General features: G+C 65.8%; 59 protein-coding genes and 1 tRNA gene (2 of these 60 only partly in view). 32 read left to right on the top strand and 28 right to left on the bottom strand.

The window, feature by feature from the left end; genetic code table 11:
- Together AC4LGL_RS01505 and AC4LGL_RS01500 are read right to left on the bottom strand one after the other, a co-directional pair.
- Positions 1-569, bottom strand: the 5' end (the start) of a protein-coding gene (locus tag AC4LGL_RS01505) for an APC family permease (protein WP_491837304.1). Its footprint begins 886 nt before the window's first position; only the first 569 of its 1455 coding nucleotides appear in the window; it begins with the start codon at positions 567-569; the stop codon falls past the left edge of the window.
- 17 nt (positions 570-586) lie between these two features.
- Positions 587-1216: a TetR/AcrR family transcriptional regulator gene (locus tag AC4LGL_RS01500; RefSeq protein WP_491837303.1), complete on the bottom strand. Its 630-nt coding sequence runs from the start codon at positions 1214-1216 to the stop codon at positions 587-589.
- Positions 1217-1342: 126 nt separating this feature from the next.
- Between AC4LGL_RS01500 and AC4LGL_RS01495 the strand changes: the two genes are divergently transcribed.
- Positions 1343-2176, top strand: a complete 834-nt coding sequence (locus AC4LGL_RS01495; protein ID WP_491837555.1) for an alpha/beta hydrolase — start codon at positions 1343-1345, stop codon at positions 2174-2176.
- Positions 2177-2179: 3 nt separating this feature from the next.
- Here AC4LGL_RS01495 and purD read toward each other — a convergent pair whose 3' ends face one another.
- Positions 2180-3448, bottom strand: coding sequence for a phosphoribosylamine--glycine ligase (purD, locus tag AC4LGL_RS01490; protein WP_491837302.1), 1269 nt, complete (start codon positions 3446-3448; stop codon positions 2180-2182).
- Positions 3449-3549: 101 nt separating this feature from the next.
- Here purD and AC4LGL_RS01485 point away from each other — a divergent pair, with 101 nt between their 5' ends.
- Positions 3550-4785 (top strand): cytochrome P450, encoded by a 1236-nt coding sequence (locus AC4LGL_RS01485; RefSeq protein ID WP_491837301.1) that lies wholly within the window; start codon positions 3550-3552, stop codon positions 4783-4785.
- 26 nt (positions 4786-4811) lie between these two features.
- A complete protein-coding gene (locus tag AC4LGL_RS01480) occupies positions 4812-5441 on the top strand; it encodes a TetR/AcrR family transcriptional regulator (protein WP_491837300.1) in 630 nt (209 codons plus the stop codon).
- Positions 5442-5454: 13 nt separating this feature from the next.
- Here AC4LGL_RS01480 and AC4LGL_RS01475 read toward each other — a convergent pair whose 3' ends face one another.
- Positions 5455-6147 carry a M15 family metallopeptidase gene (locus tag AC4LGL_RS01475; protein ID WP_491837299.1) on the bottom strand — a complete coding sequence of 231 codons (693 nt, stop codon included), beginning with the start codon at positions 6145-6147 and terminating at the stop codon, positions 5455-5457.
- Between the two features lie 225 nt (positions 6148-6372).
- On the opposite strand from AC4LGL_RS01475, the gene AC4LGL_RS01470 reads away from it, so the two are divergent.
- From AC4LGL_RS01470 to AC4LGL_RS01455, 4 genes are all read left to right on the top strand, one after another.
- Positions 6373-6837: a hypothetical protein gene (locus tag AC4LGL_RS01470; protein ID WP_491837298.1), complete on the top strand. Its 465-nt coding sequence runs from the start codon at positions 6373-6375 to the stop codon at positions 6835-6837.
- A 57-nt stretch (positions 6838-6894) separates the two neighbouring features.
- The gene (locus AC4LGL_RS01465; RefSeq protein WP_491837554.1) at positions 6895-7491 is read left to right on the top strand and encodes a sensor domain-containing protein; all 597 of its coding nucleotides are present in this window, start codon (positions 6895-6897) and stop codon (positions 7489-7491) included.
- Positions 7488-7979, top strand: coding sequence for a hypothetical protein (locus AC4LGL_RS01460; RefSeq protein WP_491837297.1), 492 nt, complete (start codon positions 7488-7490; stop codon positions 7977-7979). The genes AC4LGL_RS01465 and AC4LGL_RS01460 overlap by 4 nt, the downstream gene beginning before the upstream one ends.
- 246 nt (positions 7980-8225) lie before the next feature.
- The gene (locus AC4LGL_RS01455) at positions 8226-9245 is read left to right on the top strand and encodes an EspA/EspE family type VII secretion system effector (protein ID WP_491837296.1); all 1020 of its coding nucleotides are present in this window, start codon (positions 8226-8228) and stop codon (positions 9243-9245) included.
- A gap of 8 nt (positions 9246-9253) precedes the next feature.
- On the opposite strand, the gene AC4LGL_RS01450 is transcribed toward AC4LGL_RS01455, so the two are convergent.
- From AC4LGL_RS01450 to AC4LGL_RS01425, 6 genes are all read right to left on the bottom strand, one after another.
- A complete protein-coding gene (locus AC4LGL_RS01450; protein WP_491837295.1) occupies positions 9254-9934 on the bottom strand; it encodes a DUF5642 family protein in 681 nt (226 codons plus the stop codon).
- 53 nt (positions 9935-9987) lie between these two features.
- Positions 9988-11214 (bottom strand): hypothetical protein, encoded by a 1227-nt coding sequence (locus AC4LGL_RS01445; protein ID WP_491837294.1) that lies wholly within the window; start codon positions 11212-11214, stop codon positions 9988-9990.
- Entirely contained in the window at positions 11204-11647 is a 444-nt protein-coding gene (locus AC4LGL_RS01440; protein ID WP_491837293.1) for a carboxymuconolactone decarboxylase family protein, read from the bottom strand. The genes AC4LGL_RS01445 and AC4LGL_RS01440 overlap by 11 nt, the downstream gene beginning before the upstream one ends.
- A 10-nt stretch (positions 11648-11657) precedes the next feature.
- Positions 11658-12503, bottom strand: a complete 846-nt coding sequence (locus tag AC4LGL_RS01435; RefSeq protein WP_491837292.1) for an NAD(P)-dependent oxidoreductase — start codon at positions 12501-12503, stop codon at positions 11658-11660.
- A complete protein-coding gene (locus tag AC4LGL_RS01430; protein ID WP_019344176.1) occupies positions 12500-13252 on the bottom strand; it encodes an SDR family oxidoreductase in 753 nt (250 codons plus the stop codon). The genes AC4LGL_RS01435 and AC4LGL_RS01430 overlap by 4 nt, the downstream gene beginning before the upstream one ends.
- Before the next feature lie 85 nt (positions 13253-13337).
- Positions 13338-14807, bottom strand: coding sequence for an aldehyde dehydrogenase (locus AC4LGL_RS01425; protein WP_491837291.1), 1470 nt, complete (start codon positions 14805-14807; stop codon positions 13338-13340).
- Between the two features lie 189 nt (positions 14808-14996).
- On the opposite strand from AC4LGL_RS01425, the gene AC4LGL_RS01420 reads away from it, so the two are divergent.
- The 10 genes from AC4LGL_RS01420 to AC4LGL_RS01375 all read left to right on the top strand — a co-directional run bounded on the left by AC4LGL_RS01420 (position 14997) and on the right by AC4LGL_RS01375 (position 22812).
- Positions 14997-15608, top strand: a complete 612-nt coding sequence (locus tag AC4LGL_RS01420; protein ID WP_491837290.1) for a TetR family transcriptional regulator — start codon at positions 14997-14999, stop codon at positions 15606-15608.
- Complete coding sequence (locus AC4LGL_RS01415; protein ID WP_491837289.1) at positions 15605-16816, top strand: cytochrome P450; 1212 nt, start codon at positions 15605-15607, stop codon at positions 16814-16816. Before AC4LGL_RS01420 ends, AC4LGL_RS01415 begins: the two co-directional genes overlap by 4 nt.
- On the top strand, positions 16817-17626 hold the full coding sequence (locus AC4LGL_RS01410) for an SDR family oxidoreductase (protein WP_491837288.1): 810 nt from the start codon (positions 16817-16819) through the stop codon (positions 17624-17626).
- A gap of 7 nt (positions 17627-17633) precedes the next feature.
- Positions 17634-19001 carry a lanosterol 14-alpha demethylase gene (locus tag AC4LGL_RS01405; protein WP_491837287.1) on the top strand — a complete coding sequence of 456 codons (1368 nt, stop codon included), beginning with the start codon at positions 17634-17636 and terminating at the stop codon, positions 18999-19001.
- 5 nt (positions 19002-19006) lie between these two features.
- Positions 19007-19213, top strand: a complete 207-nt coding sequence (locus AC4LGL_RS01400) for a ferredoxin Fdx (RefSeq protein WP_491837286.1) — start codon at positions 19007-19009, stop codon at positions 19211-19213.
- 2 nt (positions 19214-19215) lie between these two features.
- Positions 19216-19755, top strand: coding sequence for a nuclear transport factor 2 family protein (locus AC4LGL_RS01395; protein ID WP_491837285.1), 540 nt, complete (start codon positions 19216-19218; stop codon positions 19753-19755).
- A gap of 92 nt (positions 19756-19847) precedes the next feature.
- A complete protein-coding gene (locus AC4LGL_RS01390) occupies positions 19848-20981 on the top strand; it encodes an NDMA-dependent alcohol dehydrogenase (RefSeq protein WP_044520554.1) in 1134 nt (377 codons plus the stop codon).
- A gap of 89 nt (positions 20982-21070) precedes the next feature.
- The gene (locus AC4LGL_RS01385) at positions 21071-21499 is read left to right on the top strand and encodes a nuclear transport factor 2 family protein (protein WP_491837284.1); all 429 of its coding nucleotides are present in this window, start codon (positions 21071-21073) and stop codon (positions 21497-21499) included.
- Positions 21489-22352, top strand: a complete 864-nt coding sequence (locus tag AC4LGL_RS01380) for an SDR family NAD(P)-dependent oxidoreductase (protein WP_491837283.1) — start codon at positions 21489-21491, stop codon at positions 22350-22352. Before AC4LGL_RS01385 ends, AC4LGL_RS01380 begins: the two co-directional genes overlap by 11 nt.
- A gap of 43 nt (positions 22353-22395) precedes the next feature.
- Positions 22396-22812 carry an HIT family protein gene (locus tag AC4LGL_RS01375; RefSeq protein ID WP_491837282.1) on the top strand — a complete coding sequence of 139 codons (417 nt, stop codon included), beginning with the start codon at positions 22396-22398 and terminating at the stop codon, positions 22810-22812.
- On the opposite strand, the gene AC4LGL_RS01370 is transcribed toward AC4LGL_RS01375, so the two are convergent.
- Positions 22772-24205, bottom strand: a complete 1434-nt coding sequence (locus AC4LGL_RS01370; protein ID WP_491837281.1) for a sensor histidine kinase — start codon at positions 24203-24205, stop codon at positions 22772-22774. The genes AC4LGL_RS01375 and AC4LGL_RS01370 overlap by 41 nt on opposite strands.
- A gap of 30 nt (positions 24206-24235) precedes the next feature.
- On the bottom strand, positions 24236-24955 hold the full coding sequence (locus tag AC4LGL_RS01365; protein ID WP_064884923.1) for a response regulator transcription factor: 720 nt from the start codon (positions 24953-24955) through the stop codon (positions 24236-24238).
- 96 nt (positions 24956-25051) lie between these two features.
- Here AC4LGL_RS01365 and AC4LGL_RS01360 point away from each other — a divergent pair, with 96 nt between their 5' ends.
- From AC4LGL_RS01360 to AC4LGL_RS01350, 3 genes are all read left to right on the top strand, one after another.
- Positions 25052-25867 (top strand): hypothetical protein, encoded by an 816-nt coding sequence (locus tag AC4LGL_RS01360; protein ID WP_491837280.1) that lies wholly within the window; start codon positions 25052-25054, stop codon positions 25865-25867.
- A gap of 27 nt (positions 25868-25894) precedes the next feature.
- Positions 25895-25969 (top strand) — tRNA-Thr (locus tag AC4LGL_RS01355).
- A 42-nt stretch (positions 25970-26011) separates the two neighbouring features.
- Positions 26012-26416 (top strand): HNH endonuclease, encoded by a 405-nt coding sequence (locus AC4LGL_RS01350; RefSeq protein WP_491837279.1) that lies wholly within the window; start codon positions 26012-26014, stop codon positions 26414-26416.
- Positions 26417-26613: 197 nt separating this feature from the next.
- On the opposite strand, the gene AC4LGL_RS01345 is transcribed toward AC4LGL_RS01350, so the two are convergent.
- From AC4LGL_RS01345 to AC4LGL_RS01335, 3 genes are all read right to left on the bottom strand, one after another.
- Positions 26614-27759, bottom strand: coding sequence for a glycoside hydrolase 5 family protein (locus AC4LGL_RS01345; RefSeq protein ID WP_491837278.1), 1146 nt, complete (start codon positions 27757-27759; stop codon positions 26614-26616).
- A gap of 91 nt (positions 27760-27850) precedes the next feature.
- Complete coding sequence (locus AC4LGL_RS01340; RefSeq protein ID WP_491837277.1) at positions 27851-28555, bottom strand: cutinase family protein; 705 nt, start codon at positions 28553-28555, stop codon at positions 27851-27853.
- 85 nt (positions 28556-28640) lie between these two features.
- Positions 28641-29288, bottom strand: a complete 648-nt coding sequence (locus tag AC4LGL_RS01335; protein WP_491837553.1) for a M15 family metallopeptidase — start codon at positions 29286-29288, stop codon at positions 28641-28643.
- Positions 29289-29385: 97 nt separating this feature from the next.
- Here AC4LGL_RS01335 and AC4LGL_RS01330 point away from each other — a divergent pair, with 97 nt between their 5' ends.
- Both AC4LGL_RS01330 and AC4LGL_RS01325 read left to right on the top strand, forming a co-directional pair.
- On the top strand, positions 29386-32574 hold the full coding sequence (locus AC4LGL_RS01330; protein ID WP_491837276.1) for an ATP-binding protein: 3189 nt from the start codon (positions 29386-29388) through the stop codon (positions 32572-32574).
- The gene (locus AC4LGL_RS01325) at positions 32571-34277 is read left to right on the top strand and encodes a hydroxysqualene dehydroxylase (RefSeq protein ID WP_491837275.1); all 1707 of its coding nucleotides are present in this window, start codon (positions 32571-32573) and stop codon (positions 34275-34277) included. Before AC4LGL_RS01330 ends, AC4LGL_RS01325 begins: the two co-directional genes overlap by 4 nt.
- On the opposite strand, the gene AC4LGL_RS01320 is transcribed toward AC4LGL_RS01325, so the two are convergent.
- On the bottom strand, positions 34225-35118 hold the full coding sequence (locus tag AC4LGL_RS01320) for a DUF5995 family protein (protein ID WP_491837274.1): 894 nt from the start codon (positions 35116-35118) through the stop codon (positions 34225-34227). The genes AC4LGL_RS01325 and AC4LGL_RS01320 overlap by 53 nt on opposite strands.
- Before the next feature lie 218 nt (positions 35119-35336).
- On the opposite strand from AC4LGL_RS01320, the gene AC4LGL_RS01315 reads away from it, so the two are divergent.
- The 4 genes from AC4LGL_RS01315 to AC4LGL_RS01300 are packed head-to-tail and all read left to right on the top strand — an operon-like array spanning position 35337 to position 39802.
- The gene (locus AC4LGL_RS01315) at positions 35337-37706 is read left to right on the top strand and encodes a xanthine dehydrogenase family protein molybdopterin-binding subunit (RefSeq protein WP_491837273.1); all 2370 of its coding nucleotides are present in this window, start codon (positions 35337-35339) and stop codon (positions 37704-37706) included.
- 2 nt (positions 37707-37708) lie between these two features.
- The gene (locus AC4LGL_RS01310; protein ID WP_491837272.1) at positions 37709-38413 is read left to right on the top strand and encodes an SRPBCC family protein; all 705 of its coding nucleotides are present in this window, start codon (positions 37709-37711) and stop codon (positions 38411-38413) included.
- Entirely contained in the window at positions 38410-39294 is an 885-nt protein-coding gene (locus AC4LGL_RS01305; protein WP_491837271.1) for an FAD binding domain-containing protein, read from the top strand. Before AC4LGL_RS01310 ends, AC4LGL_RS01305 begins: the two co-directional genes overlap by 4 nt.
- Positions 39287-39802, top strand: coding sequence for a (2Fe-2S)-binding protein (locus tag AC4LGL_RS01300; RefSeq protein ID WP_491837270.1), 516 nt, complete (start codon positions 39287-39289; stop codon positions 39800-39802). Before AC4LGL_RS01305 ends, AC4LGL_RS01300 begins: the two co-directional genes overlap by 8 nt.
- Here the strand turns inward: AC4LGL_RS01300 and AC4LGL_RS01295 are convergent.
- Positions 39780-40214 carry a YdeI/OmpD-associated family protein gene (locus AC4LGL_RS01295; RefSeq protein ID WP_491837269.1) on the bottom strand — a complete coding sequence of 145 codons (435 nt, stop codon included), beginning with the start codon at positions 40212-40214 and terminating at the stop codon, positions 39780-39782. The two genes, AC4LGL_RS01300 and AC4LGL_RS01295, sit on opposite strands and share 23 nt — an antisense overlap.
- A gap of 41 nt (positions 40215-40255) precedes the next feature.
- Between AC4LGL_RS01295 and AC4LGL_RS01290 the strand changes: the two genes are divergently transcribed.
- Positions 40256-41143, top strand: coding sequence for an NAD(P)-dependent oxidoreductase (locus AC4LGL_RS01290; protein ID WP_491837268.1), 888 nt, complete (start codon positions 40256-40258; stop codon positions 41141-41143).
- Positions 41144-41147: 4 nt separating this feature from the next.
- Here AC4LGL_RS01290 and AC4LGL_RS01285 read toward each other — a convergent pair whose 3' ends face one another.
- Both AC4LGL_RS01285 and AC4LGL_RS01280 read right to left on the bottom strand, forming a co-directional pair.
- Positions 41148-41990 carry an SDR family oxidoreductase gene (locus tag AC4LGL_RS01285; RefSeq protein WP_491837552.1) on the bottom strand — a complete coding sequence of 281 codons (843 nt, stop codon included), beginning with the start codon at positions 41988-41990 and terminating at the stop codon, positions 41148-41150.
- A gap of 11 nt (positions 41991-42001) precedes the next feature.
- On the bottom strand, positions 42002-42910 hold the full coding sequence (locus AC4LGL_RS01280) for an enoyl-CoA hydratase (protein WP_491837267.1): 909 nt from the start codon (positions 42908-42910) through the stop codon (positions 42002-42004).
- Positions 42911-43178: 268 nt separating this feature from the next.
- On the opposite strand from AC4LGL_RS01280, the gene AC4LGL_RS01275 reads away from it, so the two are divergent.
- From AC4LGL_RS01275 to AC4LGL_RS01255, 5 genes are all read left to right on the top strand, one after another.
- On the top strand, positions 43179-43562 hold the full coding sequence (locus AC4LGL_RS01275; RefSeq protein WP_491837266.1) for an intersectin-EH binding protein Ibp1: 384 nt from the start codon (positions 43179-43181) through the stop codon (positions 43560-43562).
- A gap of 56 nt (positions 43563-43618) precedes the next feature.
- Positions 43619-43951 (top strand): hypothetical protein, encoded by a 333-nt coding sequence (locus AC4LGL_RS01270; protein ID WP_491837265.1) that lies wholly within the window; start codon positions 43619-43621, stop codon positions 43949-43951.
- A gap of 106 nt (positions 43952-44057) precedes the next feature.
- The gene (locus AC4LGL_RS01265; RefSeq protein WP_491837551.1) at positions 44058-44447 is read left to right on the top strand and encodes an intersectin-EH binding protein Ibp1; all 390 of its coding nucleotides are present in this window, start codon (positions 44058-44060) and stop codon (positions 44445-44447) included.
- Between the two features lie 45 nt (positions 44448-44492).
- Entirely contained in the window at positions 44493-44657 is a 165-nt protein-coding gene (locus AC4LGL_RS01260; protein ID WP_110777506.1) for a hypothetical protein, read from the top strand.
- Positions 44657-46108 (top strand): alpha,alpha-trehalose-phosphate synthase (UDP-forming), encoded by a 1452-nt coding sequence (locus tag AC4LGL_RS01255; RefSeq protein WP_491837264.1) that lies wholly within the window; start codon positions 44657-44659, stop codon positions 46106-46108. The genes AC4LGL_RS01260 and AC4LGL_RS01255 overlap by 1 nt, the downstream gene beginning before the upstream one ends.
- Here AC4LGL_RS01255 and AC4LGL_RS01250 read toward each other — a convergent pair.
- The 9 genes in view from AC4LGL_RS01250 to AC4LGL_RS01210 are tightly spaced (at most 6 nt apart) and all read right to left on the bottom strand, a layout consistent with a single transcriptional unit that may run on beyond the window.
- The gene (locus AC4LGL_RS01250; protein ID WP_491837263.1) at positions 46095-46580 is read right to left on the bottom strand and encodes a mammalian cell entry protein; all 486 of its coding nucleotides are present in this window, start codon (positions 46578-46580) and stop codon (positions 46095-46097) included. The genes AC4LGL_RS01255 and AC4LGL_RS01250 overlap by 14 nt on opposite strands.
- On the bottom strand, positions 46580-47278 hold the full coding sequence (locus AC4LGL_RS01245; protein WP_491837262.1) for an Rv1363c family protein: 699 nt from the start codon (positions 47276-47278) through the stop codon (positions 46580-46582). The genes AC4LGL_RS01250 and AC4LGL_RS01245 overlap by 1 nt, the downstream gene beginning before the upstream one ends.
- Complete coding sequence (locus AC4LGL_RS01240; protein ID WP_491837261.1) at positions 47278-48966, bottom strand: MCE family protein; 1689 nt, start codon at positions 48964-48966, stop codon at positions 47278-47280. Before AC4LGL_RS01240 ends, AC4LGL_RS01245 begins: the two co-directional genes overlap by 1 nt.
- On the bottom strand, positions 48967-50163 hold the full coding sequence (locus AC4LGL_RS01235; protein ID WP_491837260.1) for an MCE family protein: 1197 nt from the start codon (positions 50161-50163) through the stop codon (positions 48967-48969).
- A complete protein-coding gene (locus AC4LGL_RS01230; protein WP_491837259.1) occupies positions 50160-51542 on the bottom strand; it encodes an MCE family protein in 1383 nt (460 codons plus the stop codon). The genes AC4LGL_RS01235 and AC4LGL_RS01230 overlap by 4 nt, the downstream gene beginning before the upstream one ends.
- Positions 51539-52597 (bottom strand): virulence factor Mce family protein, encoded by a 1059-nt coding sequence (locus AC4LGL_RS01225; RefSeq protein ID WP_491837258.1) that lies wholly within the window; start codon positions 52595-52597, stop codon positions 51539-51541. Before AC4LGL_RS01225 ends, AC4LGL_RS01230 begins: the two co-directional genes overlap by 4 nt.
- Entirely contained in the window at positions 52590-53639 is a 1050-nt protein-coding gene (locus AC4LGL_RS01220; protein WP_491837257.1) for an MCE family protein, read from the bottom strand. The genes AC4LGL_RS01225 and AC4LGL_RS01220 overlap by 8 nt, the downstream gene beginning before the upstream one ends.
- On the bottom strand, positions 53639-54841 hold the full coding sequence (locus tag AC4LGL_RS01215) for an MCE family protein (protein WP_491837256.1): 1203 nt from the start codon (positions 54839-54841) through the stop codon (positions 53639-53641). Before AC4LGL_RS01215 ends, AC4LGL_RS01220 begins: the two co-directional genes overlap by 1 nt.
- A gap of 6 nt (positions 54842-54847) precedes the next feature.
- Positions 54848-55162: the 3' portion of an ABC transporter permease gene (locus AC4LGL_RS01210; RefSeq protein ID WP_064884624.1), read on the bottom strand. 528 nt of this gene lie beyond the right edge of the window; the window shows 315 of its 843 coding nt (coding positions 529-843); its start codon lies beyond the right edge, outside the window; it ends in the stop codon at positions 54848-54850.

The raw sequence follows: 55162 nt of genomic DNA, 5'->3' as shown, positions 1-55162 counted from the left end.
CAGAGCCCCACTGCGATCACGAGCACCAGGCCGGTGATCTCGATGAACGTCAGGACCACGTTGAGCTTGACGCTCTCACTGACCCCCCGCAGGTTGACTGCGGCGATCAGCGCCATGAACAGCAGCGCAAGGAGGATGACACCGATCACCTTCAAATGGGCGACGTTGTCGGTATAGAACTGCCCGAAGTTGACCTCTATCGCGTCGAAGAAGCTGATCGCAAAGAAGCGCGAAGCCGTTGAGGCCGAGGTGATTCCGGAACACATCACGATGAACGCCACCAGGAACGTCACAAAGTGGATGCCAAAAGCCTTGTGCGCGTAGAGCGCTGCGCCCGCCGCCTGCGGATACTTGGTGACCAGCTCGAGGTAGCTGAATGCGGTGATGGTGGCGATCAGGAACGCCGCGAGGAAGGGAAGCCAGGCTGCGCCGCCGACCTCCTTGGCGACCTGCCCGGTGAGCGCGTAGACACCGGTGCCGAGGATGTCACCGACGACGAACAGCAGTAGCAGGCCGGGTCCCATCACCCGCTTGAGCTGTGGTTGCGCCGCGGTTGCGGGTTGCGACATTCCCCCTCCTTCACCGGTCAGACGCGCACCGCCCGTTCATCGACGGGCGCCAATACGTCGATGACATCGATCAACGTGGCCCTGGCGCTGGCTCGGGGCCCCTCCCCTTCGTCGACCAACGATGCAACCACAGCTCCGTCGACGGCGCACACCAGGGCGGTGACCAGTTCGGCCCGCACCGAGCGGCCCGAGCGTTCCACCACCTCGACGACGGCGTCGGTGCGCTGCTGCAGGATGCGCCGTTGGATATCACGCAGTCCGGGCTGCCGGGCGCAGGCGATGTAGCGCTCGTAGCGCGAGATCAACTCCTCGGTACCACGCCGTTCCAGAGACTCCCCGAGCAACAAATCGACGAGGACGTCGGCGGTCGATTCGGCACCGCGACGCCGCCGCGAAAGTGCCGCCACACCGGCACTGAGATGTTCGGTTTCCTGGGTGCCGATGTACTCGACCGCCTTCGCGATGAGGTCGTCGAGTGAGGAGAAGTAGTACGTCGTCGAAGCCAACGGGAGGCCCGCCCGGCGGGCCACGGCGCGGTGCCGGACGGCGTCGAAGCCGCCCTCACAGAGCAATTCAGCGGCCGCCCTGACGAGGGCGTACCGCCGACGCTCCCCTTTAGGGGTGACCGCTGCCGTCACCTTTAGCATCGTGCCAGCCGGACCCCTTCCACATGGGGCTTTCGGTCAATCATCAGCCTTTACTCAGGTTTTGCTGACACGTCGGCTACCCCGCGAGAATGCCACTGGCCGATGCTTTTGGCGCGCGATGGCAAGATGGCCCGCATGCCCAACTTGAGTCGTCGCGCAGTCTTGCGCCTCGGCGTCGGTGCAGCCGCCGGCGCCGCCGGTGCCCTCGCCCTCGCCTCCGCCCCGGGTTCGGTGGCCAGCCCTGTCGTAGCCCCCACGATGACGAGCGGCTCGTTCACGTCGGCCGCACGTGGTGGGGCGAAAACCAACTGGGCGATCGCGCGCCCGCCGGGCCAGACCGGCAAACTCCGGCCGGTGATCGCCCTGCATGGCAAAGGCCAGGATGCGGCTGGTGTGATGGCCGGCGGAGTCGAGCAGGGCCTAGCCGAGGCCGTGGCCGCAGGATTGCCGCCCTTCGCTGTGGTTGCCGTCGACGGTGGTGGAAGTTACTGGCACAAGCGCGCATCCGGTGAGGACTCGGGCGCCATGGTGCTCGATGAACTCATTCCGATGCTCGGCGACCAGGGTCTTGACACCTCACGGGTGGGGTTCCTGGGCTGGTCGATGGGTGGCTACGGCGCGCTGCTGCTGGGTTCCCGGCTGGGGCCGGCCCGGACCGCCGCGATCTGCGCCGTCAGCCCCGCGCTGTGGACGTCGTCGGGTGCCGCAGCGCCCGGAGCTTTCGACAGCGCGGCGGATTACGCGGCCAACACTGTCTGGGGCCTGCCCGCGCTGGGATCGATTCCGATCCGGATCGATTGCGGCAACAGCGATCCGTTCTATTCGGCCACCAAGCAATTCATCTCTGAACTGCCCAATCCGCCGGCCGGTGGGTTCTCCCCCGGTGGGCACGACGGCAGCTTCTGGAGTTCGCAGCTGCCCGCCGAGATCTCGTGGATGGCACCGCTGCTGGTCGCCTGACCCCTAGATGCTGATCCGCCCCTCGGCGGCAGCCAGACCGATATCACTGCGGAAGTGGCTGCCCGGCAACCGGATCGACTTGGCAAGCGCATAGGCCGCATCGCGCGCGGCGGGCAGGTCCGCTCCGGTGCCGACCACCGAGAGCACCCGGCCGCCCGAAGACACCACCGCGCCGTCCTCGCGGCGCGCGGTGCCCGCATGCAGCACGCCGTCGGCTTCCGACCCCTGGATGACGTCGCCGACGCGCGGTCGGCCCGGATAGTTCTCTGCCGCCACCACGATGGTCACGGCGTAGCCGTCGCGCCACTGCAGGTCACCGAAGGAGGCGAGCTCACCGGTGGCCGCGGCGTTCAGCAGCTGCCCCAACGGCGAATCCAGCAGAGCCAGAACCGATTGCGTCTCCGGATCACCGAAGCGGCAGTTGAATTCCACCACCGAAGGACCGTTCGAGGTGATCGCCAGACCGGCGTAGAGCAGGCCAGAGAATGAGCTGCCCCGGGCAACCAGTTCTGCCGCAACGGGTTTGACGACGTCGTCGACGATCTGCGCTTTGACGGAGTCCGAAAGCCACGGCAGCGGCGCATAGGCGCCCATGCCACCGGTGTTGGGCCCGGTGTCTCCGTCCCCGACCCGCTTGAAGTCCTGCGCCGGCAGCAACGGCACCACCGTGGCGCCGTCGACCACACAGAACAGGGACACCTCCGGGCCGTCCAGGAACGACTCCAGCAGTACCGGGTGTCCCGAATCGAGCAGGCTGGCGGCATGCGCCCGGGCGGCATCGCGATCGGCGCTGACCACCACTCCCTTACCGGCAGCCAGGCCGTCGTCCTTGACCACCCAGGCGGCCTGGCCGGCCGGGGGCCCGAAGCGGTCGAGCGCGGCGTCAAGGTGGGCTGGGTTGTCGACGATCTCGCTGGTCGCGGTCCACACCCCCGCGGCTGCCATGACGTCCTTGGCGAACGCCTTGGAGCCCTCGATGCGCGAGGCGTCCTTACTCGCGCCGAAGCAGGCGATCCCGGCGGCCCGCACGGCGTCGGCCACGCCGAGCACCAGCGGAACCTCGGGGCCGATCACCACCAGGTCGCTGCCGAGGCGCTGGGCCAGCTTCACCACAGCCTCGCCGGAGGTGATGTCGACGTCGTACTGGTCTGCAATGGACTGGGTTCCGGCGTTGCCGGGGGCCACCGCCAACTCCTCCACCTGCGGGTCGCGGCGCAGGGCCAGCAGCAGGGCGTGTTCACGGGCTCCGGATCCGATAACGAGGACGCGCACGGTCGTAGCGTAGCGGGAAACCTACGGGCATACACTTGACGCCACGGTGTATGGTCGACAGCAGGAATGTGCCCGCCGTCACACAAGGAGATGACCCCGGCATGACAACGATGAGCGCCTGTCCGTTCGGCGCCGGCTATGACTTCACCGATCCCGACGTCCTGCTCCGCGGAATCCCGGTCGAGGAGTTCGCCCAACTGCGCCAGACGGCGCCGGTGTGGTGGAACGAGCAGGGCGAATCGATCTTCAACGACGGCGGCTACTGGGTGATCACCCGCCACGAGGACATCAAGACCATTTCCCGTAACGGTGGCGACCTGTGGTCCACCAACGCCAAGGGCGCCGTGATGCGGCTGCCCGAGGGGGTCACCAGCGAGCAGCTCGATCTGACCAAGGCGCTGCTGATCAATCACGACGCGCCCGAGCACACCCGGCTGCGCAAGATCGTGTCCCGCCTGTTCACCCCGCGGGCCGTCGCCGCACTGGAGGAGAAGCTCGCCGTCTCCGCACGCGAGATCGTCGCCGCCGCGGCGGAGAAGGGCAGCGGCAATTTCGTCGACGACGTCGCAATGAGCCTGCCGCTGCAGGCCATCGCCGACCTGATCGGTGTACCCGAGGCGGACCGGGAGAAGTTGTTCCACTGGAGCAACGCGATCATGAACACCGATGACCCGGACTTCGACGCCGATCCGACGATGGCCAACGCAGAACTGATGGGCTACGCCTACAACATGGCCGAGGAGCGACGGAAGTGCCCGGCCGACGACATCGTGACGCGTCTCATCCAGGCTGATATCGATGGGGAGGCGATCACCGAGGTGGAGTTCGCGTTCTTCGTGATCCTGCTCGCCGTGGCCGGCAACGAGACCACCCGCAACGCCATGACGCACGGCATGAACGCCTTCCTCGAAAACCCCGACCAGTGGGAGCTTTTCAAGCGGGAACGTCCCGAGACCGCGGTCGACGAGATCATCCGCTGGGCCACGCCGGTGCACTGTTTCCAGCGGACCGCCCTGTCCGACGTCCAGGTGGGCGACGTCACCGTCAAGGCCGGGCAACGCGTCGGCCTGTTCTACAGCTCGGCCAATTACGACGAATCGGTCTTCGACAAGCCCTTCGATTTCAACATCCTGCGCAACCCCAACCCGCACCTGGCTTTCGGCGGCAACGGCGCGCATTTCTGCATCGGTGCCAACCTGGCGCGCATGGAGATCAAGTTGATTTTCAACGAGATCGCCGATCAGATCCCCGACATCGCCAAACTGGGTGAGCCCCAACGTCTCCGGTCGGGATGGATCAACGGGGTCAAGGATCTGCCGGTCTCCTACCGCAGGTGATCAGCTGTCTGTTCTAGGATTCGCCCATGCGTACGCACGGGTGGTCCGGCTCCGCGCCGGCCAGCGACGAGGAGGCGATTGCCCGCATCCTCGTCGCTGCGGGCAACGCCATTGATGAGCGGGGCGCCGACTTCTCCATCGCCGACGTGGCGCGCACCCTGGGTGTCACCCGCCAAACCGTGTACCGCTATTTCCCCAGCACCGACGCCTTGCTGGTGGCATCTGCCGTGCATGCGGCCAGCGATTTCCTGGACCGGGTGGCCGCCCACGTGCAGGGAGTCACCGACCCGGTTGAGGCAGTCGCCGAAGGTATCGCCATTGCGCTCGACTGGCTCCCCAAGGACAAGCGCATCGGTTTGCTGGTCGCTCCCGGTCGCGCGGACGTGCACACCGAGTCGGTGACCTCGGATGTCGCGGTCGACTTTGCCCGCGCGCTGCTGCGCAAGTTCGACGTCGACTGGGCCGGCCTCGGTTACACCGACGCCGAGCTCGATGAGCTCGCCGAGCACCTGCTGCGGATCATTCAGTCCTTCGTCATCGATCCGGGGCGTCCTCCGCGCACCGGCGAGGCGCTGCGCAGCTACCTGCGCCGGTGGGTCGGCTCGGCCGTGGTGGCCGGGAAAATGGCGCCCGAAACACCGGCCGCCGGGCGTTAGCCGGGTTGACACGTCAACGTCGTTCGAAGTGCTGGTAGTCGATCGGGTCATGCCAGTGCCCACCCCACCGCCAACCGCGCTCGGCAAAGGTCCGCACCACGACGTCACCGTCGCGGATCATCCCCTGATCGGTTCGGGTGCGGTCCAGGTACGCCCGCGCGGTGACCGGCTGCAGGTCGCCGGAGGCCGAGATGTACGGGTTCATCAGGGGGTTGACGTCGACCGCGCGGCCGTAGGCGTGCAGCGACCACGACCCGCTCGGCAACGGCCGGCAATTGAACGCCGACGTGTTGTTGTCCTCCATGGACAGCTCGTCGTCGGCGCGAGGATAGCGGTCCACCGTGCGCATCTTCTCGATCGGGAATCGAGCGGAGTACAGCTCCCCGAAGATCCCGATCACGTCGCTGACCGCATCACGATGTACCACCAACTCACCTCTGTGCGATCGGCCGTCGAAACCGAGATAGGACAGGGTGATCCGACGGAGGTCAGCCGGCGGTACCGGGCATCCCGGCCGCCAGCTGGCACCCAGCGCGGCCTCGTCCACCGGTTGCACCCGCGCGGGTTGCTGCGCCACCGAACTGTGCGGCGCGGAGGTGGGGGTCCTCGGCGCGGTGACCGAATCCGGCGCACCACCGGCGCAGGCTGCCGTGCACCCTGTGAACATCACCACCAGGGCACATACGCGGACCGTTGCGATGCCCACCCTGCGACTCTAGATCGCGGAGATGGCAGGCCCGAGTCGCCCGGGGCGGAATCAGCGCTCAAGGTGGGGTTTGCCGGGATTTAGACTTGAACCCTCGACTCAGCCGGGGCGGTGAAGTATGTGGGCACTAGACGCCTTTTACACGACGTGGTCGCAAGCGCGCGCCACGTTCGGTGAGGGTGCGCAAGACCGACGACCGACTTGCCAAGCAGCGAGATTGCGTTGATGGGCACGAAAGTCACGACACCCCTGCGTGCGATGTTGATTTCCCTATCGCTCGTCCTGTGCCTGACGAGCTGTGACCTGGTCAGGCAGGCGTTGAGACCTTCGATGGATGTCGACTACAACGACCAGAAGCTAAACGATGGCTTGGAAAGCCTTCTTCACAACAAAAAGCAGGGCCGCCTCAGCGACTTCACCAGTTGGGATTGGGACGAGGTGCATCTGTTCCACGAATACTCCAACCGTGACTTCATCGAGGAAACCGTCGGCGCGCCGGTGATCAAGAATGATTTCTACGATTCCAAGGCCAGCCTGCTGATCTTCGAACTCAACGGAAAACCGGTCAAGGCGGCCGGAATCAGCGGCGATTACGTACGCGGTGAGAATTTCCGGGAGACCTGGCCGGCCGACGTGATGCTGCGACCGGATGGCGGCGGCTATCTGACACTGACATTGCCTGCCAACTAGCAGCCAACCGATGAACCACCAGAGACGGCGCCCGCATTGAACCGCACATTCGCAGTTGTGCTCTGCGGCCTCACATTGCTGGCCGCAGCCTGCACTAGGGACTCGTCGGAATCACAATCACCGCACCCGACTGAGTTTGAGCCAGCTGTGGTTTCAGTCGAAGACGTGCGAAGTATTTCTGGAATCCACGAATTTCAAGAAAGACCCGAAGCTGATCGAACAGCACCTGAGGCGTTCCCGGACATACCCACACCGTGCCTCGCCGTGTACGACCAGCCGACCGTGTTCGGCACGGACTGGACACAGTTCCGGCGTGTGGTCTACCGCGCCACGATTGATGCTCCCTTGATACCGCCGGTCGTGGACGTCGCCCAGACGATCGCCGTCTATCCGGATGAAGCCCACGCGCAAGCCACTTTCGATCGCCTCCAGAATGCGGTGCCACGGTGCGCGGCAGCCAAAGTCGATTACTTCAGCAAGACCCCGCAGCGGCCGGATTCTTCGACCCTGCTGTTCGACGGTGATGAGTCCAGCGCCATATATCGCGTCGCACAATCAACCGTGATCCACCTGTCCGCAATTGGCCCATTCAACACTGCCGATGTAACACTCAAGATCGCCGATCAACTCACAAGTCCTGGACACCGACAATGAACTTCAGTCCGATGAGATGCATACTCGCCCTCGCGATTACCGCCGTTACGCTGTTAATGACGGTTGCCTGCGCTTCACCTGGTGACCCAGTCGGCCGCGCTGTTGGCTCCCGTGACGAGACCTCGCCGACACCCGAATTAGTAAAGCAGGCAACCGAATTCGGCGGCATCGCGACACCGACCGGCGCGGAGGTGCTGCAAGCCCACGTCGACGGCGCGATGGACACCAGATACCAACTGGTTCTGAAGATGCCATCCTCCGACCTGCCTACGCTTCTGACGGAGTCGCACTTCACTGAGCCGCTCACCCGGGTCTATCCCCCCTTCGAACCGATCATCGCCGGCCCGGACCTGGTGGGCTCTCCTTCGGTGGTCAGTGCGCATGACCGCTATCGCAACCCTGTGGGTAAGTCGGTGTTTCGCACGGTCATCGTCGACGAGCGCGAGCCCAACGTCCGCTTCGTCCATCTGAACATGAACACCACCTAGTCAATGAGCTCAAGGACGATGAAGGATCTCCTGATTCTCCCGTTGCCCAGTCGCAGTACCGCGCCCGTCAAGGCGGTCGAGGTCACTGCAACTCGCCAAGGGAATTGTCAAGCCATGGGACGGTGGGTTGCTGATGCAGACCGTTCCCCCGGCGAGGGTTCGTCGTACATTGGCGGCAAAATCCAACGCACTCGCCGGTGTCCGTCGGCTCTAAACTGATCACGGGCGATGAGGGGAGGCCAGTGCATGGGTGCCATGGATGCGTTCAACTCGACGTGGTCGCAAGCCCGGGAAACATTCGGCGCCGGCACGCCGCAGGACGGCTCTGAATTCGGCGACGGCAGTCGGCTCCGTCAAATGCAGTCAACGATCCAGTCCGCAGCACCCGACGACCGCTGGCAGGGCACCGCCTCCCAGGCTTACGCCGCCAAGAACGCCGAGCATGCCGCCGTCTACGGCAAGCTCGCGGACCTGGACCAGCGGATGGCTACCGAAGTCAATCGGGCGGCCGGGGTGGTCACAGCCGGTCGGCAGAACCTCGAACAAACCCAGAGGTGGGTGTCGAGCATGGCGGAGTCAATCCCGCCCGGCAAGTCCGCCGAGACAATGCGGATGATCCTCGCTAGCAAGGGCATCGGCCAGATCAGCGATGTCATCAAACAGTCCAACGATCAAATGAGCACGATCGGTGAGCGAATTCGTGGCATCGGCCGCGAATATGACACGATCAGTGACGAGGGCAAGGACAAAGCCGAACCCGAATCGACGCAGCTCAGCGACGACGAGAAGAAGCCGGACTCGTTGCCCGCGACGACGTTCGACCTCAGCGACATCAGACAGCTGCCGCCGTATGATCCCGAAAACCCGAAAACGTTCGGCCCACGCGGATACCGCGAGCTCGTCCCGAATTCGGGCACGTGGGTGCCTGATCCCACGAGTCCGGACTACCGGCCCACACCCGTTCAGGCACCATTGGACTTCAACGACATCGTGTACAAACCGCCGTACGTCCCTGGTCAGCCGAGCACCTATGGTCCGTCCGGATACACCGAACTCGTACCTGGTTCAGGCACCTGGGTACCGACTCCGGGCGGCCCGATGTGGCCGACCGACCCTCCGGAGGCGCCTGTCGACCTCACCAAGATCGATTACCGACCGCCGTACGTCTCTGGTGACCCCAGCACCTACGGCCAGTTCGGATACACCGAACTCGTGCCCAACGGAGGCGCCTGGATACCTGACCCGCGTGTGGGGCCTGCCAGGTAAACGCCTGACTACCCTCGGACTGCAGTGACCGCCTTGGTCAGCAGGTCCGGAAGCAAGGGCTCCGGTTGGAAGTCCGGAGCCATGCGGGCCACCACCTCGACGTAGGTGCGGCCGTCCAGAATTGCGACGTAGTGATATTCGACGCCGCCAACGTAGATGACCTTCAGGCCGTAGGTGGTCGCAAGATCGATGGTCGGTGCGGGGAGTCGCTCGACCGTCCCATCGGGAATCGCACCTTCCACCTCAAACGTCATCCGGTCGCAATCCGTCGACGGGATGGGAGCCGGGACCGAGACCGGAGTGGTCACACCGACACCGAGTAGCGGCGGCTGCGGACCACCCGCGCCGATGCCCGCTTTGTCGGCATCGCTACCGGCGTCGACCGGGTCGAGCAGCGCTCGACACGCTGGTGGATCTACGCTTAATGGCTTGCCAGAGGACACCATATCGCCGACCAGGTAGGCCCACTTGGAGCCCACCTTGCTCGGCCCGGACATTTCGGGCGTGAGCCCGGGCGGAAAGTCGTCCTTCAAATCGGCCAGCCGTGCCAGGTCGACCGGATGCGGTGAGGCGCTGGCGGTCTCGACTGATGAACCGGACGGCGAGGTGTCTGTGGGCGAGCAGCCGGCCAACGACGCAGCCAGGACCACCAACACACTCACCAATCCGTGCCCACACGCTCTCAGCATTGCCCCAGCCTAAGCCCGGAGCTCAGCTCGCACATACGGCAAATGCGTGCGTATCACACCACAGTCAACGGCAGTGACTTCCTCGGCTCGAATACGAACTCGGCCCCGCCGCTGAATTTCACCACCGCAACCTCACCGAATTCCTTTGCCGCAGTGTCGGTTTCGATCACCCGCGCGGTCCACTCCGCATCCGACCCGATCACCTCGACGGAGAGGTGCGGGTCGACGGCGGCGACGATGGCCTGCAGGGGCCGGGTCTCGGCCGGCGAAACCAGCGCCACCCACGAACCGTCCTCGTGCGCCGGTGACCGACGCACGGACACCGTGTCGGGACCGAACTCGGCGTCGACGTAGGCGGCCGGGTTGAACAACGGATGCAGTTCCAGCACGCGCACCGCACCCTCGATGCCGCCGGGCAGACCCAGCGCCCGGTGGATACGCTCGGCACCGACACCCGCGACCCCGATGAGCTGCTTGGTGCAGATGTCCGTGGCCAACGCGGTGTCGGCACCGGCTCGGGCACCCACCGCGAGGATGAACGACAGATTCAGCAGGTGCATCTGCAGGCACACCTCGTCTGCCATCCGGACCAGTGCGGAATGCGAGAACGCCGCGAAATCGAAGTCCGACAGCAGTGGGCCCGAGTAGTCGGCCGCACCCTCATCGGAAGGGTCGATCGGGTCCAGAACCGTTTGGGCTGCACGGGTCCGGCCGATCACCTCGAGTGCGGGGATGTCGTCGACCTCGGGGTAGGACTCGTCGATGATGACCGTCCAGGCGCAGTGTGGCTGCCGGTCGGCAGGCGTCCGGGGCGGCCGGTGAATCGGACGCACCTGGCACTTGCGGTTGGTGGCCAGCGCGGTGGCATCGAAGGTCGGGTCCTCGATGTCGTGGCACATGCCGCGCACGTATTCCTCGCCCATCGGCTCGACGTCGAGCAGCGCGCCGCAGTGATCGAGGTGGAACTCGCCGTGCCAGCGATCATGAACCGTGTAGCGGAAATCCATGAACTGCGGCGGAGCGCCGATGTCGAGCTGCAAACCCTTGAAGATGGTGATGATGTCGACGCCCTCGTACTTGAGCGCCTTCTGCATCCGCCTGGTGTAGATCGGGCTGGACCCGGCCCACTCCTCGATCGCGATCTGCAGCATCTCTTCGCGGCCGAAGTTGCTGATGCACCAGGCCATCCCGGAGCGGTCGATCATCTGCCCCATGAGCAGCAGCTCTGGTACCAGCTTGACCAGCTCGTCGTGGGTCAGCGAGGCATACCTACTTGTCATCGAGCTCGCTCCCGGTGTTCATCTTGACTGCGGCGTTGACGTTCGCCTTCCGATCCTCGGCCAGCCCCTTCTCGGCGGCCTTGCGGCGCTTGGCCACAACCTTGGACACCGTCCCGTTGAGACCGGAGCCGAGCGGGAAGCCGAGGTACTGGGTGAGGAAGATCGCGACGTCCTTGAGCTCTTCCTCGGTGAACTCGCCGTTGAGCAGCGCGGCATTGACCTGGATCTCAGCGAGCTCCTGCGAACCCACCGCCGTCACCGCCGACAACGTCATCAGCCGCTTCTCGCGCATCGACAGTCCGGGCTTGCTCCAGATGGTGCCGAACAGGTGATCGACGGTGAGATCGAAGTACGGGTCTCCCTCGATGTTCGGCATCTCCCAGCCGTAGACCTCGTTCATCTTGGCCAGGCCCTTGGCGCGCAACTCGTCCATCGAAGTTCTCCTAGTCGTTCTCGTGCGGTACGCCAAGGCCCTCAGCGAGCCGCTGCAAGGCCACCTGGGCCAACGGAAGATCCACTCCCACAACCTCACCCAACCCGAGAGCCAGGCTCAGGTCCTTCTCGCCCAGTCCACGGGTATGGGTGAAGGCGTCGTAGAGCCAATGATCCGGGGTCAGCTCGGCCATGTTCTCGCGGACAATGATGGCGCCGGGCCCACTGGTCAACGCATCGGTGTGGCGCACGACGCGGCCCAGCGCGCCGAGGTCCAGTCCGGCCGCCTCGGCCAGCTTCATCGCCTCACATGCCGCGGCATAGGAGGTGAAGGTCAGCATGTTGCGGGCCAGCTTCATCCGGGTGCCGGCGCCGGGTTCGCCAGCGTGGATCACCATCGAGCCGAACTGCTTGAGTGCAGGCTTGATCCGTTCGTAGACGGGCCGCTCGGCGCCGACCATGATGGCCAGCTCACCCTTCTCGGCGGCCGCTCCGCCACCGCTGACCGGGGCGTCGACGATGTAGATACCCTGCGGCTTGTACTGCTCAGCGAGCTCGGCCGCGGTGGTATCGCTGATCGTCGAGTGGATCACGATCACGGTGTCCGGCTTGACCTTCGGTGCAAGGTCCGCGATCACCGAACGCACCTGTTCGTCGTTCAGCACCGTGATGCTGATGATGTCAGCCTGGGCGACATCGGCCACGTCGTTCGCCAGTGTTGCCCCGAGCTCCTCGAAAGGCGCCATGGATTCGGCCCGCACGTCGTACACGACGAACCCGCCCGGCCATTCGGCCAGCCGCTTGGCCATCGGGGCACCCATGTTGCCCAGGCCGATGTATCCGTATTTGAGGGTCATGACCGGATGATCTGTCCGCCGTCGACGTTGAAGATCTGACCGGTGATCCACTTGGCCTGATCGCTCAGCAGGAACAGGCACATACCGACCAGGTCCTCCGGCTGGCCCATGCGGGACAACGGGATTCCCTTGACGATGTCGTCCACCATCTCCTTGGGCGTGGTGGTGCGGTTCGCTTCGGTGTCGATCGGGCCGGGCGCGATCGCGTTGATGCGGATGTTCTGCCCGCCGAGCTCGCGCGAGAGCTGCTGGGTCAGGCCGTTGATGCCGACCTTGGCCAGGCCGTAGTAGTTGGCGTACAGCCACGCCGCGGTTGAGGACTGGTTGACGATCGCGCCGCCGCCCCGCTTGGCCATCTTGCGGTACACCGCGCGGGTGCACACCAGCGCACCGTCGAGGTTCACGCTCATGAACTTCTTGTAGTAGTCCCAGTCAACGGTGAGCAGGAAGTCGAGCTTCATGCCACCGAAGATCGCGGCGTTGTTGACCAGGTAGTCGATGCCGCCGAACTCCGAAAGCGTCTGCGCGGCCATATCCTTGGCCGAGTCGATGTCGGAGACGTCGACTCGCACCGCCAGCGCGTTGCCGCCCTCACCCTTGATGCCGTCGGCGACCTTCTGTGCACCTTCGGTGTTGATGTCGGCGACCACGACCGCCGCGCCCTCACGTGCCAGCGCCTCGGCATAGGCCTGGCCGATTCCGCCACCGGCCCCGGTGACGATCGCCACCTTGTTGTCGAACTGTCCCATATTGCTGTTCCTTTCCCGCCGAATGGCCAGTTAATGCACGGTTCTCACGAGTTTGCGTGTCACAACTGGCCGCTCGGCACCCGTTCTAATTGGCGAGCGTCGCGACGCACTTGATTTCGGTGTATTCCTCGAAGCCGGCCAGGCCCATCTCGCGGCCGACGCCGGATTGCTTGTAGCCGCCGAACGGTGCATCTGCCGAGTACCAGATGCCGCCGTTGACGTTGACGGTGCCGACCCGCATGCGCGCCGCGACGGCCTGCGCCCGTGCGTCGTCGCCGGAGAACACGGTGCCCGACAGGCCGTACGGCGAATCGTTGGCGATGCGCACGGCATCGTCGTCGCCGTCGTGGGCGATCACCGTCAGCACCGGCCCGAAGATCTCCTCACGGGCCACCCGGGCCGTGTTGTCCAGGCCGGCGATCACGGTCGGTTCGATGAAGAACCCGGTGTCGAGGTCGGCGGGACGTCCACCGCCGCAGGCGAATCGGCCACCTTCCTGCAGGGCGAGATCCAGGTAGGACTGCACCCGGTCACGCTGGCGGGCCGAGATCAGCGGGCCACACACCGTGCGCTTGCTGTTCGGATCGCCCGGCTTGATCCCACCCAGCGTGGCGGCGGCGATCTCGACTGCCTCGTCGTAGCGTGCCCGCGGCACCACCAGGCGCGTCGTGATCGCGCAACCCTGACCGGCATGCATGGCAACCGTGAAGGCCGACATCGAGCAGGCCCCGGCCAGGTCGGCGTCGTCGAGCACCAGGAACGCCGACTTGCCGCCGAGCTCGAGGAATACCTTCTTGATGGTCAGTGCCGCATCGGTCATCACCGCACGCCCGGTGGCGGTCGATCCGGTGAACGAGACCATGTCCACCCGAGGATCTTTGGACAGCAACGCACCGACCGAGTGATCGCTGGAGGTGACGACGTTGACCACGCCGGCCGGAAAATCGGTCTGCTCGGCGATGATCTGGCCGATGGCCGCGGCCGCCCACGGAGTGTCCGGCGCCGGCTTGAGGATCAAAGTGTTTCCCGCAGCCAAGGCCGGACCCACCTTGGCCAGGTTGATCTGGTGCGGAAAGTTCCACGGCGTGATGGCGCCGACGACGCCGACCGCCTCGCGGGCGATCTTGCGGTTGGTCGGAATGCCCTGCGGGGTGGCGTAGCCGAGATCGGTTGTCCACTCGTAGTTCTCGGCGGTGTCCGCCGAGTAGCCCAGATCGTCGATCGGGCCTTCGAGGTGCGCACCGGCGGTAAGCATGCGCGGCGCGCCCACCTCGGCAATGGTCAATTCCCGCAATTCCTCGACGTTTTCACGCAGCGCGTCACGCAGCTGCCGCAGGCAACGCACTCGCAGCGCGGTGTTCGTCGACCAATCGGTGTCGTCGAATGCGCGGCGGGCCGCTTCGATGGCATTGCCCATGTCCTCGGCGTTGGCATCGGCGGCGACGCCGAGCACCTCCTCGGTGGCGGGGTTGACGGTCTCAAATGCTCCGCCACCTCCGGCGACGAGTTTGCCGTCGATCAGCAGTTGACTCTGGCGATCGGCCAGTACCGGCATTGGTGAACTCCACTTCAGAAGATTCTGGACAACTGTCCGGCTGTCTCGTCTCGAACGATAGCCGCAGACGATGTCGAGCCGCAAGAGTGGACCCCGGCATACCCGATCGAACACCAGAAGATGCAGTTCATTGCCGCCTTTCAGGATCCCTACTTGCCCAACCTCGACATCGTCAGATAACTTGGACATGTGTCCAGCGATGCGGTGTCCGCAGTCACAGAACCAGCTCCGGAGCCAGACAGGGAGGCCCCGCGCAACCGCCGGCAGGAAGAGACCTTCCGCAAGGTCCTGACCGCCGGAACCGAAATGTTGCGCGAGTCGTCCTACGCCGATCTGACGGTGCGTGCGGTCGCCGCACGCGCCAAGGTCGCGCCGGCCACGGCCTATACATACTTCTCGTCGAAGAACCACCTGATCGCCGAGATGTACCTGGACCTGGTCAGCCAGTGCCCGTACTTCACCGACGTGAACGACTCCATGACCACCCGCGTCGACAAGGCGCTGCGGGCGCTGACCCTGGTGGTCGCCGACGAGCCCGAAGTGGCAGCCGCCTGCACCACAGCCCTGCTGGGCGGCGGCACCGATCCGGCGGTGCGCAAGGTCCGCGACCGAATCGGCGCCGAGATCCACAAGCGGATCCGTTCGGCTGTCGGGCCCGATGCCGATTCCCGCATCGTCTCCGCACTGGAGATGACGTTCTTCGGCGCGCTGGTCAACGCCGGCAGCGGCGCCTTCACCTACCACCAGATCGCCGACCGGCTGACCTATGTGGTCGGACTCGTCTTGGGAGAGGACAAATGACCTTGAACGCAGTCGAGCTGATTCTCGACCCGTACGACTACGACTTCCACGAAGACCCGTACCCGTACTACCGCCGACTGCGCGACGAGGCGCCGCTGTATCACAACGAGGACCTCAAGTTCTGGGCGTTGTCCCGGCACAAGGACGTGGTCGCCGGTTTCCGCAACAGTGTCACGCTGTCCAACAAGCACGGCGTGTCTCTGGATCCGATCTCGCGCAATGACGAAGCCCACCGGGTGATGTCGTTCCTGGCCCTCGATGATCCCGGCCACCTCCGTCTGCGCACCCTGGTGTCCAAGGGCTTCACCCCTCGGCGCATCCGCGAGCTGGAGGGCCGGGTCACCGAGATCGCCCACCAGCACCTGGATACGGCCCTAGAGATCGGAACGTCCGGCTCCATCGATTTCGTAGACGATTTCGCCGGCAAGCTGCCCATGGACGTCATCTCCGAGCTGATGGGCGTCCCTGAGGAGGACCGGGTCCGCATCCGCGCGCTCGCCGACGGGGTGATGCACCGTGAGGACGGTGTCGCCGATGTCCCCGAATCCGCGATCGCCGCCTCCGGGGAACTGCTGGTCTACTACGCCGACATGGTGAAGCAGCGCCGCAAGAACCGCACCGACGACCTGACGTCGGCGCTGGTGGACGCCGAGATCGACGGTGACCGGCTCACCGACGACGAGATCATGGCCTTCCTCTTCCTGATGGTGGTCGCCGGTAACGAGACGACCACCAAACTTCTTGCCAACGCCGCGTACTGGGGCTTCAAGAACCCTGCCCAGCTGGCCCCGGTGTTCGACAACCACGACCTGGTCGTGCCATGGGTCGAGGAGACGTTGCGCTATGACGCCTCCAGCCAGATCCTGGCCCGGCTGGTCGTCGAGGACCAGACGTACTACGACACCACAGTGCCCGCGGGCGACGTGCTGGTGCTGCTGATCGGCTCGGCGAACCGCGACGAACGCGTCTTCGAGAATCCCGACGAATACCGGATCGATCGCGAGATCGGCCCGAAACTGGTGAGTTTCGGCAGTGGTGCCCACTTCTGCCTCGGCGCGCATCTGGCGCGCATGGAGGCCCGGGTGGCACTGACCGAGTTGTTCAAGCGAATCCGCGGATACGAGGTGGACGAGGCCAACGCCGTCCGCGTCCACTCCAGCAGTGTCCGTGGATTCTCTCATCTACCGATCACAGTGGAGAAGCGCTAAATGGCCCGTTTCGAACCCCATCCCGACCGCCGACCGGCCCTCGTGGCCGGCGCGTCGTCCGGCATCGGCGCCGCTACGGCGACCGAGCTTGCCGCACACGGCTTCCCGGTTGCCCTCGGCGCACGCCGCGTCGAGAAGTGCCAGGAGTTGGTCGACAAGATCACCGCCGAAGGTGGCGAGGCAATCGCGCTGCCGCTCGACGTGACCGATGCCGAATCGGTCAAGTCGTTCGTGCACGGCGCCACCGAGGCGCTCGGGGACATCGAGCTGCTGGTGGCCGGCGCCGGTGACACCTTCTTCGGCCAGCTGCACGAGATCAGCACCGACGAATTCGAGAATCAGATCCAGATTCACCTCATCGGTGCCAATCGCCTTGCCGCAGCCGTACTTCCGGGCATGGTCGAGCGCCGCCGCGGCGACATCATCTTCGTCGGCTCCGACGTGTCCCTCCGGCCGCGGCCGTACATGGGCGGCTACGGCGCCGCGAAAGCCGGCCTTCTGGGCATGGCCAAGACCCTGCAGATGGAACTGGAAGGCACCGGCGTGCGCGCCTCCGTGGTCCACCCCGGACCCACCAAGACCGCCATGGGCTGGAGTGCGCCCATGGACAAGGTCGGCGAGATGCTCGAGGACTGGGCCAAGTGGGGCCAGGCCCGGCACGACTACTTCTTGCGCGCGGCAGATCTCGCGCGGGCCATCACCTTCGTCGCGGAAACCCCCCGCGGCGGCTTCATCGCCGAACTGGAGATTCAGCCCGAAGCTCCGCTCGCCGATGTCAAGGACCGCCAGAAGCTGAAAGTGGAAGGCTGAGAAGAACATGACGAGCTCAGAACTCAAGGAAGTACAGCGCGTTTCGGGCGGTGAAGCAGATGAACACGGCCACCTGGAAGAATTCCGCACCGACCCGATCGGTCTGATGCAGCGCATCCGGGACGAGTGCGGCGACGTCGGCTGGTTCCAGCTGGCCGACAAGCAGGTGGTGCTGCTGAGCGGCGCGGAGGCCAACGAGTTCTTCTTCCGCTCCAGCGACAGCGAACTGAACCAGGCCGAGGCCTACCCGTTCATGACCCCGATCTTCGGTGAGGGCGTGGTGTTCGACGCGGACCCCGAGCGCCGCGCCGAGATGCTGCACAACACCGCGCTGCGCGGTGAGCAGATGAAGGGCCACGCGGCCACCATCGAGAACGAGGTCAAGAAGATCATCGCTGACTGGGGACCCCAGGGCGAGATCGAACTGCTCGACTTCTTCTCCGAGCTGACGATCTACACCTCGACGGCGTGCCTGATCGGGCTGAAGTTCCGCGAGCAGCTCGATCGCCGGTTCGCCGAGTACTACCACCAGTTGGAGCGGGGCACCGACCCGCTCTGCTACGTCGATCCCTACCTGGACATCGAGAGCTTCCGCATCCGAGACGAGTCGCGCGTCAAACTCGTTGCGCTGGTGCAGGAGATCATGGACGGTCGCATTGCCAATCCGCCGAAGGGCAAGGAGGATCGCGACCTGCTCGACGTTCTGGTGTCGATCAAGGACGACGAGGGCAACCCCCGGTTCACGGCCAACGAGGTCACCGGGATGTTCATCTCCCTGATGTTCGCCGGGCACCACACCAGCTCGGGCACGTCCTCGTGGACGCTCATCGAACTGCTGCGCAACCCCGACGTGTACGCGCAGGTGCAGCAGGAGCTCGACGACCTCTACGCCGATGGCCAGGAGGTGAGTTTCCATGCGCTGCGCCAGATTCCGAAGTTGGACAACTCGCTCAAGGAGACCCTGCGCCTGCATCCGCCACTGATCATCCTGATGCGCGTCGCACAGGACGAGTTCGAGGTGGCGGGCCATCCGATCCACAAGGGCCAGATGGTGGCAGCCTCCCCGGCGATCTCCAACCGGATCCCGGAGGATTTCCCCGAACCCGACGCCTTCGATCCTGCCCGCTATGAGAAGCCGCGCCAGGAAGATCTGATCAACCGGTGGACGTGGATCCCCTTCGGCGCCGGTAAGCACCGCTGCGTGGGTGCGGCGTTCGCACAGATGCAGATCAAGGCAATCTTCTCGGTTCTGTTGCGCGAGTATGAGTTCGAGATGGCCCAGCCGGCCGAGAGCTACCAGAACGACCACTCCAAAATGGTCGTGCAGCTGGCTCAGCCGGCCAAGGTTCGCTACCGCAAGCGTGTAAGGGACTGACCCAAATGGGTTGCTACCGTGTAGAACTCGACGAAGACCTCTGCCAGGGCCACGCCATGTGCGAGCTGGAGGCGCCCGACGTCTTCCGGGTGCCCAAGCGCGGCGTCGTCGAGATCCTCGATTCCGAACCCCCCGACGAACTCCGCGATGTCGTGGAGATGGCCGTCGATATGTGTCCCACCCGCGCTCTATCCATCACAGAGAAGGAATGACAATGGCGTCACGCGAGGAATTGGAAGACTGGTCCGACCGCTGGCTCAAGGCCAACCAGGAGGCCGAGAAGGCCGGTGACTGGAAGCCGCTGGCCGACTTCTACACCGACGATGCGACCTACGGCTGGAACATCGGGCCCAAGGAAGACGTCATGTGCATCGGCAAGGACGAAATCCGGGACACCGCACTGGGCCTGGAGATGGAAGGCCTGGAGAACTGGGTCTACGAGTACCAGCGGGTGCTGATCGACGAGAAGCAGAACGAGATCGTCGGGTTCTGGAAGCAGATCGCCCACAAGTCCGACGGCAGCACCGCCGAGATCTACGGCATCGGCGGTAGCTGGTTCCGCCTCAACGATCAGCTGCTCATCGAGTGGCAGCGCGACTTCTTCGACTTCGGGCACGTGCAGAAGGCGTTCATGAACCTGATCACCTCCGGCGACCTCACTCCGACGATGCAGAAGCGCATCGAGCGCAGCCTGGCGGGCGAGAAGCTGCCCGGCTACTACCCGCGCGGCGAGGCTCCGGTCAAAATCTGGTAGTTCCCGGCCAAGCAGTTGCTTGGGGGTGGGTGTGACCCACGCAACTAATGGCTCTAGTCTGTGGTCAACGGCTCTAGTGGAAGGCACACGCGATGAAGACCAAAGGCGCTCTCATCTGGGAGTTCAACCAACCTTGGACGATCGAGGAGATCGAGATCGGTGACCCCGTCAAGGACGAGGTCAAGATTCAGATGGAAGCCTCGGGCATGTGCCATTCCGATCACCACCTGGTGACCGGCGACATCCCGATGGCAGGTTTCCCGGTGCTCGGCGGCCACGAAGGCGCAGGCATCGTGACGGAGGTCGGCCCCGGCGTCGACCACATCCAGCCCGGCGATCACGTCGTGCTGTCGTTCATCCCGTCGTGTGGCGAGTGTCCGGCGTGTCAGGAGGGTCTGCGCAACCTGTGCGACCTGGGCGCGGGCCTGCTGGCCGGCACTGCGGTCTCCGACGGCACGCATCGCATCCACTCCGTCAAGAACGGTCAGCCCGTCATTCCGATGACCCTGCTGGGCACGTTCAGCCCCTACATGGTCGTGCACAAGAGCTCGGTCGTGAAGATCGATCCATCCATCCCGTTCGAGGTGGCCTGCCTCGTGGGCTGCGGCGTCACCACCGGCTACGGCTCGGCGGTGCGCAGCGGTGACGTCCGCCCGGGTGACGACGTCGTCATCGTCGGCGTCGGCGGTGTCGGCACCGGTGCGCTGCAGGGCGCCCTGGCCGCCGGCGCACGCAACGTCTTCGCCGTCGACCCGGTCGAGTTCAAGCGCGACAACGCGCTGAAGTTCGGTGCCACCCACGCCTACCCGGACATCTTCTCCGCGATGGCCGGGGTCGCCGAGGTCACCCAGGGCCGGATGGCACACAAGACGATCGTCACCGTCGGCGAGCTCAAGGGCGAGGACATCGACCACTACATGAACATCACCGCCAAGGGCGGCACGGTCGTGGCCACCGCGGTCGCCAACATGGCCAGCAACGACGTCAAGCTCAACCTGTCGATGCTGACGCTGCTGCAGAAGCGCCTGCAGGGCACCATCTTCGGCGGCGGCAACCCGCACCACGACATCCCGCAGCTGCTGAGCATGTACAAGGCCGGCCGGCTCAACCTGGATGACATGGTCACCCGGCAGTACAAGCTGGAGCAGATCAACGACGGCTACGCGGACATGCTCGAGGGCCGCAACATCCGCGGCGTCATCCGGTACACCGACGCCGACCGCTAAATCCCTATCTCGCGCGAAATGGCATTCCAGCAGGCAAAGGTCGAGTGACCACCTGCTGGAATGCCATTTCGGCATCCTGGAGGAATTTCGTGACCGAAACACAAACCGAATCACCCGTCGTCGTCGCCTCGCGGTCGTCGTGGAGATGCGTGCAATCCGGTGACCGTGAGGGCTGGCTGGCGCTCATGGCCGACGACATCCTGGTCGAGGACCCGATCGGTGAGGCCGTCACCAACCCCGACGGCACCGGGGTGCGCGGCAAGGAAGCCCTCGGCGCCTTCTACGACGCCAACATCGGCCCCAACGAGCTGACCGTCACGTGCGAGGAGACGTTCCCGTCCAGCTCGCCGACCGAGATCGCCTACATCCTGGTGCTGCGCACCAAGTTTCCCAACGGGTTCACCGCCACGGTGCGAGGCGTCTTCACCTACAAGGTGAACGACGAAGGGCTGATCACCAACCTGCGCGGCTACTGGAATCTGGAAGCGATGCAGTTCGCAGAGGCTGATGCCGAGTAGCGGCCCGCTCGCCGGCCGCGGCGCGATCGTCGTCGGCGGCACTCGCGGCATCGGCCTGGCGGTCGCCGAGCTCCTGGCCGCCCAGGGTGCGGGTGTGGTGGTCAACGGCCGCGACCTGGGGGCTGCCACAGCCGCGGCCGAATCCATTTCCGGTGTCGCCCATGCCGGTTCACCGGCCGACCCCGTGGTGGCCGACGCACTCGTCGACACCTGCGTGTCCGAGTTCGGTCGCGTCGACATCCTGGTGAACTGCGCCGGCACCGCCGAGCCGGCGGGTTCCTCGATCTTGAACGTCACCGGCGCGGAGTTCCGGAGCCTGCTCGACGCACACCTGGGCACGGTGTTCGAGACCTGTCGGGCAGCGGCGCCCAAGATGGTGGCCCAAGGGGGTGGAGCCATCGTCAACACCAGTTCCTTTGCATTCCTTGGCGATTACGGCGGCAGCGGCTATCCGGCGGGCAAGGGCGCGGTGAACGGGCTGACCCTGGCGATTGCCGCCGAACTCAAGGAATACGGCGTGCGCGCCAACGTGGTCTGCCCGGGCGCGCGCACCCGACTGTCCACCGGATCGGACTATGAGCAGCACATCGCCGACCTCAACCGGCGCGGACTGCTCGACGACGTCAGCATGCAGGGCGCGCTGGACGCTGCGCCGCCGGAATACGTCGCCCCGACCTACGCCTACCTGGCCAGCGACGCCGCGCGGGACGTGACGGGGCGCATCTTCATCGCCGCGGGTGGATTCATCGGCGAATTCGCCCGGCCCTCAACTGGTTTCATCGGATACCGTGATCACCACAGCGCGCCGCCGTGGACCGTCGAGGAATTGCACGAGGCCATTTCCGGGACATAACCTGCAGTGGAGTACGCCGCGCCCTGAACTATGCTTGGTTGCCATGGCGTCCGTCTTCACGAAGATCATCAACGGAGAACTGCCCGGACGATTCGTCTATGAAGACGATGAGATCGTCGCGTTCCTGACCATCGCCCCGATGACGCAGGGCCACACGCTGGTGGTTCCCCGCGCCGAGATCGACAACTGGCAGGACGTCGAACCCGCGGTGTTCGCCCGGGTGATGGAAGTGTCGCAGCTGATCGGCAAGGCCGTCTGCCGGGCATTCGGCGCACAGCGCTCCGGCGTGATCATCGCCGGTCTTGAGGTGCCGCACCTGCACGTGCACGTGTTCCCGGCCTACAACCTGGCCGACTTCGGCTTCGCCCACGTCGACAACAATCCGTCGGCCGAGTCCCTCGACGAGGCGCAGACCAAGATCAAAGCCGCGCTGGCAGATCTGCAATCCTCGGCAGGCTGACGGTGAACCGGCAGCCCTGACCGGGCGCCGTGGTGACATTCACCGTGCCGCCGTGGGCCAGCACCAGGGAATGCACGATGGATAGGCCCAGCCCGGTACCGCCGCTCGCGCGGGTGCGTGAGGTATCGGCCCGGTAGAACCGTTCGAAGACCCGCCGCGCGTCCTCCTGGCTCATGCCGGGGCCTTCGTCGCACACCTCGATCACCGCGTCGTCGCCGTCGGTGCCCACGCGCACCGTGATCCCGGCGGTTTCCGGTGTGTGCTGCACAGCGTTGGCGACCAGGTTGCTCAGCACCTGACGCAACCGAGCCTCGTCGCCCAGCACCTCGGGGGTCCCCGGGCCGTCGAACACCTCCATCCGCACCTGGCGGTTCGGGGCGATCGACTGCGTGTCGTGGACGGCATCGGTGGCCAGGGTCAACAGGTCGACCCGGTGCTGATCGAGCGGCCGTTGCGCATCGAGCCGGGCCAGTAGCAGGAGGTCCTCGACCAGCAGGCCCATCCGCCGGGATTCGCTCTCGATCCGCCCCATGATCATCTCGACGTCGCGCGCGGCGCCCTGGCGGTAGAGCTCGGCGAATCCCCGGATCGTGGTCAGCGGGGTCCGCAACTCGTGGCTGGCATCGGTGATGAAGCGGCGCATCCGTTCCTCGGAGGTCCGCGCCTGCTCGGCCGAGGCGTCCGACGACGCCACTGCCCGCTGGATCTGCGCGAGCATTCCGTTGAGCGCCAAGGACAACCGCCCCACCTCGGTCCGCGGGTCACGTTCGGGGACACGGCGATCCAACTGTCCGGCCGCGATGGCCGCGGCTGTTTGTTCCACCTCCACGAGGGGTCGCAGGCTCCGGTGCACGACGGCGTAGCCGACGACGCCGAGCACCACCAGGACGACCGTGCCGATGCCGACCTGCGACCAGATCAACGCCCGGACCGAAGACTGGACGTCGGACAGATCGATCGCGACGGTGGTGAGCTCGCCGTTCGGCCCCTGCACCGTCATGGCCCGCCACTGCACGTCGGAGGATCCGACGGACTCGACGGTCACCGGCACCGGACCGACATCGTTGTCATCGGGGAGCTCGGGCTCCGCCTCACGGTCGTTGACCGCGATCCAGGTCCTGCCGTCCTGGTCGACACCGCGCACATAGAAATTCGACGGCGGGCGGGCTGGGTTCGGCCCTTCCAGCGGCGTCGACGGCAGTTGGCGCGGCTCCTGGGCCCAACTTCCCGCGGCGTCAAGAAGCGTCTGGTCGATTCGGCTCACCTCGGTGTGCCGCATGATCGAGGTCACTGCGACGCCGGAGGCGAGCAGCCCACACGCCACCAGGACCAGCGCGACCGCCACCAGCCCGACCCGCAGCGGCACACCGTGCCGCTCTACCCGGTCAAACACTCCAGAATTATGCCGCCGCCGAACGAGGCGTCAGCGTGGCTCGCGCAAAACGTAACCGACGCCGCGCAGAGTGTGCAGCAGACGCTTGTCGCCCGTGTCGATCTTGCGGCGCAGGTAGGACACGTAGGACTCGACGACGTTGACGTCACCGCCGAAGTCGTAACGCCACACGTGGTCGAGGATCTTGGGCTTCGACAGCACCGTGCCCGCATTGATGATGAAGTAGCGCAACAGGGTGAACTCGGTGGGCGACAGCGAAACGGGTTCGCCAGCCTTCCAGACCTCGTGCGTGTCCTCGTCGAGTTCGATGTCGGCGAAGGACAGCTTGGCGCTGCGGGGCTCCTCGACGCCCCGGCCGGACCGGCGCAGGATCACCCGCAGCCGGGCCACCACCTCTTCGAGGCTGAACGGCTTGGTGACGTAGTCGTCGCCGCCCAGCGTCAGGCCGGCGATCTTGTCCTGCAGGCTGTCGCGCGCGGTGAGGAACAGTGCTGGGGCGTCGATGCCGTCGGCGCGGAGCCGGCGCAACAGCCCGAAGCCGTCCATGCCGGGCATCATCACGTCCAGGATCACGGCGTCGGGCCGGACTTCCCTGGCCTTGTCCAGCGCGGCGGCGCCGTTGGACGCGGTGTAGACCTCGAAACCCTGGAACTTCAGGCTGACAGACAGCAGCTCCACGATGTTGGCCTCGTCGTCGACGACGAGAACCCGGGCCTCCGGGACGCTCTCAGGTAATGCAGGCATGGCCATTCCCTGATGTTGGTAGTACCTGTTGAACTCAACCTGCATGCACGCTGTGCACTTCCTGTGAGTTTAACTGTGATCGGGGTAACTACACTGACGCCCATGAACCTCGGCAAGACGCTGATCCAGGTTGCTACCGCGCCGGTGCGAATCGGGCTGGCGGTGGCCGATGCCGGTCTCGGCATCGCCAACGAGACCCTCAACGCGGTGCAACGCAGCATCACCGACGCAAATCCCCTCAACGGCAGGTCATCGATGGCCTCGCTGTTCGGCATCGACGATGCGGTGGAGCGGGCGAACCGCCTGGCGCGACTGCTGGACGATGACGCGCCACTCGGCCGGGCACTGGCGCCCGAAGGCCCGATCAACCGTTTGCTGCGACCAGGTGGGATCGTCGATCAACTGACCGCCGAGGGTGGCCTGATGGACCGGCTGACCGCAGACAACGGCGCCGTGGCCCGGGCTGTCGCCCCCGGCGGCCTGGTGGACCAGGTGACCATGGAGGGCGGTCTGCTGGACCGGTTGACCACCGCCGATGGCGCCGTGTCCCGGGTGATCGCACCCGGCGGGTTGGCCGATCAACTGCTCGCCAACGACGGACTGTTCGAGCGGGTGCTGCGTGAGGACGGGGTGGCCGACAAACTCCTCGCCGAGGGCGGCCTGCTCGACACCCTGACCGATCCCGACGGCCCGCTGCTCAAGCTCGCCGATGTGGCCGACACCCTCAACCGGCTGGCGCCCGGGCTCGAAGCCCTCGCGCCCACCATCGACGCTCTGCACGAAGCCGTCATCACACTGAGTCAGGTGGTGAACCCGTTGAGCAACATCGCCGACCGCATCCCACTGCCCCGCCGTTCGTCTCGGCGAAGCTCCCCGCGGCCGGTCAGTTCCCAGCGAGTTATCGACGCCGACGAGTGACCCGCTAAACTAGGCCGCGTTCGACCCGCCTCCTTAGCTCAGTGGTAGAGCAACGCCCTTGTAATGCGTAGGCCATCGGTTCAATCCCGATAGGAGGCTCCACGCATCGACTCGGTTGTCGGTGGTTGCAAGTAATTTCCCATCATGAGGCTCTGTCGCGGTTGCGGTACACCGCTGTCGAAGCGCAGCCAGAAGCTCTACTGCGGTAATGCGTGTCAAGCTGCGTCGCGACGAGGCGCCATGACGAAGCGCTGGCTCGAGTCAGGCGACGCCCGGGTCCGCGGCGAACAAGGCAACTACATCCGGCTTTACCTCATCGAGGCACAGTCGGGCTGTTGCGCCATCTGCGGCGCGGCCAGCGTGTGGCAGGCGCTACCCCTGACCTTGATCATGGATCACATCGACGGGAACCCGACCAACAACCGACGCGAAAACCTGAGACTGGTCTGCCCCAACTGCGACTCCCAGTTGCCGACATACATGAGCCGCAACCGCGGTAACGGACGGCACAGCCGCCGGCAGCGCTACGCCAACGGGCAGTCGTTCTAGCGTTCACGTCTCGTCGGCGATGTTCTCGTGGCTCTCGTGCAGTCCCGGCCCCTCGGGATCCTCACCCCGACGGTCGAATTCGTCCTGCAGCTCCTCTTGCCCCTCAGTCACCTTACGGGCGTCTTTCGGTATCGGCCTGCCACCGTCACGTTGGTCCATAGCCTGTTGAGTCGCCCGCTTCGTCTGAGGCTAAACACCTACACGCGGGTGGTGAGCTTCCGGAACGCCTGGTATTCGCTTTCCTTGTAGGGCCGTCCGTCCGGCTGCAGCAGATCGCTGAACCACACGTTCGGCACCTTGGTGTAGGGCTTGTCCCACGAATCCCACGGGAAGTAGGTCTGGGTTTTGCCGGCCACCAGACCCCAGCTATAGGCAGCGACGTTGTGCCGCTTGGCAACCGGAAGCACGCCTTCGACAGTGCTGCCCTGGTCCCGCGCGAGGTACTCGGTGCACATGATCGGCCGGCCCAAGGGAGCCAGCTCGGCGATGCGCGCCTCGAATTCAGCAGGCCCGGCGTACGAGTGGAAGGAGATGATGTCGGAGTTGTCGAGTTGGAAGCTGTCCATGTCGCTTCGGCTTCCGCGGTCCCAGCTGCCCTGCCATACGCCACTGGTCAACGGCTGCACGGCATTGACCGAACGCGCCCAGGCGAACACCTGGGGCAGCAGCCCTCCGACGGCATCGATCTTGTCCTTGCGCTCGACCTTGCGATATTGCTTGGCGGGGTTGTCCGGCTCGTTCCACAGGTCCCAGCCCAGGACCCGGTTGTCATTGCGGAACTGGCTCATCACCCCCACCACGTAGTCGCGCAGCACGGGCCGGTAGCGCGGATCGTCGATGCGTTGCGCCCCGGGGCTCTGCACCCAACCCGAGTTGTGCACACCCGGGGTCGGTGCCCGCTGCGCGCCCAGTTGCGGGTTCGGATCCCAGCACGAATCGAAGAACACGAACAGCGGCTTGATGCCCTGACGCGCCGCGATCCCGACGAAATTCGCCAGCCTGTTTTGGAATCCGGCGCGGTCCTGTGCCCACAGCAGATCGTGCAGGAATACCCGCACGGTGTTGAAGCCCAGCAGGCGGCAAGCGCCCAGTTCACTGTCGACGCGCCGCGCGTCGTAGGTGCCGGGGGCAAACATCTCGATCTGGTTGATCGCGTTCGAGGTGATGAAGTTGGTGCCGACCAGCCAGCCCTGCGCCTGATACCACGCGTTGGCTCGCTCGACCGGCCACTGTCCTGGTGCGGCGCTCGCCCGCGGGATCACGGGAAGAGGGGCCAGCACCTGAGGAAGAGCGGCCGCAGCTGCCATTACCAGCGGGATCTTGAGGGCCGTTCGACGGTGCACCTAGTGAACATAGTGGCGCTCAGCAAAGACCTCGGCCTCACGGATGACATTGCAACCATTGAGGTTTCAGATCGTTATCAACTCGGCACCCTCAGAGACGGCCCACCGTGAAATCGGCGGCCTGGCCCGGCATGCCATTGAGTACATATGCGGTGTGCGCGAAGTTGGGAACCCCGGCCGGCGTTCCGTCGCAGATCGTGTCACCGGGCTCGCACAGCTCGATCGTCTTGTCCTTGTATCGCTGACCGATCACCATCGGCGGCGCGCCGATGTCGCGCATGAACTCGTCCGATGGTGTGCCCAGCAGTACCACCGATGCCACGTGGTCGGAGATCTCCGGCGCCATGGGCTCGGGGATGAACTGCTTGTACTCCGCCGGAATCCCGTCGGGAACGGTGGCGGCAGTGGTGTAGCCGGCCACCACAGCGCCCTGCGAGTAACCGCCCAACACCACCTTCGTCTTGGGACAGTCCCTGGCCGTCGCCTTGACATGGTCGGACGCGTCGCGGATACCGTCGACGACGGTTCTGGCGAACTCGATCCGGTCACCGAAGTTTCCACTGGCCTGGTAGTTCACCGGATACACCTCGACCGAACGTTCCCCGGCACGCGCCCGCAAGGCATCGACGAAGGACTGCCCGGGGCCACCGATGCCGGGCGGTTCGTAGGTGCCGCGCGCGAACACCACCTCGACATCCGGGCACGGCGGCTGCGCCGACGCGGCGGGCACGGGTGCGAACGGGGCGGCGCAGGCAGCGATCAGCGCCGCGCCCTGGAAATATCTGAAGACGTTCATTTCGACTCCACGCCTACCGGATCGTGACGAACGTTACGGTTCCCCATGCTGGCACATTCCAAACCCGGAGAACAGGGCCCGGGACTTATCCCAGCGGAACATCCAGGTAGGGCCGCGGGTCGGCCGCGCCGGGGCCGTCGAAATGCCACCACTCCCCCGAGTACACCGTCAGCCCGCCGGCTTTCATCGCCTCGCGCAGTCGCGCCCGATTGGCCTGGGCTGCAGTGCTCACACCGTCGGTGGCGTACGCGAGGCTTCGTGGGGTGAAGTCGTCGAACCCGGTGCCCATGTCGACGAGCGACGCCCCCTTGGCGATCGTCACGTCGACCGAGCGGCCGGCCTCGTGACTGCGGGCGTAGGCGCTCGGCCGAGCCACCCAATTGGGATTGGCCACCACCTCGAACATCCTGACCTGAACCTCGTGTGGCCGGTAGCAGTCCCAGAAGACCAGCTTGTCGGGCCGCAGGGCGGCCGCCGCAGCGGCAAGCCCAGGGGCCATCGACTCGTGCACGAGGCAGGGAGCACCCGCTGGGTAGAGCTGCTGGCCGACGAAGTTGTCACTGGTCGCGTACCGCAGGTCGATCACCGCGTCGGGCACCACCGAGCGCACGTCGACCAGCCCGGCTTGGTCCGCCGGACGGGCCGATGCCAACGGCGCCCAGGGAATGGCACACAACAGCACCAGGGCAGCCGACACGCGTAGCACCACCGAATTTGACCACATCAACATCATTCCCAGTTCAAGCACCATTTTTTTCATAGCCGTCAATTCACCGAAGCTGCCGACTGCCGGCGATAGGCTTTTCCCGTTCTGCGCGGGGAGAACGGGAATGAGCCACGACAATCAGACATCGATCGATGAACTGCTTGAGCGGGCCATTCGTGCGTCAAACCGCGGCGACCGCGCTGCCGCGAACTCCTTGGCCGAGCAGGTTCTGGCGGTGGACCGTGGCAACACCGACGCCGAAGATCTACTCGCCGCCTCCGACGGTCACGGGGAAATCCGACGCCTCACGTTGATGTTCATCGACCTCGTCGACTCCACGGTGCTGTCCACGCGCGTCGAACCCGAGACGTACCGCACACTGGTCGGGCGGTACCGCCACGACGTGATACGACTGGTCAATCAGTATGAAGGCCACATCAGTTCCACCAAGGGTGACGGCCTGCTGGCAGTGTTCGGCCACCCCAAGGCCCACGAGGACGACATCCGACGGGCCGTCGCCGCCGCGCTGGAGATCACGCACGCCGTGTCCCGCATCAGTGAACAGGCCATCCGCCGGTTCGGTGTGACCGTTGACGTGCGGGTCGGTGTGCACCGCGGGGTCGTCTACCTGGACACCGCCCAGGACGACGTCTACGGTTTCGCCGCGAACCTGGCCGCCCGCATCTCCTCGCTCGCGGCGCCGGGAACGGTCGCAGTCTCGGATGCGGTCGCGGCGCTGATCGGCGGCACGTTCGAACTCGCCGCCTGCCCGGCCGCACCGGTCAAAGGTGTCGACGAACCCGTGACCCATCACCGGGTGCTGTCCGAGCACTCCAACGTGGCCGCTCCCCGGACGGTCGCGATCGTCGGACGGCACGCCGAGCGCGCCTGGCTGGAGAACGCCTGGCAACAGACCCGGGCTGGTGAGTCGACCTGCCCAGGAGTGGCCTTCCGTGGCGAACCCGGCATCGGAAAGACCCGGATAGCCCGTGCCGCTGCGGAACTGGTCGCGAAATCGGGCGGTGCGGTCGTCGAGATTCGAGGTTCACCGTTGCACGTCGACGCAGGCCTGTACCCGGTGCGGCGGCTGCTCGAACGCCGATGCGGCATCAACCGGCTCACCGAGGCCGCCGAGCGGCTGCGCCTCCTCGACAGCGAACTGCGCTCACGCGCGTTGGATCCGGCGACGGCCATTCCCCTGTTGGCGCCGGTCCTGGGCGTCGGGCCCGAACACGGTTACCAACCCGCGATAGCGGAAGGCCCCACCCTGTACGAACTTATCGGCGCGACCGTGCACCAGTACCTGCTGGCTTGTTTGGACGGCGAGGCGGGCCTCATCGTCGCCGAGGACATGCACTGGTTCGACCCGTCGACCATGGACGTGGTCGATTCCCTGCTCACCCGCGCCGATGGACGCTTGCTGATGGTGATGACCGGCCGGGAGGGGAAGTGGCTCCAGCCCGACTGGCCGGTGAAGCTTTTCGAACTCGCAGTGCTGAGCACCGACGAGTGCAATGAGCTGATCGAGGCGCTCGATCCGGTCGTGACGGACGCGCAGAAGGCGGCGGTGTGCAGTCGATGTGACGGGATCCCGTTCTACATCGAGCATGTCGTGGCAGGTCTCGACACCATCGGGCATGAGGGCCACGTACCGGAGGCGCTGTACGAGCAGCTGTTCGCCCGGCTGCACACCCGACCAGATGTCGTGCCGGTGGTGGAGGCCGCCGCCGTCATCGGCCGCAGCGGCGACCTGTCCCTGCTCCGGTCCGTGGTGGGCCCCGACGTCGACACCGACACCGTGGTGGCCGAACTGATCGAGGCCCAGGTGTTCGAGATCGAGGGCGCCGAACGATGGCGATTCCGCCATGAACTGCTCCGAGAGGTGGCGGCCGAGCTGGCGCCGCCGAGTCTGCAGCATCAGCTGCACGCACGGGTGGCACGTGAGCTGGTCGACGAGGCCGCAGGGGTTGAGCCCGATTGGCGGTCGGTGGCACGCCATTACGAGAGCGCGCACCTTTTCGACGAAGCCGTTGCCGCGTACCAGAAGGCGTGCGTGGGGGCCAGGCGCCGTGCCGCCGCAGCGGAAGCCTGCGCTTATCTGACGACTGCGCTCGATCAGCTCCCCCAGTGCGCCACCGGACCCGACCACGACCGCACGGAAATTGCCCTGCGCCTGGAGCGCGGATTTCTGATCGGGGCCGCCCACGGGAGCATGAGTGGTGACGCCCCGGCCGACTTCGAACGTTGTTTGGAACTGGCCGCCGACGGTCTACATCAGGACGAGCTCTTCGCAACCCTGACCGCACTGCTGAGCTACTACGTCCCCCGGGCTGAACTACGCCGGGCTCACGAACTCCTGGACTCGCTGGCTGTGGGCATCACGAAAGACCGGCCGTGGCTCCAGCAGGCGGTCGCCTCGTCGATGGGTTCGATCACCTGGCTGGAAGGAAACTTCCCGGTTGCCCGGGAACACCTGCTGAGAGCCGTCGCCGACCGTTGGTCCGTACCCGATCCACGCGATCTGGACACCACCTGGCGAGGCAACACCGACCCGATCTCGGGGGCGCACACCTACCTTGCCCTCTCACACCTCATCGCCGGGGACCTCCCGCGCGCGAAGGCCGAACTCGTCGATTCGGTGCGCCGCTGTGACGAGCTGGGATTCCCGCTGAACGCCTTCAACCGGGCACACACCTATTTCAAGGAGATCTGGGTGTGTCTGGAGGCAGGCCAGATCGACGAGGCGATCGCCCTTTCCGGCGAAATGCGCCGCTGCACCGAGGATTCCGGCCTGGATCTGTGGCGCTTCGTCAGCGCCACCGTATACGCGACGGTGAAGGCGGTGGCGGCGATGCGTGCCGGCGCCGATGCCGCCACGTTGGAGGCCGCCGCCGCGAAGGTCGCCAGAGGTGTCGACGGATCGCGACTGTTGCATCTCAGGGTCTATCTCACCTTTCACGACGCGGTCATCGGCCGATTGCTCATCGCAGCCGGTCAGCCGGACAAGGCACGCGAACGGCTGGAAATGTCACTACAACAGGCGGGGGTCTCCGGAATGCACTTTCACGATGCCGAACTCATGCGGTTGCGCGCCCACACACTGCCGGCGGAGTCGGCACGCCGCGCCGCTCTGGCCGATGCGCTGAAATTCGCCCGCGGCCAGGGTGCAGCACTGTTCGAATTACGCTGTCTGCTGGACTCTTTCGAGTTGTTCGGCGATGGAGACCGCGAAAGTCTGGCCACGTCGGTGCACCGTTTCGGTAGCGCTACCCGATGGCCTGAACACGCGCGGGCCGAACGGATCCTGTCATGACCACGGTCGCGGTGCTGGGGGGCGGTGTCGGCGGGCTGACCGCGGCCCACGAACTGGCCGACCGCGGGTTCGACGTGACCGTCTACGAACGGCATCCGGCGTTCGGCGGAAAGGCGCGGTCGATGCCGTTCCCCGGATCGGGGTCCGGAGGACGCGAGGACCTGCCGGGGGAGCACGGATTCCGGTTCTTTCCAGGGTTTTATCAACATGTCCCGGACACGATGGTGCGAATCCCCCACAACGGTCAGACCGTTGCCGACCATCTCGTCACGGCCACGCAGATGATGCTGGCGCAGGATCACGGCGCCAACGAGATCATCGTGGCCACCCAGCTCGCCTCGGCATTCGGTGATCTGTCGGCCACCATGAAGGCCATCTGGCAACTGGGGGTGGGGCTGGGCATCCCGCCGCAGGAGATGACGGCGTTCGTGGAACGGCTGCTCACCCTGCTGGCCTCGTGCGACGAGCGTCGCTTTGGCCAGTGGGAACAGACGAGTTGGTGGGACTTCATCGGCGCGGCCAACCGCTCGCCGCAGTTCCAGAAGTTTCTGGCCAACGGGATGACCCGCACGCTGGTGGCGGCGAAGGCCACCGAGATCTCGGCGCGCACCGGTGGTTTGATCCTGTGCCAGTTGCTGTTCGACCTGGTACGTCCGAACGGGAAGATGGACCGGGTGTTGGACGGGCCGACCAGTGACGTCTGGATCGATCCGTGGCTGACACATCTCGCCGGCCTCGGGGTGAACCTGTGTGAAGGCTACGAGGTCAGCGGGATCGATTGTGACGGAACACAGATCACCGGTGTGACCATGTCCGTCGACGGCCACACCGAGCAGATCGTGGCCGACCATTACGTGGCGGCGATGCCCAAGGAACGCCTTGAGCTGCTGCTGACGCCCCAGCTCTGCGCCGCCGAGCCGCGGCTCACCGGCCTACCGCGGCTGAAGACCGACTGGATGAACGGCGCGATGTTCTACCTTGACGTCGACAAGCGCCTGGTCCACGGCCACGCCATCTTCATCGACTCCAAGTGGTCGTTGACCGCTATCTCCCAAGGGCAGTTCTGGCGCAACTTCAACTGGGCGAATCGCGGTGACGGCCGGGCGGAAGGCATTCTCTCCGTGGATATCTCGGCCTGGGAGGTGCCCGGCGCCAACCAACTGCGCGCTAACCAGTGCAGCGCCGAGCAGATCCGCGACGAGGTCTGGAAGCAGATCACCGATCACATCGACGACGGCTCCCTGGCCAAGGCCAACGTAGTCGACTTCTTCCTCGACCCCGCAATCGACATCCCCGCTGACCCGTTGACCGCCGACACCAAGAACGACGAACCGCTGCTGATCAACACGAAGGGCTCATGGGCGGACCGCCCGGACGCCGTGACCGCCCTCCCCAACTTCTTCCTGGCCGCCGATTTCGTCCGCACCTACACCGACTTGGCGACGATGGAGGCCGCCAACGAGGCCGCGCGGCGCGCCGTCAACGGGATACTCGACGCCACCGGGTCGCCCGCGACCAGGTGCCCGGTGTGGCCGCTGCACGAGCCGCGGGCGTTGGAGCTGTTCCGCCAATGGGACAAGGTGCGCTGGCGACTGGGCCAGGGGCCCGTCAAACCGCCGATCAAGATCGACTTGGCCGGGATACCGGGGACTACCGGCGCCCTCGCACGCGGCCTGCTCGCGGTGTTGGGTGGTTCCGCCTGAGATTTCCCACACCGGACTGCGCCGACATGTGCGGCTGCTCGGTGATGCCGGCAAGTGCGCGCAGGTTGCCTGCGACGTCTTGGTTCTCACCCGTGGTGATACTTCGCAGCAGAAGCGCGATCGGCGGCCATTTCGCCGGTGGCTCAAGGTAGAAGGCGCCCAGGCCGGCCGCCCAGGCGAGCTGGTGGACCCGTTTCTCGTGCGCAGCCTCCGGATACACGGCCAGACTGGTCGCGAAGTTCCAGGCTCCCTCTCGGAACTTGGTCAGAGTGTCCTTGATGAACAGGTCTTCCTTGGGAATCACCAAGCGCAGCCACCGCACCCGCGGCGACCGGCGTTGGACGATGTCGAGCATGTCCGGCGTCTGAAGGGACACCAACTCGTTGACGCGTTCGAAATCGGCATGGATGTCGGGCAGCCGGTTCGCGGCGAGGTCGACCACCGCGATTCCCAGGTCGAAGCAGATGTGGGCGTTCAGGCTGGCGACCATGTGCTGCAGCATCGACGCTTTGCGGTTGTGTTGGTTGAGGAACGCGATCTCCCACGGCAGGGTCAGTGCCTCAGGGTCGCGGGAGCCCGGATGGAAAAAGGCGTTCAACGCATTGAAGTACCGCCTCGCGAACACGCAGTCGAGTTGCTCGATCCACTGCGCATCGGTGAACTCGCCGGCGCGGGCTGCGCGCTGGATGGCGATCGTGCCCCGTTTGTATAAGGCGGCGAAATAGCCGATCGTGCTGTCCGCCCGGATCGACCAGTCGATGACGAGGTCCAAATTGTGCACCACGCCGTCGAAGGTGGAAGCGTCTTCCAGGGGTTCCAGAACCAGAGTTTGTGTGGTCATCGTCATCCCACCTCCGTTGTCCGACCGAGTACAGATTCGCGCGGTTCGGACACGGTGTCGTGAGTAGCCGTCTACCCTAGTTCCGAGCGGAAATGGCACTCTCTTCTTCAGACACGTTGCTTTCCGATGTACGATAATCGCACTCTTGATACGGCCTCGGAGCCCTCCGGCGGCCATTTACTTACGCGCAGAAGTAACCGACGGAATGGAGCGATCCTATGGCGTCAGCCGTACCGGAGACCGTCGCAACCCGCTATGCCGGCAGACGGGTCGAACGGGTCGAGGACACCCGCCTGCTCACCGGACGCGGCACGTATGTCGACGACATCACGCGACCCGGCATGCTGCACGCCTGCTTCGTCCGCAGCCCCTATGCGCACGCGAAGTTCACCGCCATCGATGTCACCGCGGCCCTGGCCCTGCCCGGTGTGCACGCGGTGCTCACCGCCGCGGATCTGAATCCCGAGGTCAAAGAGGCCTGGCACGCCGTCGCAGGCAAGGACGTCCCGGACACCCCGCGGCCACCGCTGGCCGAGGGTGAGGTGAAGTTCGTCGGCGATCCGGTGGCCCTGGTCATCGCCGAAAGCCGCTACATCGCCGAGGACGCCGTGGATCTGGTCGACGTCGACTACGAACCACTGCCCGCGATCGCCGACTTCCGCCAAGCGCTGACCTCCGACGTGTCCGTCCATGAGGCCTTCCCGGACAACAATGCCGGCGGCATGGCCGGCATGCCCGCGGACGAGGAAATTTTCGCCATGTCGGCTCACGTCATCCAAGAGCACATCTACCAGCAGATGCACGTGCCGGTGCCGATCGAGTGCCGCGGCATGGTCACCGAATGGTCGGCCACCTCCGGTGAGCTGACCATCTGGGCCTCCACCCAGACCCCGCACGAACTGCGGGCTTTCGCAGCCCGCCTGCTCGGCATCCCGGCCCAGCATGTGCGGGTCATCATGCGCGACACCGGCGGCGGGTTCGGCCAGAAGGTCGTCCCGATGCGCGAGGACATGTGCATCATGCTGGCCGCGCGGACCGTACCGGCCGCGCTGAAGTGGATCGAGGACCGCCGCGAGAACCTGATGTCGGCGGGTCAGTCCCGCCACGTCGACGGGGACGTGCGGATGGCGTTCGATGACGACGGCACCATCCTGGCTGCCGACATCGACTTCGTCCAGGACGTCGGCTCCTACCCCACCCCCTACCCGGTGCTCACCACCGCGGCCATCGGCATGTTCTTCCCCGGCCCCTACCGGGTGCCCAAGGCCAGCTTCAACTACAAGACGGTGTTCTCCAACACCGCCGGCCTGCACGCCTACCGCGGCCCGTGGCAGTACGAAACCCTCACCCGCGAAATACTTCTCGACATCGCCGCGCGCAAGATGGACATGGATCCCGTGGAGCTGCGGCGCAAGAATCTGCTCCGGCGTGACGAGATGCCGTATTTCAACCCCAACGGCATGCCGTATGACCACGTCGCCCCGATCGAGACTTTCGAGCAGGCGGTCAAGATCCTCGACCACGAAGGGTTCCGCAAGGAGCAGGCCGAGGCGCTGGCCCAGGGCCGGTACCTCGGCCTGGGCTTCTCCGCCTACATCGAGCCCACCGGCGCGGCCACCGGCCACCTCGCCAGCGAGGGCTGCACCATCCGGATGGAGCCGACGGGCAAGATCAACGTCTACGTCAACGGCGGGTCCACCGGAAACAGTTTGGAAACCACCGTCATTCAGCTCACCGCCGACGCACTCGGCGCCGATATCGACGACGTTGCCACCATCCAGGGCGACACCGCGGTGACGCCGTACGGCGCGGGTACCCAGGGTAGCCGCAGTGCCCCGATGACGGCCGGGGCGGTCAACGAGGCCGGCACCATCCTGCGCAACCAGCTGGTCGCGATGGCTGCCGCCAGGCTTGAGGTCGAGGAATCCGAGATCGAGCTCGGCGGGTCCAGGGCCGTCGCGCGCAACGATCCCGAAAAGAGCGTGAGCTTCGCCGATCTGGCCTACCGCGCGCACTACGAACCGCAGATGCTGCCGCCGGGCATGTCGGCGAACCTGGAGGCCACCGCCCGCTACACCGCGCCACCGACCGCCCCGATCCACTGGGCGAACGCCACCCACGCCTGCACCTGCGAGGTCGATGTCGTCACCGGCCACGTGACCCTCACCCGCTACATCGTCAGCGAGGACGTCGGCCCGATGATCAACCCCAACGTGGTCGAGGGCCAGATCGCCGGCGGCACCGTCCAGGGCATCGGCGGCGCGCTGCTGGAGAAGTTGTCCTATGACGACGCCGGAAACCCCTTGTCCTCAACCTTTGTCGACTATCTGCTGCCCACCGCCACCGAGGTCCCGACTATCGAGTACGGCCATGTCGAGATCCCCGGCCCCGGCGTCGGCGGCTACAAAGGAGCGGGCGAGGGCGGCGCCATCGGCTCGACGCCCGCGGTGATCAACGCCGTCAACGACGCCTTGGCCCCACTCGGCGTCACCTTGACCACCTTGCCCGCCACCCCGGCAGCCATCGTCGAAGCGATCGAGCAGGCACAGGAACTCGGCTCGCAGAAACCATCAGGAAGGGATCACTGATCGTGGAGCTCAACAACGAATTCCGGGTCGCGGTACCGGCGGCGAAAACCTGGGAGGTGCTGACCGACGTCGAACGCGTCGCGCCCTGTCTGCCCGGGGCCACCCTGCTGAGCGTCGACGGAGACGATTTCACGGGTGCGGTCAAGGTCAAGGTCGGCCCGATCACGGTCTCCTACAAGGGCGATGCCACCTTCCAGGAGAAGGACCAGGCGGCCCAACGGGTCGTGCTCAAGGCCAACGGCAAGGAGACCCGCGGAAACGGCACCGCCTCGGCCATCGTGACCGCCCAACTGAAGGACGAGGGCGCCGACTCCACCCTCGTGGTGGTCACCACCGACCTGGCAATCTCGGGCAAGGCCGCCCAGTTCGGCCGCGGCGTGCTGGCCGACGTGGCGGGCAGCCTGATCGACCAGTTCGCCAAGAGCCTGGAAGCCGAACTGCTCGGTGGGGCTACCCCCTCGGACGAAACCAGTCCCGCCGGTGCAACATCCGGGCAGGCCACACAAGAGGCCGCGCCGATCAACGCGCTGGCACTGGCCAAGGTGATGGCGGTGCCGATGGCCAAGCGGTTCGCTCCGGCCATCGGTGCGGTCGCGGCCGCGGGCGTGCTGGGGTTCCTGGTCGGCCGGGCCGGACGCAACAAACGCAAGAGCACCGGGCTGAGCACCGAAGACCTGCACGCGGCGCTGCTCCGGTTGGTGTCATGAAGCCCGCCCCGTTCGCGTATCACCGGCCCGCCACGGTGACCGAGGCAGTGGCCATGCTCGGTGAGTTCGGCGAAGACGCCAAGATCCTGGCCGGCGGTCAGAGCCTGGTCCCCATGCTGGCCATGCGCCTGACGCACTTCGAGAACCTGATCGACATCTCGCGAGTGCCGGAACTCAACGACATCACATTGCAGGGCAACGAGGTTCGGATCGGCGCGGCCACCCCGCACGCCATGGTCGGGCTCGACGACGAGATCGCCGACTCGGTGCCGCTACTGACCCTGGCCACGCCGCACATCGGGCACTTCCAGATCCGCAGCCGCGGCACCCTGGGCGGCGCGATCGCGCATGCCGACCCCGCTGCCGAGTACGCGGCGGTCGCGCTGGCACTCGACGCGACCATCGAGGCCACCTCGGCACGCGGGGTCCGCCAGATCCCGGCCGCGGAGTTCTTCACCGGCCTGTGGGAGACCGCACTGGCCCCCGACGAGATCCTGACCGCGGTGCGCTTCCCGGTGGCATCGGGACGCAGTGGATTCGGAATTGCCGAGTTCGCCCGTCGCCATGGCGATTTCGCGATAGCCGGCGCGGTCGTCGGGTTCGACCTCGACGAGGACGACCGGATCACCCGCTGCGGCATCGGTCTACTCGGACTCGGCTCCACACCGCTGCGGGCCGTCCCGGCCGAAGCGGCCTTGATCGGCACCCCGATCGGCGGTATCAGTGCTGACGAGATCGGCCGACTGGCGATGTCCGAACTCACCGACATTCCTTCCGACCTGCAGGGCTCGGCGTCCTACCGGGCCCGGGTCGGCGCGGCCATGGTGTCCAGAGCCTGGACCCAGGCAACCACCCACGCCGAGGAGGCCCTCAATGCATGAACTGCCGGTTGCGGTTTCGGTCAACGGGCGTGATTACCAGGGGGTGGTCGAGCCCCGGGTGACCCTCGCCGATTTCCTGCGCGACAACTGCGGACTCACCGGCACCCACCTCGGCTGCGAGCACGGCGCCTGCGGTGCCTGCACAGTCCTGTTGGACGGCCAGGCGGTCCGATCGTGTCTGGTGTTCGCGGTGCAGGTGGACGGCCAGGACGTGACCACGGTCGAGGGTATCGCCGGTCCGGACGGCGAGCTGTCTCCGGTGCAGTCCGCCCTCAAGGAGTGCCACGGCCTCCAGTGCGGCTTCTGCACACCGGGATTCGTCACGTCGATCACCGCGCTCCTGCGCGACAACCCGGACCCCACAGATGAGGAGATCCGCGAGGGGCTCTCGGGCAACTTCTGCCGGTGCACCGGCTACCAGGGCATCGTCAACGCCGTGCACCGGGTTTGCGGCCACGCCGAGGACTCGGAACACGTCGACAAGCTCAACCCGCTAGGTCAGCAATAACTTTCGCGATGCGCCGGGCCCTGGTCTCAGCGGCCTTGGCGCCCTGCACCGACGTGACGTGCGCTTTCTGCCTGCTGTAGGACAGACGCTCCCACGCGGCGGCGGCATCCGCCGACCCGGCCAGCGCGGTCTGCAGGTCATCGGGCACCTCCACGGTGCGCGGTTCGGTGTCGACGGTCAGCTCCACCTCGACGGCGTCACCACCCGCGATTCCGGACTCGGCGCGCCGCTCGGCGCTGAACGGGATCAGGAACCTGCCGCCCATCGGGGCGATCGTCGAGCGGTACCGATAGCCACTCACATCAACGACCACCGCTGGGCGCTTCCCCGCCCCCAACGCCTCCACGACGTGCGCGGGCACCTCGATGCCGGTGTTGTTACCCATCTGGAGCATTTCCGTCGAGAACTTCATCATCCCTCCCGGTCCCCAAACTAACCGGTAAGAGTGGAGGCATGAAGATCGGATTCATCGGGCTGGGCAACATGGGCTCGGCCATGGCCGCGAACCTGCTCACGGCCGGACACGAGGTCACGGTGTACAACCGCTCGCCCGAGAAGGTGACCGCGCTGGTCGCCCAAGGGGCGGTGCCCGCGGCATCGGTGGCGGATGCGTGTCACGGCGACGCCGTCGTCACGATGCTTGCCAACGACGCCGCGGTGGAGGCAGTCACATTCGGCGACAACGGCATTCTTGCCCACCTGTCCGCCGGCGCCGTGCACGTCTCGTCGTCAACCGTCAGTGTCGCCCTGGCCGACCGTCTCACCGCGGCCCATGCCGAGACCGGGCAGGGTTTCGTCGCCGCCCCGGTGTTCGGCAGGCCCGAGGCCGCCGCGGCAGCCAAGTTGTTTGTGGTGGCCGCGGGAGCCCCGGCCACTGTCGAGACTGTGTCGCCGATTTTCGAGGCGATCGGTCAGCGCACTTTCGTGCTGGGCGAGGAACCCCGTGCGGCGAACCTGGTGAAGATCAGCGGCAACTTCCTCATCGCCTCGGTGATCGAATCTCTCGGTGAGGCAATGGCATTGGTGGGCAAGGCCGGCGTGGACAAACAGCGGTACCTGGAGTTGCTTACCTCGACGCTGTTCGACGCGCCGGTGTACCGCACCTACGGCGGGTTGCTGGCCCGCGAGGAGTTCAGCCCGGCGGGTTTCGCCGCCCCCCTCGGCCTCAAGGACGTCAAGCTCGCGCTGAGTGCGGGCGAGGAACTACAGGTGCCCCTGCCCGTCGCGAGCTTGCTGCGCGATCGCTTCCTGACGCTGCTCGCCACCGGCGGCGGCGAGCTGGACTGGTCCGCAGTGGGCGCCCTGAGCGCGTGGGAGGCCGGAGGAAAACCCCCGGCCTGACTCGCTACTCGGCGACGACCCCGCGCAGGCCGTCGGCGCCGTACAGCGGCTCCAGCATCGCCGAGATGTCGGGGCCGCGGCGCAGGCTGTGCCCACCGTCGACACCGATGGACTGACCGGTGATCCAGCCCGCGGCGTCGCTGAGCAGGAACGCCGCCAGGTTGGCGATGTCCTCAACCTCACCGAATCGCGGCATGGGCGTGCAGGCCTTGTAGTCCTCGCTGGCGGCCGGCAGCTCGAAGACCGGGCCGACCATCTCGGTGCGGGTCAATCCGGGCCGGATGCTGTTGAACCGCACCGAGGACGGGCCGAGTTCGTCGGCGGCCAGCTTGATCAGATGGTCGAACGCCGCCTTACTCACACCGTAGGCACCGAACCACCGGTGGGTGTTGGTCGATGCGATCGACGAGATGCCGACGAACGACCCGCCACCGCCGCGGACCATTTCCCGACCCGCGTGCTTGATCAGGTACATCGTTCCGTTGACGTTCAGATCGACGGTCTGGCGCCACAACTCGGAGTCGATCTGGGTGATCGGACCGATCGTGAGCGACCCGCCGGCGCTGTGCACCACACCGTGCAACTGGCCATGCCAGGCGGTGGCCACGTCGACCGCGCGGCGGACCTCGTCCTCGTTGGTGACATCGGCGGGCTCATAGCGCACCTCACCACCATCGGCAGCGAGTCCTGCGTTCAATTCGTCGGCAGCCGCACTCAGCTTGTCGGCATTGCGCCCGATCAGCAGCGCGTTACCGCCCGCGGCGACGATGGCAGCCGCGGCACCCTTACCGATTCCGCTCCCGCCACCGGTGACCAGGTAGGTGCGATCCTTCAACGACAGTTCCATTTGCGTCATCCCTATGGTGTATCTCGCCGGGCCGGTTTCGGGGCTCCCAAGGTCCGCCAGTCGGGAACATCGGGCGGCATACCCACCGGCCAGCGATTCTCGTTGGTCGCCGCCCAGTGCGCGTGCCCGAGTTCGTGAATGTGGAACGCATGACGCAGCGCTTCGGTGAAGCCCATCGCATCACTGGCCGCGTTGACGGAATCCTTGACCAGCAGGGCCGCCATCGTCGGCCGCTCGGCGATGCGCCGGGCGAATTCCAGTGTCTTGTCTTCGAGTTCGTCGCGAGCGAAGATCTTCGACACCATGCCCAGCCGGTACGCCTCATCGGCGTCGATCGAATCACCGGTCAGCAGCAACTCTTTGGCCTTGCGGGCGCCGAACTCCCACGGATGGGCGTAATACTCGACGCCCGGCATCCCCATCCGTACCCCGACGACGTCGCTGAACTTGGCGTCATCGGCGGCCACGATCAGGTCGCAGGCCCAGATGAGCATCAGGGCAGCCGAGATCGCATTGCCCTGCACCTGCGCGATGGTGATCTTGCGCAGATCGCGCCAGCGTCGGGTGTTCTCGAAGTAGAAGTGCCATTCCTGCAGGTAGGTTCGCTCAGTGACGCCGGCGGCGGTGGCGCCGTGGGAGCGGAACGTCGGATGCTGGTCCGGGCCCGGGGCACGCTCGGTCAGCGCCTCCTCGGAACCGAGGTCATGGCCGGCCGAGAAGTTCTTGCCACGCGCGGCCAGGATCACCACGCGGACTGCATCGTCAGCCTCGGCCCGGCCGAATGCCTCGTCGAGTTGCACCAGCAGGGTCCGCGACTGGGCGTTCTGCGCATTCGGACGGTTCAGCCAGATCCTGGCGATGCGCCCGTCATCGAGTGTCTCGTATTCGACCTGACGGGTTGCCTCATCGGAATCGGCCATAGCGGACCACCTCTTAGTCAAGGTAAGTAAGTTACGAACTGCACATTACGTGTATCACGTAACCCGGCTCACACCGGGACCACAGCTACTGCGCAGCAGCTTCACAGCAGACGGCCCGACATGGCCGCGCCACAATCGCTTTGACAGCCATTTCCCCTTGTAACGCGTAAAATATCCACCACAAGACGACTTCACGGACCACCGTGGTCGGATCACCGCGGCCGGGTAATCAGCAAACCTATTCCGCCCTTGAAGAGAAAGCACGACAATGGCTATCTCCCCGTCCAGCGCCCGTCGTTTCGCCGTCGCGGCCGGCATCGCCGCAGCCATCGCCGCGGCTCCTGCCCTCACGGTGCTGTCGATACCCTCCCAGTCGCTGGCCTCGTGCCCCAACGGCGAAACCGAGGACACGTTCACCAACGTGTGCGTGCCCGACATCGTGCCGAACTCCCCCGGCAACTTCAGCAGCGTCGCAGGCAACCCGAACCTGCCCGCCGTGAACATGCCCGATGGGGGTGGCGCCATCCCGTGCACCGGCGCGAACTCCGGTGAGTGCATCGGCCTGGCCGAAGAGCAGCAGTCCGAGGGGCCCCAGCCGGTGCCGCAGTCGACGGTCGGCAGCAGCCCGACCGTGCACGGCTCCATCGGCTGACACAGCGCGACTCCAGACACCGCACAGTAAACCCTCAGCAGTCCTAGACTGCTGAGGTGAAATCAGTTGTCGTGCCCGCCGTACTGTCCGGCGCCGGCTGCGCGCTGCTCCTGTGGCTCGGCGCGCCGGTCGCACAAGCAACCTGCACCTCCGGCGAAGAAGAGGACGTCTACACGACGACCTGCACCCCGTTCCTGGTGCCGAATTCACCCTCTCCGTTCAGCGGCATCCCCGGCAATCCGGACATGCCCGCGGTAGACCTGCCCGGCGGAGGCGGCGCCATCCCGTGCACCGGACACAACGCCGGCGAGTGCATCGGCCTGGCCGAGGAAGACGAAGCCGAAGGACCGCAACCCATTCCACGCTCGACCATCAGCGCCAGCCCCTAGCACTTCCGAGGGTTTCCCCAGCTACCTCATAGAAGCAATGCAGATCTTTCCCAGCTTCCTTAGAATCCCTGCAACGAACAATCGAATAACTAGAGAAAGCGTGACGATGGCGACCTTCCCGATCTCGATGCGACGACTGATCTTTGCCGGCGGATTTGCAGTCGCTGCGGCCGCCGCCCCAGCGATCGCCGCGTTCTCCGTACCCGTGTCTTCCGGCCCGGCGATCGCCTGCCCGACGGGCGAGGAGGAAGACCTCTACACCAACATGTGCGTCCCGCACACCGTGCCGAACTCCCCCGGCAACTTCAGCAGCATCGCGGGCAACCCCAACCTGCCCGCCGTGAACGAGCCCGGTGGCGGCGGCTCCATCCCCTGCACCGGCGCCAACACCGGCCAGTGCATCGGCCTGGCCGAAGAGCAGCAGTCCCAGGGGCCGCAGCCGGTGCCGGAGTCGACCGTCGGCAGCAGCCCGACCGTGCACGGTTCCATCGGCTGATGACATGCGGCGACCCGGGCTCTCCGGGTCGCCTACAGTTATGTCATGCCTGCGAAAACTGATACCGCCGACATCGACGACGTCGAACCCCTCGCCGACAGCACCGCCAGCCAGGCTCGCCGCGTCGTAGCGACCTACGCCACCGACGCCGACGAGTGCCGCATGTTCCTGTCGATGCTCGGCATTGGGCCCTCGAAGACCGAGGCGTAATGAGCCCGGAGGCCGGCCCCCCGGCCGCCTCCGGTAACTCCGACTTCGTCGTGGTCGCCAACCGGCTGCCCATCGACATGGAGCGGTTGCCGGATGGCAGCACGACCTGGAAGCGCAGCCCCGGCGGCCTTGTCACCGCGCTCGAGCCACTGCTGCGTAAACGCCGTGGCGCGTGGATCGGCTGGGCGGGTGTCCCCGACAGCGGCGAGGAGCCGATTGTCGAGGAGGACCTGCAGCTCTACCCGGTGGAGCTCTCCGCGCAGGATGTCGCGGATTACTACGAGGGGTTCTCGAACGCCACCCTGTGGCCGCTCTACCACGACCTCATCGTCAAACCCGTGTACCACCGCAAGTGGTGGGACAGCTACGTCGACGTGAACCGCCGTTTCGCCGAGGCCACGGCCCGCGCCGCGGCCCAGGGTGCAACGGTCTGGATCCAGGATTATCAGCTGCAGCTCGTCCCCAAGATGCTGCGAATGCTGCGACCCGACCTCACCATCGGCTTCTTCCTCCACATCCCATTCCCGCCCGTGGAACTGTTCATGCAGATGCCGTGGCGCACCGAGATCGTCGAAGGCCTGCTCGGAGCCGATCTGGTCGGATTCCACCTGGCCGGAGGCGCACAGAACTTCCTGGTCCTCGCCCGCCGCCTGGTCGGCGCCAACACCTCACGCGCATCGATCGGCGTCCGCTCACGCTTCGGCGAGATCTCCTACGGGTTCCGCACGGTCAAGGTCGGCGCCTTCCCGATCTCGATAGATTCGGCCGATCTGGACGCCAAGGCCCGCAACCGGTCGGTGCGCCAACGCGCCCGGCAGATCCGCGCAGAGCTCGGCAATCCGCGCAAGATCCTGCTCGGTGTCGACCGGCTCGACTACACCAAGGGCATCGACGTCCGGCTGCGCGCCTTCACCGAACTGCTCGAAGAGGACCGGATCAAACGCGACGACACCGTTCTCGTCCAGCTGGCCACACCGAGCCGCGAGCGGGTCGAGAGCTACATCGCGATGCGTGAGGACATCGAGCGCCAGGTCGGCCACATCAACGGTGAATACGGTGAGGTCGGGCATCCGCTGGTGCATTACCTGCACCGGCCGGTGCCGCGCGATGAGCTCATCGCGTTCTTCGTCGCAGCCGACGTCATGCTGGTCACCCCGCTCCGCGACGGCATGAATCTGGTGGCCAAGGAGTACGTGGCCTGCCGCAGTGACCTCGGCGGCGCGTTGGTGCTGTCGGAGTTCACCGGGGCGGCGGCCGAGTTGCGTCAGGCCTATCTGACCAACCCGCACGATCTCGAAGGCGTCAAGGATGCCATCGAGGCCGCGCTGGATCAGAGCCCCGAGGAGGGCAGGCGCCGCATGCGGGCGCTGCGCCGCCAGGTGCTGGCGCATGATGTGGACCGTTGGGCCCGTGCCTTCCTAGACGCGTTGGCCCAATCTAGATCGGGTTGATCGCGTTGATCAGCCAGGCCCCGCCGATCTTTCGGTAGTCGACCTTCAGGCGGCTGCCGTCATAGAGCGGTTGGCGGGACTGGTCGGTCACGGTGCGGTTCATGTACACCATCACGGACCCCGAATCACGCTGCGCTGTCATCACACCGATGCCGACGACGCTGATCTGAACCACCAGCTGACGTTTGCGTGCCTCGGGGATCACCTTGGCGGTGGCGTCCTTCTCGAACTGCTGCCGGAAGTCGGGAGCGAGCAGCGGGTACGTCTCCATCAGGCTGCGCTCGACGGTCTGATAGTCGTAACCGAACACCTTCGGGATCTGTTCGGCGGCCAGCGCAGGCAGTTCGGCCCTGGCGGTCTCCTGGCCTCGCTGCGCCACGCGGTTCCAGTACAGCGAGCCACCTACGGCGGCCAACCCGACGAACGCCACCGTCAACAGGCCGATCAGCAGGGCAGTGAGTTTAGAGCGCATCAGTTTCCGCCGTCGGGGTACTTGAGGTCGTATCCGGTCATGTGCCCGTTGTCGTCCTCGTGCACGATCACCCGCAGCCGGTACGGACGGGTCGGTGAATTGACGCCATCCACGTCGGTAACCGTGACGCGCACCGCCACCAGTACCGACGCATTCCGGGCGATCTCGTCGACCTTCTCCAGCGCCGCGCCGTTGATCACAGCCTCGGAGCTGGCGTTGGTATCGCGGAACAACGCCTTGAGGTTGTCGGCGTTGTTGCCCTGGCTCATCATGTCGCGCAGTGGGCCGCTGGTGCCGTCGATGAAGCGGTTGACGCTTTCGTCGATCGTGTCCTGGGTATAGCTGAACATGTTGATCACGGTCTGCTTGCCGGTGTCGACGAAGCTCTCGTCGCGGGCCTGCAGGGTGTCCACCGCATGCTGCTGATCGCGCATGACGTAGGCCAGCGCACCCAACGCAGCGGTCCCGAGGCCCAGGGTCAGGGCTGCCACCAGTGCCACCAGGGTGCGGTGGGCGCGCCGCCGGGGCGGCGCCTTGAGCGGTGTCGGCTGGGGTGCCCTGGCCGCCGCTTTGGTGGAGGGCTCCACCGACAGCACGGTCTGGGTCACCTCGCCTACCGTCCCGGCCCCGGTGGGGCCGGCCGCCCTGGACGCGCGCCTACGGACCGGCCTCGTATTCGAGGCGGTTTCTTCGATCATCAAGCCTGCCTTGGATCCAACATCAGGTCTACCCAGGTCTCCGCTGGTGCCAGTTTGTCGGCGCCGGCTGCGTAAACGCCGGTGCCTCCGTCGGCGTCGGCGAAGACCCCACTGTGCTGATCGTAGGTGCCCGTCATCGGTGCGCTGGCCAGAGGTGGTGCCTCGGCCGGTAACGGTGCATCCGGAGCGGGCGCCGGAGCCGGGGCTTCCGGAGCCCCGGGAGGCGTCCGGCCGTACGGCGGCACGATCTGGTCCGGCGGCGCGAAGTACGGCCACGGCGGCGGCGGTGTGCCCGGCTGGTTCGGCGGCACCGGCAGCGGGAACGGCGCGTGCGGCGCGGGGCCGGGGCCGGGCTGGACACCGGGCGGCAGTTGCACCGCGGGCGGCCCCGGATCCGGGTCGACCTGCGGCGGGATGTTCGGGAACTTGTTGGGCGGCAGAATGTTCCGCCCGTCCTCGATCGGTGTCCCGTAGGGCACCGGCGGGCCGCGCCACGGGTTGCTGCCCAGCGGCACATAGCCCTTGGGATCGCGGCACAGCTGAATGGTGGGTGCCCGCTTCCCGGGGAACTCCATGCACGGGTAGTTGCGCGCACCGCGCACCACCGCCGGGTCGTTCTGCGCGGTCTTGCAGTACAGATCGGGCGGAAGTTCGCGCAGCGTCTCGTCGGCCGGTGACCGGATCTGGGTCGCCGGGATGAAGCCCGTGTTGCACGGCGGTGGGTCCTGCAGGTCGATCTTGAAGTCCAGCTTGGCGCCCTCGTCGGCAGGTGCCCCGCCGGCCACGGTATTCAGCGCCGCCATCAGGGCTGGGAAGATCACCAGCGCCTGTTCGATCGACTTGCTGTAGATCACCCCGATGCGGCCGAAGTTCGCGAGGTTGGCCGCCAGCACCGGAAACGTCGGCCGGATACCGCTGAACGCGGTGTTGGCGGCCTCGGTGGTGCCCGGAACGGTCTTGAGGGTGGCGCGCAGCTGCGGATCGGCCTTGTTCACCTCACCGGTGAACCGGGCGAGCCCGTCGGCCAGCAAGCGGATGTTGTCGCCACTGCGCATCTGGGCTTCCAGGAACGGCCCGGCCTGGTCGATCAGCTGAGTGGTCTGGCCGTAGTTGGCGTTGGCCTCGTCGATCAGCAGGCGGGAGGATTGGATCAACCGGGCGAGTTCGGGTCCCGACCCGTTGAACGCCTTGAACGTCTCACGCAGTAGATCCTGCAGCCGGCTGTTGCCGATGCTGCTGACCAGGGTGTCAGCTTCGTGCAGCATCCCGGCGATGTCCTGGCCGACCCGGGTGTTGTCCTGCTCGATGGTGGCGCCGTTGCGCAGTTTGTTGGTCGACGGTGACTCCGGCGGGATCAGGTCGATGTACTGCTCGCCGACGGCCGACACACTCTTGACCGTGGCAATGACATTGTCGGGTATCGCCGTGTTGCTGTTGAGCTGCATCTTGGCGACCACGCCGTCGGGCGCCAGGCCTACGGAATCCACCCGACCGACCGTGACGCCACGGTAGGTGACGTTTGCGTTCTGGTAGATCCCGCCACCGGCCAGGAAGTTGGCGTTGACGTGATAGGTGCCGATACCCACCGCAGCGGGCAGGTGCAGATAGAACAGCGAGATGGCACCCACGGTAAGGATGGTGACGACCCCGAAGATCATCAGCTGCATACGGGTGAGCCGGTCGATCATCTACGGCTTCTCCTCGTGCTGGGTCGCAGTTCCGGACGGGACCTTGAACGGATCGGCCGCCTGGCCGGACAGGTTGGCCATCGCCCCGGTCAGGAAGTCTGGCGGATTGATCACCTCGCTGAGGTGCTGCATGTTCGGGTCGAAAGCTCCGGTGGTGAAGATCGACTCACCGAACCGCCGCAGGGTCAGGTCGAAGGTGACGTACACGTTCAGGTAGTCGCCTCGCACCGCCTGGCGCAGATACTTGTAGTGGAACGGGAAGGTCGGCAGGAACTCCAGGTCCTTGATGAAGTCGTCGGCGTTGTCGTTGAGCGCCTTGATCACCGGATAGAGATCCTTGAGATCGGCCGCAAAATCGTCCTTGGTCTGCGACAGGATCCGCGAGCCGACCTGGGCGAAGCTCCGCAGCGCGGTGAACGCGTCGACGATGTTGGACCGGTTGTCGTTGAGCACCTTGAGCGCGCCGGGCAGGGTATCGAGCGTGCGGCCCAGGCTGTCCTGGCTGCGGGCCAGGATCGACGCGAACCGGTTGAGCCCGTCCGCGGCCGCGATGATGTCGTTGGTCTGCCGGTCCAATGACGCGGTCAGCTCCGCCAGCCGCGGAATCAGATCGGCGAAGTTGCCGGCCCGTCCGGCGACGGCCGCGTAGGCCTCATCGGTGATGTCTTGCAGCGCACCGAGATTGCCCTTGTTGACCACCATGCCCAGCGAGGAGAGCACTTCCTCGGTGGTCGGATAACGGTCGGTCTGGGACAGCGAGATGTTGGAACCCTGGCCCAGGCGCCCCTCGGCCGGTTGATCGACAGGTTCGGACAACTCGATGTGCTGCGAGCCGAGTAGCGATGTCTGGGCAACGCGCGCAACGGCATTCGCCGGGAGCTTCACGTCACCATTCAGCGACAGTTGCAGCGCCGCATAGAAGGTGCCGTCCGAGCGCTGGACCGCATCCACACCCGACACGCTGCCGACGGTGACGTCGTCGACCATCACCGGCGAGTTCTGCGGCAGGGTCGCCACGTCGGGCAACTGCACGGTGACGGTGTAGGAACCGGACCCGTGCCCGGCGGTACCGGGCATGTTCAGCGAGTTGAGGCCACCGAACTGGCAGCCGGCCAGCAGCATGGCGCCACTGCCGATCGCCAGGGCGCGACTGCCGATCCGGGATGCCTTACCCCTCAATGCTTTACCCCTCATCATCCGCCGGCACCAGCCTCAGCGGGTGCGGCCACGGGTCCCGGCGCGGGCGCAGGTGCGGGCCCGACTCCGGTTCCGGCTGCCGGCGCGGGTGCATCCGGCGGCAGGATCAACGAGCTCAGCGTCGCGTCCGGCGGGATCTGCGGCGGGGTGACACCAGGAGCGTTCTGCCACTGCAGGTACGGCACCGGAGTCTGCGCCTTCTCCTCTGTCGCCGGGGTGTCGTACTGGATCTGGCCCTTGTAGGCGGTGATGCTGTTGACCGGATGGAACATCATCGGCGGGTAGTTCATCGTGATGCGGCGCAGCACCGGCCCCATTCGCTGCCGGCAGATCTCGGCACGCTTGTAGTTGTCCGGGCTGGTGCCGGTGTCGAAGTTGCCGCCGCACAGGAACTGCACGGGGTTGGCGAAGTTCGGCAGGGTCAGGAGCCCACCAACGGTGCCCTGCGCCGGGTTGTAGATGTTGTAGAAGTTCGCCAGGCCGTTGGGCGTGACGTGCAGGATCTGTTCGATGTCGTCACTGTGGTCGGTGAGAATCTGGGTGAAGTCGGCCAGCTTGCCCACCTGGGCGATCAACGCATCGTTGTTCTCGTTCAGGAAACCGCGGACGTCACCGAGGGCCTGATTGAGCGTGCCCAGTGTCTCGTCGAGGCCACTGGCGCTGTCCGCCAGCACCTGCGACACCGACGCCACGTGATTGGTGAACTGCACGATCTGTTCGTTGCTGTTGGACAGCGCGTCGACCAGGATCTGCAGATTCTTCACCGTGCCGAACAGGTCGGTCCGCGAATCACCCAGCCGGCCTGCAGTTTGGGAGAGCTCGCGCAGTGCATTGCGGAACGAGTCACCGTTGCCGTCGAACGTGGTCGCGGCCTGGTCGACGAACGCTGCGATCGGGCCCTGCACCGAGTTGGCCTGCGGTCCGAGTTGCGAGCTGAGCTGGGTGAGTTGCTCCTTGACCTCGTCCCATTCGACGGGCACTCCGGTGCGGTCGAGTCCGATCGACGCACCGTCGGCGATCACGTCGCCCTCCGTGTAGGCGGGGGTCAGCTGAATGAACCTGGCCGACACCAGGTTCGGCGAGAGGATCAGCGCCTTGGCATCGGCGGGGACCTTGACGCCGCGGTCCAGGGTCATCTCGATCTTGACATCCGAGGGCCGCGGTTCGATGGAGTCGATCGTGCCCACCGGCACGCCGACGATCCGCACCTCGTCCCCGGGGTACAACCCGACGGCGTTGGTGAAGTACGCGGTGAGCTTGGGGCCGGTGCGTGACGGCCACACCTGGTACACACCGACGGCGAGCACCGCCAGCAGCACTGTAGCCAGCGCAATACGCAACCACCGGTTGCGGCCGGATACCGAATTGTCTTGGGTCATGGCGATTTCGGCCTAACGATCACTCGCTCAGAAATGTAGCCGCGCAACATATCGGACAGGCTGTCGGGCAGTTTGCCCGGCTGGAAGTAGGTGTCCAGCAGTACCTCGGCCATACCGGCCGGCGGCAGCCCGTACAGGTTGATCTGGAAGCCCGGACCCGAGCCCACCACCTCGCCGAGCGCGGTGGCATATCCCGGCAACCGCTTGAGCGCCTCACTGATGTGCTCTTTGCGCTCGAGCAGGTTGTCCATCACCAGATTGAGCTTCTCCAGTGCCGGCTTGAACTCCTTGCGGTTGTCGGCGACGAATCCCGAAAGTTGCTTGGACACATCGTCGATACCGGCGATCAGGTTGCTCAGCGCCTGCCGGCGCTCGTCGAGCGCGGCGAACAACTGGTTGCCGTCGGTCAGCAGCTGGTTGACCTGCCCGGCGCGGTTGGCCAGGAGATCCGATACCCGCTTGGCGTGGGTCAACAGCCCCTCGAGGGCCTCATCCCGCTTGTTGATGGTGCGGGACAGGTTCGTGACGCCGTCCAGGGCACCGCGCAGCTGCGGGGTGGCGTCGCGCAACGTGTCGGTCAGTGTCTGCAGCGCCTGCTCGAACTTCGGCTTGTCCAACTCGCTGACGTTCTGCCCGAGGTCCTGCAGCGCAGTGTTCAGCGTGTACGGAGTCGTGGTGCGTCCCAGGGGAATAACCGTCGACGTGCCGACGCCCTTCGGGGTCACCGCAAGCGACTTCTGGCCGAGCACCGTATCGGTCTTGATCGCCACCAGCGACTGATCGCCGACTTTGATGTTGCGGTCCACGGTGAATTTGACCTTGGCCGAGTCGCCGGCCAGGGCGATGTCGGTGACCTTGCCGACCGTGATGCCCGAGATGTTGACGTCGTTGCCCGGAGAGATCCCACCGGCATCGCTGAAGTAGGCCTCGAACTGCTTGCCCTGCGGGAAGAAGGGCAGGCCGGTGTAACCGAATGACACCAGCACCAGGCATGCCACCACAAAGATGCCGAGGATCCCGGTGCGCACGGGATTCGACTCGCGCGAACTAGCCATTGGTCGGCGCACACCTCCCCTTGGATGGGTCCGGCGGACCGCCGAACGGAATCAGGATGTCGCTGCCCGCCGGTCCGTTGACCTTCAACCGAACCGAGCAGTAGAAGATGTTGAAGAACGAGCCGTAGGCACCGAGTGCGTTGAGCCGCAGGTAGTTCTCGGCCAGCGGCTCGATGACCTTGTTGATGTCGCCCTTCCGCTCGTCCATGCGCTGCGCCAGCGGCCGGGCATTCTCGATGACCCCCTGCAATGGGCGGCGGGACTTCTCCAGCATGTCGGTCAGATCGTTCTCGGCCGAGGCCAGGGGTGCGATCGCACCGGCGATCGGATCGCGCCCCTCGGACAGACCGGTGATCAGCTTCTGCAACTCATCGACGCTGGTGTCGAACTGCGAGCCCTTCTCGTCCACCGTGCTCAGCACGGTGTTGAGGTTGGTGATGACGTCGCCGATGAGCTGATCGCGGGCGGCCAGGTTCTGGGTGAAGGCGCTCGTGCTGGTCAGCATGTTGGCCAACGCGCCGCCCTGGCCCTGAAGCATCTCGATCACCGCGTTGGAGATCTCGTTGACCTTCGCGCCGTCCAGACCCTTGAGCACGGGCCGCAATCCGCCCAGCAGCGCGTCGAGGTCCAGGGCCGGCTGGGTGTTCTGCGCGGGGATGGTCCCGCCGGGCGCCAGCTTGCGTAGTTCCCCTGGGCCGGAGGTGATCTCCAGGAAACGATCACCGACGAGGTTCAGGTAGCGCACCTTGGCCTGGCTCGAGGTGTAGAGCTGATACCGCTTGTTGACGTCGAACGCGACGTCAACGGTGTTGTCGGCGTTCAGCTTCACGTCGTGGACCTTGCCCACCGGAACCCCGGCGATGCGGACGTCCTGCCCGGCCTTCAGTCGCGACGCCTCGCTGAACGTGGCGTGGTAGCTGTGGGCGGAGGCGAAGCGGAACTCGCCGAAGACCACCACCAGCATGGCCGCCACCAACAGCATCGCCACAGTGAAGATGCCGACCTTGAGCATGGTCCGATCAGTACCCGCGCCGGACGCCATCAGAATCGGTCCCTTTCTGCGAACGCACCGTTGAACAGGAACTGCAGCGTCGCGGGCGCGTCGAACTGCACCTCGGTGTTCGGCTGGTACGGGACATACGCGTTGTCGGTGACCAGGAAGGGGGAGTGATACCAGGTTCCGCCGTACTGCTTGGTCGGCACGTCGGGAAGACCACGGCAGTTCGGCCCGCCGGAGGCGTTCACCATCGGCAGGCTCTCCGGATAGGTGTACCCCGGAGACCCAGGCAGGAAGTTGGAGTTGACGAAGAGACCGGGCCGGATACCGCCGATGATCGGGGCGAACCGGTCGACCGCTATGGAACTGCCTTGCAGAAAACAGCCGAACTCCGGCGAGTAGTCGCCGAGGACCTTCAGCGGGGCCCGCAGCCGCTGGATGGCGGCGATGTAGTCGTCAGCGGCCGGCTGCAGGGTCGCGGTGCCGTTGTTGGCCAGCCCGGTCGCCGACAGCAGCGTGGCGTTGAGGTTGGTCTTCTCATCCACGATCGTCTTGTTCAGCGCGGGCACGTTGTCGATAATCCGCGCCAGGTCGGGGCCGGCGTCGCCGTAGATGTTGGCGACCACCGCGGCCTTCGCAAAGTCCTCCTGCAGCGTCGGCAACTTCGGGTTCAGTTGCTGCAGGTAGGAATTCAAGCCCGACAAGGCCGCACCCGCGTCGTCGCCGTGGCCGCGCAGGCCCTCACCGAGCGCTGACAGTGTGGCGTTCAGGCTGACCGGGTCAATCTTGTTGAGCACATCCGACAGTGTCTGGAAAAGGGTGTTGACCTCCAGCTGCACGTCCTTGGCAGCCACCGTGCTGCCCGGCCGAAGCGAGCCCTCCGGCTGATCCGGTGCGAGAAACTCCACCGACTTGGCGCCGAAGATCGTGTTGCCGGCGATCCGCACGGTGGCGTTGGACGGGATATAGCGCATCTCGCCGCGCTTGATGGACAGCGTCAGCTTGGCCTCGTGACCGGCGTACGCGATCTCGGAGACCTTGCCGATCTGGATGCCGCGGTACTTCACCTTGGCGTCGCGCTCCATCACCAGGCCCGCCCGCGGCGCGGTCAGGCTGACGGTGTCGGTAGGCGTGAACGCCGCTGTGTAGGACAGGTAGGTGAACACCACCGCGGCGGCCACGATCGCCGCCAGGATCGCGGCCGCGATCCTCACATGCCTGCGGTGCTTGGAGGTTGCGTCTGACATCGCCGCCTACCCGGAGAGGTTGAAGTTGCCGGACGCGCCGTAGACGGCCAGGGAGATGAACAGGGTGATGGTGACGACCACGATCAGGGAGGTGCGCACGGCCTGACCGACCGCGATACCCACGCCGACCGGCCCGCCGGAGGCGTTGTAGCCGTAATAGGTGTGCACCAGCATCACCGCGATGGCCATCACGATCGCCTGGAGGAAGGACCACAGCAGGTCGCTGGGTATCAGGAAGGTGTTGAAGTAGTGGTCGTACAGGCCGGCCGACTGCCCGTTGATGAACACGGTGGTGAACCGAGCTGCGAAGAATGCGGCGAG

It is taken from the genome of Mycolicibacterium arcueilense (assembly GCF_058536225.1).
This window is presented reverse-complemented; position numbering and strand designations above follow the sequence as displayed.

Excerpts from the sequence above, each read along its gene's own strand:
- AC4LGL_RS01245 (WP_491837262.1), bottom strand. The coding sequence starts at position 47,278 with ATGATCGAAGAAACCGCCTCGAATACGAGGCCGGTCCGTAGGCGCGCG.
- AC4LGL_RS01315 (WP_491837273.1), top strand. The coding sequence starts at position 35,337 with ATGGCGTCAGCCGTACCGGAGACCGTCGCAACCCGCTATGCCGGCAGA.
- AC4LGL_RS01350 (WP_491837279.1), top strand. The coding sequence starts at position 26,012 with ATGAGGCTCTGTCGCGGTTGCGGTACACCGCTGTCGAAGCGCAGCCAG.
- AC4LGL_RS01325 (WP_491837275.1), top strand. The coding sequence starts at position 32,571 with ATGACCACGGTCGCGGTGCTGGGGGGCGGTGTCGGCGGGCTGACCGCG.
- AC4LGL_RS01480 (WP_491837300.1), top strand. The coding sequence starts at position 4,812 with ATGCGTACGCACGGGTGGTCCGGCTCCGCGCCGGCCAGCGACGAGGAG.
- AC4LGL_RS01300 (WP_491837270.1), top strand. The coding sequence starts at position 39,287 with ATGCATGAACTGCCGGTTGCGGTTTCGGTCAACGGGCGTGATTACCAG.
- AC4LGL_RS01445 (WP_491837294.1), bottom strand. The coding sequence starts at position 11,214 with ATGACAAGTAGGTATGCCTCGCTGACCCACGACGAGCTGGTCAAGCTG.
- AC4LGL_RS01215 (WP_491837256.1), bottom strand. The coding sequence starts at position 54,841 with ATGTCAGACGCAACCTCCAAGCACCGCAGGCATGTGAGGATCGCGGCC.
- AC4LGL_RS01450 (WP_491837295.1), bottom strand. The coding sequence starts at position 9,934 with ATGCTGAGAGCGTGTGGGCACGGATTGGTGAGTGTGTTGGTGGTCCTG.
- AC4LGL_RS01285 (WP_491837552.1), bottom strand. The coding sequence starts at position 41,990 with ATGGAACTGTCGTTGAAGGATCGCACCTACCTGGTCACCGGTGGCGGG.
- AC4LGL_RS01425 (WP_491837291.1), bottom strand. The coding sequence starts at position 14,807 with ATGCCGGTACTGGCCGATCGCCAGAGTCAACTGCTGATCGACGGCAAA.
- AC4LGL_RS01240 (WP_491837261.1), bottom strand. The coding sequence starts at position 48,966 with ATGATCGACCGGCTCACCCGTATGCAGCTGATGATCTTCGGGGTCGTC.
- AC4LGL_RS01295 (WP_491837269.1), bottom strand. The coding sequence starts at position 40,214 with ATGAAGTTCTCGACGGAAATGCTCCAGATGGGTAACAACACCGGCATC.
- AC4LGL_RS01435 (WP_491837292.1), bottom strand. The coding sequence starts at position 12,503 with ATGACCCTCAAATACGGATACATCGGCCTGGGCAACATGGGTGCCCCG.
- AC4LGL_RS01320 (WP_491837274.1), bottom strand. The coding sequence starts at position 35,118 with ATGACCACACAAACTCTGGTTCTGGAACCCCTGGAAGACGCTTCCACC.
- AC4LGL_RS01255 (WP_491837264.1), top strand. The coding sequence starts at position 44,657 with ATGAGCCCGGAGGCCGGCCCCCCGGCCGCCTCCGGTAACTCCGACTTC.
- AC4LGL_RS01405 (WP_491837287.1), top strand. The coding sequence starts at position 17,634 with ATGACGAGCTCAGAACTCAAGGAAGTACAGCGCGTTTCGGGCGGTGAA.
- AC4LGL_RS01235 (WP_491837260.1), bottom strand. The coding sequence starts at position 50,163 with ATGATGAGGGGTAAAGCATTGAGGGGTAAGGCATCCCGGATCGGCAGT.
- AC4LGL_RS01265 (WP_491837551.1), top strand. The coding sequence starts at position 44,058 with ATGGCGACCTTCCCGATCTCGATGCGACGACTGATCTTTGCCGGCGGA.
- AC4LGL_RS01410 (WP_491837288.1), top strand. The coding sequence starts at position 16,817 with ATGGCCCGTTTCGAACCCCATCCCGACCGCCGACCGGCCCTCGTGGCC.
- AC4LGL_RS01455 (WP_491837296.1), top strand. The coding sequence starts at position 8,226 with ATGGGTGCCATGGATGCGTTCAACTCGACGTGGTCGCAAGCCCGGGAA.
- AC4LGL_RS01485 (WP_491837301.1), top strand. The coding sequence starts at position 3,550 with ATGACAACGATGAGCGCCTGTCCGTTCGGCGCCGGCTATGACTTCACC.
- AC4LGL_RS01440 (WP_491837293.1), bottom strand. The coding sequence starts at position 11,647 with ATGGACGAGTTGCGCGCCAAGGGCCTGGCCAAGATGAACGAGGTCTAC.
- AC4LGL_RS01430 (WP_019344176.1), bottom strand. The coding sequence starts at position 13,252 with ATGGGACAGTTCGACAACAAGGTGGCGATCGTCACCGGGGCCGGTGGC.
- AC4LGL_RS01225 (WP_491837258.1), bottom strand. The coding sequence starts at position 52,597 with ATGGCTAGTTCGCGCGAGTCGAATCCCGTGCGCACCGGGATCCTCGGC.
- AC4LGL_RS01400 (WP_491837286.1), top strand. The coding sequence starts at position 19,007 with ATGGGTTGCTACCGTGTAGAACTCGACGAAGACCTCTGCCAGGGCCAC.
- AC4LGL_RS01470 (WP_491837298.1), top strand. The coding sequence starts at position 6,373 with ATGGGCACGAAAGTCACGACACCCCTGCGTGCGATGTTGATTTCCCTA.
- AC4LGL_RS01275 (WP_491837266.1), top strand. The coding sequence starts at position 43,179 with ATGGCTATCTCCCCGTCCAGCGCCCGTCGTTTCGCCGTCGCGGCCGGC.
- AC4LGL_RS01460 (WP_491837297.1), top strand. The coding sequence starts at position 7,488 with ATGAACTTCAGTCCGATGAGATGCATACTCGCCCTCGCGATTACCGCC.
- AC4LGL_RS01365 (WP_064884923.1), bottom strand. The coding sequence starts at position 24,955 with ATGGCCATGCCTGCATTACCTGAGAGCGTCCCGGAGGCCCGGGTTCTC.
- AC4LGL_RS01395 (WP_491837285.1), top strand. The coding sequence starts at position 19,216 with ATGGCGTCACGCGAGGAATTGGAAGACTGGTCCGACCGCTGGCTCAAG.
- AC4LGL_RS01250 (WP_491837263.1), bottom strand. The coding sequence starts at position 46,580 with ATGCGCTCTAAACTCACTGCCCTGCTGATCGGCCTGTTGACGGTGGCG.
- AC4LGL_RS01280 (WP_491837267.1), bottom strand. The coding sequence starts at position 42,910 with ATGGCCGATTCCGATGAGGCAACCCGTCAGGTCGAATACGAGACACTC.
- AC4LGL_RS01330 (WP_491837276.1), top strand. The coding sequence starts at position 29,386 with ATGAGCCACGACAATCAGACATCGATCGATGAACTGCTTGAGCGGGCC.
- AC4LGL_RS01390 (WP_044520554.1), top strand. The coding sequence starts at position 19,848 with ATGAAGACCAAAGGCGCTCTCATCTGGGAGTTCAACCAACCTTGGACG.
- AC4LGL_RS01290 (WP_491837268.1), top strand. The coding sequence starts at position 40,256 with ATGAAGATCGGATTCATCGGGCTGGGCAACATGGGCTCGGCCATGGCC.
- AC4LGL_RS01415 (WP_491837289.1), top strand. The coding sequence starts at position 15,605 with ATGACCTTGAACGCAGTCGAGCTGATTCTCGACCCGTACGACTACGAC.
- AC4LGL_RS01340 (WP_491837277.1), bottom strand. The coding sequence starts at position 28,555 with ATGAACGTCTTCAGATATTTCCAGGGCGCGGCGCTGATCGCTGCCTGC.
- AC4LGL_RS01230 (WP_491837259.1), bottom strand. The coding sequence starts at position 51,542 with ATGACCCAAGACAATTCGGTATCCGGCCGCAACCGGTGGTTGCGTATT.
- AC4LGL_RS01375 (WP_491837282.1), top strand. The coding sequence starts at position 22,396 with ATGGCGTCCGTCTTCACGAAGATCATCAACGGAGAACTGCCCGGACGA.
- AC4LGL_RS01220 (WP_491837257.1), bottom strand. The coding sequence starts at position 53,639 with ATGGCGTCCGGCGCGGGTACTGATCGGACCATGCTCAAGGTCGGCATC.
- AC4LGL_RS01380 (WP_491837283.1), top strand. The coding sequence starts at position 21,489 with ATGCCGAGTAGCGGCCCGCTCGCCGGCCGCGGCGCGATCGTCGTCGGC.
- AC4LGL_RS01260 (WP_110777506.1), top strand. The coding sequence starts at position 44,493 with ATGCCTGCGAAAACTGATACCGCCGACATCGACGACGTCGAACCCCTC.
- AC4LGL_RS01305 (WP_491837271.1), top strand. The coding sequence starts at position 38,410 with ATGAAGCCCGCCCCGTTCGCGTATCACCGGCCCGCCACGGTGACCGAG.
- AC4LGL_RS01500 (WP_491837303.1), bottom strand. The coding sequence starts at position 1,216 with ATGCTAAAGGTGACGGCAGCGGTCACCCCTAAAGGGGAGCGTCGGCGG.
- AC4LGL_RS01360 (WP_491837280.1), top strand. The coding sequence starts at position 25,052 with ATGAACCTCGGCAAGACGCTGATCCAGGTTGCTACCGCGCCGGTGCGA.
- AC4LGL_RS01495 (WP_491837555.1), top strand. The coding sequence starts at position 1,343 with ATGGCCCGCATGCCCAACTTGAGTCGTCGCGCAGTCTTGCGCCTCGGC.
- AC4LGL_RS01335 (WP_491837553.1), bottom strand. The coding sequence starts at position 29,288 with ATGATGTTGATGTGGTCAAATTCGGTGGTGCTACGCGTGTCGGCTGCC.